Consider the following 57671-nt stretch of genomic DNA (forward strand, 5'->3'; position numbering starts at 1 on the left):
TTCACAGGGTTTTCAGCAACTAAGCTTAGGCCAAGAAAGTGCCAGTTTTTCAAGCTGGGGGTGTGGGGGTCGGAGGTTCGAATCCTCTCGTCCCGACCAGTTTTCGGAATCAGAAGATGTCCGGGGGGACAACTTCCCGAAAACTCCCAAGCGCAAGCGACGGGGCACTCTTTCGAAACCGCGATCTCGGTTCTGGCCGGATTTTTACCCCAAACATTTTCGTCGCGACGATGGATCCGATTTGTTCAACCAGCGTTGCTTTGCGTTGGGGCAAGGTTTACTCCAAGACCTTGGCCAAAGGGGTGCAGACCATGCGCAAACTGTTGATCGCATTCCTGCTTTTGCTGACTGCACCGTTGCTGGCGGCGCCCGCACAAATGGCCAACATTGCCAGCGAAGCGCAATTCGCCGAATTGGCGCGGACCAGCCCGGGCGGACGCTATGCCAGTTTTCCCCAGGTGATGTTCGTGATCGATCGTGCGGCCAAAGGCGGGCCACAGCTGCACTTCGTCAATTCCCGGCAATACGAGTTTCATATCGATTTTGTGCAGCGCAGCTATCTTTCCACCCAAACGGCCGAGGCGCTGCTGGATGCCAACTATTCCCAGCCCAACCGCCGCTTCGTATTCGGATCAATCCTGCACTATCAGGCGCTTGGCCGCTACGGCGTGGAATTCTGGGAAGGCGATGTCCTGACACCTGAAGTGCTGGCCTTGACGATGGACATGCTGCAGCGCAATTTCCCTGCCCCATTGGCCTTCAAACCCAATTCGCAGCAGCAATCGCAACTGGCCGCGGAAACGCAGGGGCTGGCTGTGATCGATCAGAACGCAGTCTATGCCAGCCGCAGCGAAATGGTGCTGAACGCGGGCCGTGCCACCGGGCGGCTCAGGATTGTGCCCCGGCTGGATGATGATCTGCTGCTTGCACCTGGCGATATCGTGGTGCTGGGCGAGGCACCGCTGCGATTAAGCCCGGTGGCAGGGATTATCACAGCCGCGTTTTCTACTCCGCTGGCCCATGTCAATCTGCTCGCCAAAAGCTGGAAGATCCCCAACGGCTATGTCCGCGACGCCTTGACCAAATTCGCTGCGTTTGATGGGCAATGGGTTCGGATGGAGGCCGGCGAAACGATCACCATCCGCCGGGCTACGGCCAAGGAAATAGCCGCTGCCCAGCGATCGCAAGGCAGGCGCAAGGTGCAGATAGCCCGTTCAGACCTGACCTACAGGCTCTTGCCTGCGCTGGGCCAGATCCGTGCCCGCGATTCTGTGCGGGTCGGCTCAAAGGCGGCCAATCTGGGCGAGATCGTGGCCCACCATAACCCCGCCACGGACGATTTCGAAGTTCCCGGCGGCTATGCCATCCCCTTTGCCTGGTATCAGGAATTTCTGCAGATCAATGGGCTGGACCGCAAGATCGCCGTGCTGCTTGCTGATCCGAAAATGCGCAGCGACGGCGCTTATCGCCGCCAACGGTTGGCCGCGCTGCGCGAAGACTTCAAAGCTGGCAAGCTCCCAATGGGGCTGGATACGAAATTGGCAGAGCGCACCGGTACGGAAATCGGCGATGGTGGCGTGTTCGTGCGCAGTTCAACCAACAGCGAAGACTTGCCGGGCTTCAACGGCGCAGGGCTCTATAGCAGCGTGCCCAACGTCACCGATCAGGCCAGCCTTGAAGCGGCCGTCAAGGTGGTGTGGGGATCGGTCTGGAACGATGGCGCCTTTGCCGCGCGCGAGGCCGCCGGGATCGATCACCGCAGCGTGATGGCCGGGGTCCTGGTTCAGCGCGGCATGAATTCGGAAAGCTCGGGCGTGATGATTACTGAGAACCCGTTTGATCCGGACGAATGGGGCACCGTGTTCATCAACGCCAAGCGCGGCCTGGGCATCCGGGTGGTTGAAGGCCGGCGGATGGCCGAACAATTGCTCTATCGGCCCGATCCAGAATCTATCCAGGTCCTGACCCGATCAACCGACGATGCGATGCTAAGTTTCGATGCCGGCGGCGGGGTGCGCGAAATTGCGGTAGAGCCCGGCCGGTTGGTGCTGACCGACGAACGCGCAAAGCGGCTTGCCAAAGTTGCCCGGCGGATTGCCATCATCTTTGGCGGGCGGGTGCAGGATATCGAATGGCTGATGATCGGTGAGACTATCTATATCGTCCAATCGCGGCCCTATCTGCGCGGCAACTGACCGGAATTTTCCTACACGAACCAATTTGGTTATGTGGATTGCTCCCTGAACCCAAGGAGCACTATCCCATGGCACTACTCGACGCCCTGATCGGGCCCGTCGTTTCGATCATCGACAAAGTCATCCCCAACCCTGCCCAGCGCGACAAGGCCAAGCTGGAACTGCTGCAATTGCAGGGCAGCCAGGATCTCGCCGAAATTCAATCGCGACTTTCGGCCATAGTCGCCGAGGCCAATTCACACGATCCATGGACCAGCCGGGCCCGTCCCAGCTTTCTCTATGTGATGTACATCCTGCTGCTGTGGGCATTGCCGATGGGTGTGCTGGCAATGTTCAGCCCCGATCGCGCCCAGGCGATTGCGGCGGGCATGAACGCCTATCTTTCGGGTCTGCCAGAGCCGCTCTATGCGCTGTTTGGCACCGGCTATCTGGGCTACACTGCGGCACGCCAATGGGGCAAGATCGCCGGCAGCGACAAGTAATCCCCGTCAAAGGTCAGACTTGGTTAGCTTCAGGTAATTTTTCTGCGCTAAGATTGCCCGATACCGGCGCCACTGGCATGCCGGAGATTGGGAGATCGATCGTGCAGGCAAGTCCTTTGAAGCAGACCAGGTCTGGCCGGCTGGCGGCAATTGTGATGGTGCTTGCCGTCACGGCGCTTGGCGCCTGCGCTGATCCCAATGCCGCGCTCAACGAAAAGGTTGCCGCCGCCGAAGCCGCGGCCAAGCGCGCCGAAGATGCCGCGATCAAAGCCGAAAAGGCGCTGGCGGATGCGGCAAATCCCAAGGAAGCCCCGGCGACCATGGATGGCGGCCCGCAGCTTGCCCCCGAAATGCAGCAAACCCCGCCCGATCCGATGGTGCAATCAGCCCAGGTCGAGGCTGAGGAGCAATCCCCGCAGCAATAGCGCTTGTGCATCGTGCGGGCCGGATTAAGGCTGGCTTTCGGTTTTCCCAGCCCAAAGCGAGCCGCCGAACGTGTCTTCCCGCAAAATCCTCGTCCTCAATGGCCCCAACCTCAACCTGCTCGGCACGCGTGAGCCGGAGATTTACGGCTATGCCACGCTGGATGACATCGCCCAGCGGCTGGCGGCGCGCGGCGCGGAACTGGGGTTTGCGGTAGATTGCCGCCAGACCAACCATGAAGGCGTGCTGGTCGATTGGCTCCACGAAGCGCGCACCCAGCAGGTTCACGCGGTGCTGTTGAATGCTGGCGCCTATACCCACACCTCGATCGCGCTGCTTGATGCGATCCGGGCGATCCAACTGCCGGTGATCGAAGTGCACCTGTCTGATCCCGAAACGCGCGAACCGTTTCGCCACCTCTCCTATGTCGGCATGGCCGCTGTGGACTGTATCAAGGGGCTGGGCCCGGATAGCTACATCGTCGCGCTTGAGCGCGCCGCCGCGCTTTAGGCTTGCCTCTGTTGGCCAGCCGCCGCATAGGCAAAGGCCCTGTTTCAAATAAGAGGATCGCATGAGCGAGACAAAGGGCGTCAGCCGCACCAGCGGCATGAATATCGACAGCAAGCTGGTGCGCGAACTGGCCGAACTGCTGGCCGAAACCGGGCTTAGCGAAATCGAAGTGGAGGACGGCACCCTCAAGATCAAGGTCGCGCGCCAATTGGTTGCTGCGCCTGCTGCAATGCACGTTGCCGCTGCGGCCCCGGCGGCTGCCTCTGCTGTTCCCCTGCCCGCCGCCGCGCCAGAGCCTGTATCAGCCGCTGCCGATCCAGGTGCGCTCAAATCGCCAATGGTCGGCACGGTCTATCTCTCGCCAGAACCCAGCGCAGCCGCATTCATTACGGTCGGCCAGCAGGTCAAGGCCGGGGATACCCTGGTGATTATCGAAGCGATGAAAGTGATGAACCCGATCACCGCCGACAAGGCCGGTACGATCAAGGCGATCCTGGTCGAAAACGCGCAGCCGGTCGAATATGACCAGCCGCTGGTGGTCATTTCCTGATCCAATGGGCATTTCGCGTATCCTGATCGCCAACCGCGGCGAAATCGCACTGCGTATTCACCGTGCAGCCCACGAAATGGGAATCGAAACGATCGCGGTGCATTCCACCGCCGATGCCGATGCCATGCATGTCCGGCTGGCCGATCACGCGGTTTGCATTGGCCCGCCTGCGGCAAAGGACAGCTATCTGAACGTTGCGGCGATCATTTCAGCAGCAGAAATCGCCCATGCCGATGCGATCCACCCGGGCTATGGCTTCCTTTCGGAAAACGCCCAGTTCGCCGAAATCGTCGAAAGTCACGATATCGCGTGGATCGGGCCCAAGCCCGAACACATCCGCACCATGGGTGACAAGGTTGAGGCCAAGCGCACCGCCGGAAAGCTGGGCCTGCCATTGGTGCCCGGCAGCGATGGCGCAATCGAATGCCCCGAAGAAGCCGCCAAGATTGCGGCCGAAATCGGCTATCCGGTGATCATCAAGGCGGCCAGCGGCGGCGGCGGGCGCGGGATGAAAGTCTGCAATGGCCCGGACGAGCTGGCAACGCTGATACTGCAGGCCGGAACCGAGGCCAAGGCCGCCTTTGGCGATGCCACGGTCTATCTTGAAAAATACCTTGGCAACCCGCGCCACATCGAATTCCAGGTGTTTGGTGACGGGAACGGCGAAGCGATCCATCTGGGTGAGCGCGATTGCAGCCTGCAGCGCCGCCACCAGAAGGTGCTGGAGGAAGCCCCATCACCCATCCTCAGCCCGGATGAACGCAACCGGATGGGCGGCATCGTGGCCAAGGCAATGGCCGATATGCACTATCGCGGCGCCGGCACGATTGAGTTTCTGTGGGAAAATGGTGAGTTCTATTTCATCGAAATGAACACCCGCCTGCAGGTGGAGCACCCCGTTACCGAAGCGATCACCGGGGTCGATCTGGTCCGCGAACAGATCCGCATTGCCGATGGCAAACCGCTATCGGTCAAACAGGAAGACATCGAGTTCACCGGCCACGCGATCGAATGCCGGATCAACGCTGAAGACCCTTGGACGTTCGCCCCATCACCGGGCCTGGTTTCCAGCTATCACGCCGCCGGGGGCATGAACGTGCGGGTCGATAGCGGGCTTTACGCCGGATACAAGATTCCGCCCTACTACGATTCCATGATCGCCAAACTGATCGTCAAAGGCCGCACCCGCGAAGGCTGCATCATGCGCCTGCGCCGCGCGCTGGAAGAAATGGTGATCGGCGGGGTCAAAACCTCAATCCCGCTGCATCAGGCACTGATGAGCGAGCCCGATTTCATCCACGGTGATTATACGATCAAGTGGCTGGAAGAATGGCTGGCGAAAAGAAACGCCTGAGCCAACAGGTCCTCTCCCATTTTGCGAAGCACAACGGGGGAGGTGGCAGCGCGGAGCGCTGACGGAGGGGCCGCTTTTACTTTCCGCTCTACTCCAATGGCACCCCGGGCATCTGCTTCGCCGTCCGGATCGTCAGGCTGGTTTTCACGCTCGCCACATTCGGCGCTGGCGTCAGCTTGCTGGTCAAAAACTCCTGAAAGCTCTGCAAATCCTTGCTGACGATCTTCAGGATGAAATCGATCTCACCGTTCAGCATGTGGCATTCGCGCACTTCGGGCAGATCGCGCATTGCCTCTTCAAACTGGCGCAGCGAATCTTCGGCCTGGCTTTTCAGCGAAACCATCGCGAAAACGGTGATCGCAAAGCCAAGTTTGGAGGCATCGAGATCTGCGTGATAGCCGCGAATCACGCCCAGTTCTTCCAGCGCCCTCACCCGGCGCAGGCACGGCGGCGCAGTAAGGCCAACACGCTGGGCCAGTTCCACATTGGTGACCCGGCCTTCATCTTGCAATTCGGCCAGCAAGCGGCGGTCGATTGAATCGAGATTGGCCATGCTTCCACCCCTTTTGAGCCGTATCGGGCGTTGTCGCCTGCGAGTTTCGGCAATGAACACGCTCAGCAAGAGCCTGCCGTGATAATATTATTGTTTATGACCGCAACTGTCCCGCTTTGCAACGCACCTTTCGCTGCCTGCCCCGGCTGGGGACAAGTCTGGTAAACGGCCTCGCGCGCAAGTCTTGCGCAGGGGTAATAACGGGCATGCTGTTCGATGATCGCTTGGGAACCGTGCTGCGCATGCGCGCGGATTCCGCTGGCACGCGTCGAATCCAGTTGCGCCAGCTGATCGACCTGCTCGGCACCTATCCCAGCACCGCACGCGGCGCCGGGATTGAGGCGGCTTATGCCCGGCTGGGTGAATTGCTGAGCGCAATCCCGACGGCCGAAACCACGATATTGCTAAGCGATCCCGCGCTGCGGCTGCGTTCGCCCCGGTTGGTTGCCGCTGTTGCACAAGGCGATCCGCGCATTGCCGCCGCCGCGCTGCACCGTGCGGAATTGGGTGAAGAGGAATGGCTTGACCTGATCCCCGCGCTGGCTCCTTCGGCCCGGCAGTCCCTGCATCAGCGGCGCGATTTGCCGTCAGCGGTAGGCGGACTGCTGACCCGGTTGGGAGTTCGCGGCCGCGGACTTCCCCCGGCCGGCGAAGCTGTGAAGGCGCAGACCCCTGCACCTGATCCCAAACCAGTGGCCGCGCCGCCAGCTCCTGCGCCAGAGCCTGCGGCAAAGCCTGTTGGGGAACGCCAAGCCATTCCGCAGTCCGCCGCGCCTTCACCGTCAGCGCCCAAGGCGCCTCAGACCCAGCCCGCCGAGGTGCTTGTTGCCGATGAGCCGCCCGGCCGCGGCGATAAAATCGGTGCGATTGTCCGCCGGATCGAGGCCTATCGCCGGGCCAAGCAGGTGATGGACCATTCGGCCGATGATGCCCCCCGCCTTCCGCTGGGCGAAGAGCATGTTCTCGAAGTATCGGGGCCAGTGCGGGCCTGCGATTTCGCCACCGACAGCGCGGGGCGCATTTCGTGGTGCGATGCCGGGGTAGCCCCGATGCTGATCGGCCAGCGGCTGGGCGTAAACGATGCGATCGCCCGCCTGCTTCGCCAGCGCCAACCGCTGCGCGCAGAGCCGGTTGTGCTGGCTGGCGCTCCTGCGATCACCGGATCCTGGCAGATCGATGCGCTGCCGTGGTTTGATCCGCTGGGCGGCCATTTTCTGGGCTATCGTGGGCGTTTGCGGCGCCCGGCAGAAGCCGCATCGGAAATTGGCCCCACTCCCCTGCCCGATAGCGAGGCAGACCGGATCCGGCAGATGCTGCACGAATTGCGAACCCCGGTGAATGCCATCCAGATTGGCGCAGAAATCATCCAGCAACAGCTTTACGGCCCATCCCCGCACGAATACCGCGCGCTGGCTGCCGCAATTGCGGGCGATGCTGCCAAGATCCTGGCGGCATTCGATGAACTGGAACGGCTGGCCAAGCTGGATAGCGGCGCGCTTAATCTGGACCCTGGCGAAGCTGATCTTGCTGGAATCATCAATGCGACCGCCGGCCAGCTTGACGCCCACACCAAGGGCCGGGGCAGCGGGTTCGATCTCAAGTTCGAAGCCGGTCAGACCACCGCCGCAATCGCCCCGATTGAAGCGGAACGGGTTATATGGCGGTTGCTGGCGACTCTGGCAGGAACCAGCGCACCCGGGGAACGCCTGAAACTGCGGCTGCGCGAGAAGGCGGGCACACTCAGGATCGATCTCGCGCTCCCCGCTGCGCTGGCCAAGCTTGAAGACGAAGCGCTGTTCAGGGCAGGCCCTGGCGCGGTTCCGCAAATCATCGCAGCGGGGATGTTCGGCGCCGGATTCGCCCTGCGGCTGGCCCGCGCCGAAGCAGCAGCCGCCGGGGGCGCCCTGCGCCGCAAAGCGGGCCGGTTGCGGCTGACACTGCCGGGCTTGACCCACGCCCAGCCCGGTCATACCGAAGGTGAACAGGCAAGCGGCATCGACGCGGCTTGATTGGCTGCGATCAGGGGACGATTCTTGGCAGTGTTGCGTATCTCGGATCTGCCAGCCCAGCCTGAATTCGTGCGGTTCAAGGCTGGATTCGGCCAGCGCTTCATGCTGACAGTAGACACCGAAGAAGAATTTGACTGGGACGAACCACTCAATCGCGAAGTCCATACTGTCCATTCGGTGGTGCGGCTGGCCAAATTCCAGGAATTCTGTGAAGGTCTGGGCGTTATCCCGGTTTATCTGGTTGATTATCCGATCGTCTCGTCACCATCTGCAATTGCGATTCTGAAGGATGCAGTCGCTTCGAGAAAGGCCGAAGTTGGCGTTCAACTGCACCCCTGGGTCAATCCTCCGCACGATGAAGAAGTCAATCAGTTCAACAGCTTTGCCGGCAACCTTCCGCCCGCGCTTGAACGGGCCAAATTCCAGGCACTGCGCGACAAGATTGAGGAAACGATCGGAGTTGCCCCGCTGATCTACCGCGCCGGGCGTTATGGTGTGGGGCCCAATACCACCGAAATTCTGACTGATTGCGGCATGGCAATCGACACATCGGTTCGCTCGCGTTTTGATTACAGCGCTGGCGGCGGGCCAAATTTCCGCGATTTTCCGCTTCGTCCCTATTGGTTGAACAAGGCACGGGGGCTGATGGAACTGCCGCTTACCTCGGTCTTCTGGGGGCCACTGCGTCAGCTTGGCCCGTGGCTCTATCCGCAGATGTGGCGGGTCCCCAGGCTGCGCGGACTGCTTTCAAAAATCGGCCTGCTCGAACGAATTCCACTTACACCTGAAGGCGTTACGATCACCGAAGCGTTGCGCGGGATAGACATTGCGCTTGATGACGGGCTGCCGGTGCTGGTCTTCTCTTTCCATAGCCCGTCGTTGGCACCGGGCTTTACGCCCTATGTCCGCAATGAGGACGATCTTGATGCGCTATACGATTGGTGGCGGCAGGCTTTCGGCTATCTTGCGCAGCGCGGCGTAAGGCCGATTTGCGTTGGCGAACTGATCGCATCAGTGGAGCTTGCGTAAGTGCGCACACGCGGCTAACCCGCCGCTTGCTTCGCACGCATGGGCCTGTAGCTCAGTTGGTTAGAGCTGGCCGCTCATAACGGCTAGGTCGCGGGTTCGAGTCCTGCCGGGCCCACCAGCGGCGAAGATGAAGATACCCCGGTCGGGGAGTAGCGCAGCCTGGTAGCGCATCTGCTTTGGGAGCAGAGGGTCGCAGGTTCGAATCCTGTCTCCCCGACCAACTTCCCCGATCAAGGAGAGCAGCGATGGCCGGTGTGTGGTTCGACGAGCTTTCCGTTGGTCAACGCTTCGATCACCCGATTCGCCGCACTGTGACTGAAACCGACAATGTGCTGTTCACCACCATGACGCACAATCCAGCGCAGTTGCATTTGGACGAGGCCTATATGGCGGGGACCGAATTTGGCACCAGGATCGTCAATTCATGCTTCACGCTGGGCCTCATGGTTGGAATATCAGTGAATGACACAACGCTGGGCACAGCGGTCGCCAACCTGGGCTGGGACGAAGTGCGTTTTCCCAAACCGGTTTTCGTTGGCGATACGCTTAATATTGTCAGTGAGGTTCTGGAACTGCGCGAATCAAAATCACGGTCTGATGCCGGAATCGTCACTTTCCTGCACCAGGCCCTCAATCAGCATGGTGATCTGGTAGCCACCTGCAAGCGATCTGGATTGCAACGCAAGCGCCCTGCCGCATGATCCTAGCGGCGCGGCGCGGCGGTAAAAACCTTCACTTTCACCGATATCCCGGCAATTAGCGGCCGCGGACTTGGTTCATCGAGTACAATCCGTACCGGCACCCGCTGGGTCACCTTGACCCAGTTTCCAGTGGCGTTCTGGGCTGGCAACACCGAAAACTCACTGCCGGTGCCGGCGCCGATCGCTGCAACATGGGCCTTCAGAACAAGTCCGGGATAGGCATCAAAACGCACCTCAGCCAGTTGGCCAACCTGCATCTCAGCCAGGTCAGTCTCCTTGAAATTCGCCTCGATATAGGTCGATCCATCAGCGACCAAGGTGATCACAGGAAGGCCAGTAATCGCATCCTGTCCAAGTTGCAGCCGATCCGCTTGCGACACCACACCGCTGACCGGCGCGCGCACCTCGGTGCGCCGCAGCGATAGCTGAGCAACACTGTGCTGGGCGCGGGCTGCGGCAAGTTGCGGGTAGACTCCGGGCACCTGGGAACCAGTTGCCAGCTTGGCGGCTGCCTCGTCCCGCTTGGCTTCAGCTGCATGCAAGGCATCTTCGGCCAGGGCAACCTGGTGCTGAGCGGCCTCATAGGCAGCCTTGGTGGCAAACCCGCGCTTCCACAGTGCTTCCTGACGGACCAGATTTGCCCGGGCATAGGCGATCTGTTCGCGGGCCGCTGAAATATCGGCTCCCGAAAGCGCGCTGGAACTGGCCAGCGAAGTCTGGCTAGCCTGGGCTGAGGCAATGGCGGCGTTAGCCTGGGTCAGTTGCAGCTGAAACTGTTCGGGATCGATCCTGAACAACAAGTCTCCGGCTTTAACATGCTGATTTTCCTTTACGAATACTCCAACAATTTTGCCACCCACTTCGGCGCTGACGGATATCTTGTCGAGATGAACATAGGCATTGTCGGTTGAAACCTGACCTTGCAGGCTCCGCCAATAGACCACGCTGCCAACAATCAAAGCCAACGGCACCGACAGCATCAGCAGCAAGCGCCCCCAATGCCGCCTGGGTTTTGGCGGTGGCGCCAATTCTTCGGTGCTGCGCACATCAATTTGGGCATCGTGGTCAGCCATGGGATACCAGGTCCGCATTGGTGCCCGGAATCAGGTTCTGCCGGATGGTATCAAGAACCCGGCACAATTCATCACGCTGGGCCGGGCTGATCCCATGCAGAGCCAGCATCTCCAGCCCATCTGCCAGCGGCCGCAATTGCCCCAACAGATCATCCGCTTTCTCAGTCAAAAACAGTCGCCACGATCGGCGATCAGCGGGATCGGGCTTGCGCTCCACCAGCCCAGCGTCCTGCAGCCGATCAACCATCCGGCATACGCTGATCGGTTCAACATCAAGCAGTTCGGCCAGACCGCCCTGGTTTACGCCTTCATGGCGGCGCAGCATAACCAGAACTTGCCATTGCTGCCGGGTTACCCCGATTGACCGGGCCCGTGCATCAAAGGATCGCCGCGCAAGCCGCGACACATCGCCAAGTTTGCTGAAGAGGTTTTCGTCCATGCTCTACATATAGTACGCATGCCTATAATCGTCAAATGCCATCACTTGCCGTCCTCCTGGATACCAAATTGCATCATTGGCCAGAAATTCGTGGCCGGGTTCAGCGCTTAAGCCGGGAAGCAGTCGCACCAACCCGCAGTGCAAAAATAAGGATCAGGGCGTAGGCCAGCGCCGGAACCGCAAAGACAAACGCCAGACCAGCGGTATCTGCTAAACGGGCCACCAGGAATGGAATTGCCCCGCCGAAGGAAATCGCCAGGACCAGCAGACCCGAAGTGGCGCTTTTCGAAACTTCCGAACGCTCCAGCGTCAAAGTGAAGATCGTCGGAAACATGATTGAATTGAACAGCCCGACAGCCAGTGCCGCATAGCCCGATACGGCGCCAATCCCGCAAAAGGCTATCACGCATAGCAAGGCCGCCATGCTCGCGCAGAAAACCAGCAAGTGATCTGCCCTTGACCTGGTCAGCAGCACCGATCCCACGATCCGCCCCAACAGTGCCCCGCCCCAATAGAGATTGGCCAAATAGAATCCGCCCTGTTCAAACGGCAGACCCAGCACGGCTGGTTGATGAAGGAAGGCAATCATGATCGAGCCGATCGATACTTCAGCGCCAACGTAGAGCCCGATCGAAAGAGCGCCAAAAATCGCCCAGCGCGAACGCAGCGCAGCCAGCACTGGCGCGCGCGACTGCGGCGTGGACTCGGCCGCAGCACGGCCAATCCGAAACCGCTGCAGGAATACAGCGACCAGCAAAAGTCCGAGAAGCAGCGCCAACGAGGCAAAGGCACCGCCTACGGCTTGCAGCACGGTAGCACGATTATCGGGCATGGACTGCACATGCGAGCCTATGGTGCTGCCCCCCAACATGACGAATGACCCATAGTTGACGCCCAGCACAACCCCGAGCGAGTTGAAGGTTTGCGCCAGGTTGAGCCGGAAATGGCTGGTTTGCGGCGGACCCAGCATCGCCGCCAGCGGATTGGCGGCCACCTGCAAGGTGGTAATCCCGACCGCCAGCACAAACAGCGCGCCAAGCACCGCCGGATATGAATCCAGCATCACACCCCAGCGCACCAGCAAGCAGCCGCTGGCCATGGTCGCCAAGGCAATCAGGATGGTGTTGACGGCCCCAAGCCGGTTGCCCATCGCAGCAGCCGGAAAAGAAGCCAGGCCGTTTGCCAGGAAACTTACAAGCTGGATCATCAGCGCTTCGGTATAGTTGAGCTTGAACGCCCCACGCATCGCAATGATCAGGGGATCGTTGTTGGATGAAATGAAGCCCCAGCCGAAGAACAATGCGGCAACTGCGATGAAAGCGCCGCTAATGCCAAGTTCGCGCAGACGCTGGGTCAAAACTCTACCTCCAGACGAAAGTCGTCACCTCACCGGCTGGCATGGATAAGCCAAATCGGCTTGTGCCTGCTTTCACGGAAACGGGCAAATCGCCCTTGGTTGCGTTGTGGGCCAATAGCACCATCTGTCCATCAGGATTGCGAAACGCCGCAAATTTAAGCCCTTCAGGACCGCCGCTGCTGGCTAAGACGCGGGCCCCCGGGCGCACAAAACGGCTGACATGGCCAAGCACGTAATACTCAACATTGCGCGTTACCGCGCGGGTACGAGTATCGATTGAAACCACCGCGCGGCAATTGGCGCAGCCGCCCAGATGTGGCCCCTTGTTCTGATCAAGCGCCAGGTTCCACAAGATTGCACCCTTGCCCCCGGCCCGCACCGTTTTGATTATGAGACTATCGGTCATCCACTCCAGGGTACCGCCCCAGTCTGGTGCCCAATCCCCGCCCGAACATTCGGTGAAGAACAGTTCCTTATCGGGGTAGGCTTGCTTGACCTGCTCCATAACGTCAGGGTTTCCGCCATAGCAGTGCCAGGCCACGCCTTCGATATGTGCACGCGCAGCCGGGTCGGCCAATACCGCAAGCGGTTGCTCGGGTTTGTCCCAGTTATGGTCCCATTCAAGGATCCCAACCTTGCGGCCGCGCGCCGCCAGGGCCGGGCCAAGATGCCCGCCGATCATCGCCGCACGCTCAGCCGGTCCAGCCCGCATGCCCGGGTAATCGGCCGGTTCGAAATCGGGCTCGTTCTGAAGCGACACATAGCGCACCGGCAGCCCGGCCGCCTCCATCGCATCAAGATACCGCACAAAGTACCGCGCATAGGCGCCATAGTGTTCGGGCTTCAGATTGCCCTTGATCAGACTGCCACTGGTTTTCATCCAGGCAGGCGCGCTCCACGGGCTGGCCATCAAGGTTATGTCGGGATTGACGGCCCTGGCTGCCTTTAGCGCCGGGATCTGTGCTTTTTCGGCCCTTGCCATCGAGAAATGCGTAAGCGCCGGATCGGTCTGCCCAGCCGGCATATCGTCGAGCGAATAATGTTCACTCGAAAAATCAGACGCCCCGATCGGAACGCGAACAAAGCTGATCCCAAGCCCGTTTTTGCCAAACAGTTCGGAAAAAAGGCTTTCGCGTTCGGCGCCGGTCAGCACATTCTGGAACAGATGGGCCGAGGCATCCGTCATGGCTGCGCCAAAGCCGACGACATCCTGCCGCTGGTCGGTGGGATCGATCACCACTTCACCGGCCTGCGCAGCGCCAGCCAAGGTCAGCTCGATCGGCGCGGCAGGAGTAAGCTTGCGGCTTTGGTCAATCGAGCTGGACCATATCGAAACAGACGGCCTGGCCGCAATTGGCATCGGTTCGGTGCCTTTTCCGGCATTGCATGAGGCCATCAGGCAAGCGGCCAGAACAACGGCAAAGCCGCGTTGCAAGGCTGGATGAATCATCAGGCTGCCGCTGGGCAAGTTTTGGCAACATACTCTGCATGGCTGGGCATCACATCCACACATTTGCCGATGACCGACCGGATATTGCCAAGAAATTGCGCTATTTGCGCGTCGCTCTTGATATCCACCAAAGGATCATGGCCGCGCGGGATCATGCCTTGGCCCAGAAATACCTGGATCCAGCTTTCTTCGGTGAACAGCTCTTCTTCCTCCGGGAAAATCCTGGCATTGGCCATCCACAAATCGATCTTGCGCTGCAGCGAACCGGGCACTTCCATCGTGCGGCAATAGTCCCAGAAAGGCGTGTCAGAACGCTCTGTAGCTTTATAATGCAGGATAATGAAATCGCGGATCCGTTCGTATTCCAGATCGCTTTGCCGATTGAACTGATCAATGTTTGATTGATCAAAACCTGCATCGGGCAGCAATCTGACCAGCCGGACGATCCCGGAATGGACCAGATGCAAACTGGTCGATTCCAGCGGCTCGAGGAACCCGCCCGCCAGCCCAATTGCCACGCAGTTCTTGTTCCACAGCTTGCTGCGCTTTCCTGCCTTGAAGCGGACTTTGTTGGGCTCTGCCAGAACCTCTCCATCAAGATTGCCACGCAGGATTGCCTCGGCGGTATCGTCATCCATGAACTGGCTGGAATAGACGTGGCCATTGCCGGTGCGGTGTTGCAGCGGAATGCGCCACTGCCAACCAGCACCGCGGGCGATTGATCGGGTGTAGGGAGTGAAATTGTCTTCGTTTCGGCGGCATGGCAAAGCGATTGCACGATCGCACGGCAGCCAGTGGCTCCAGTCTTCGAAGCCGGTTTTCAGGGCACCCTCGATCAGGATTGCGCGAAAGCCCGAGCAATCGATGAACAAATCAGCATCGATTACCCCGCCGTCGGCCATCGTCAGACTCTCGATGAACCCGTCCGCGCTGCGCAAGTTAACGTCCACCACCTTGCCTTCGCGCCGCTTGACCCCGCGATCCTGCGCATATCCCGAAAGGAACTGAGCGAACAACGAGGCATCCATGTGGAAGGCATGAACTATCTGCCCCAGCGGGCTATCGCCCATGTTGGGCTGGGCCCGCATGAATTTATTGGTGGCGACAGAGGCAGTGTTGATCGAAAAATCGATGAACGGATCGGCCCTGCCCTGCGCTTGCAGTTTGAGCCAATAGTGATGCATCCGCAGCCATTCCAGATCCTGGCCAATTACCCCAAATCCGTGGACGTAAGCATCGTCGCCCCGCAGCCAGCCTTCAAACCGGATGCCTAGTTTGAAGCTGGCCTGGGTGCGCTGCATGAATTCATTTTCGTCCAGACCAAGCAAGTCGTTGTACTTCTTGATCGCCGGGATCGTAGCTTCGCCCACACCAATCGTGGCGATTTCCTCGCTTTCGATCAGAGTTATCTCATAGAGTCCCTGGAACAGACGGGCGAGCAAGGCCGCAGTCATCCAACCAGACGAACCGCCGCCAACGATTGCGATCTTGCGCAGGCTTTTCATCAGGCCCTCTCCTATGGACAGGTCAAGATCGCAGGTGCCTCTTGCAATGCGCCGATCCGCCGCGCCTTTGCATAAGACAAGCCATAGCCGCGGGCAAACAACTGTTGCGTGAGCGGATAGCCGTTGCCAGGGCACGTCGTGTTCGGCCAGGCGAAGGACAGGCGTCCGGAAAATGCATAGCCGCGTTGGCCAGCGAAAAGTTCGGCCAAAGCGCCCGCTTCGCTGCCGGGCAGGAACGCCGCCACGAAGGCATCGCTGCGATTGATCAGATCGGTCGCATAGGTCGTGCGGCCCGAATAGAGCACTGTGATTACGGGCAATCCGCGGCCCGCAACCCTATCCAGCAACGCCTTGTCGGCTGGATATTGCACCGACTGGCCGATCGGCGCAGGCCAACGAACATCACCCTTGGTTTCCGCGTGCGGGGTTTCACCCAGCACCGCCAGCACGGCATCGAATTTTCCCCCGTCGATCGCCCCGCCATCGGGCGACCATGTGACATTGGCATCGCCATAAACCCGGCGCAGCCCGGCCAGCAGGGTTTCGCCGGTGGTGAAATCGGCATTGGTGGTATCATCGCCCTGCCAGGTTACAGTCCAACCGCCTGACTGGATCGGAAAGCTATCCGCCGCAGCGCCAACCACCAGAATTTTCTTGCCAGTCTTCAGCGGCAGGGCACCGCGATTGTTCTTGAGCAGAACGGCCGATTTGCGCACGGCTTCCTGCGCCAGGGGACGATCAGTCAGCGCCGTTTGCTGCCCGGTAAACCGCCCTGACAAGACGCCGCGATCGAACATACCAGCGCGGAATTTAACCCGCAGGATCCGGGTAACCGCATCGTCGATCCGCGCCATCGGCACCCGGCCTTCGCGAACATCGGCCACGGTATTGGCAATGAATGCCTTCCAGTCATCGGGAACCATGAACACATCGGTCCCGGCATTGATCGCCTGCGGACAGTGATCCCTGGTGCAGCCCGGAATCTGCTCGATCGCGTTCCAATCCGAAACCACCAGCCCGTCAAATTTGAGGCGCTGCTTGAGCACGCCCGTAATCATCGCCCGGTTGCCGTGCATCTTTCCGAACGGCACAGCATCGCCTGCGGGAACCAGCATCGTCCAGCTATTGTAGCTGATCATCACGGTCTGCACCCCGGCATCGAGTGCGGCATAATAGCCAGCACCATCAACCTTGACGTATTGCGCCAATGGGCTGCGATTTTCACCCTGATCGATGCCGCCAGCAGTGCCGCCATCACCGGCAAAATGCTTGACCGAAGCCAGCACATCACCATCGCCGTTCAACTGCCCTTGAAGCCCGCGGATCAAGGCTGCGCCATTGCGCGCGACCAGCGCCGGATCGCTCGAATAGCTTTCATAGGCCCGGCCCCAGCGCTGGTTCTGCACCACTGCCACGGTGGGGGCGAAGGCCCAGTTGATCCCGGTTGCACGAACCTGCCTGGCTGTCGCCCGGCCGATCCGGTGCATCAGGTTCAGATCGTTTGCCGCTCCCAGCCCGATGTTGTGCGGAAAAGTGGTGGCGCCGCGCACGTTGTTGTTGCCGTGAACCGCATCGATCCCCCAGATCAATGGGATCCGGATATTCATGTCAGTGCTCATGGCGCCAGCCGAATAGGCGGCGGCCAGTTTGGTCCAGTCGGCCAGCGTAGCGGCCTTGTTCATCCCCGGCCAGGCACCGCCGCCGTTCAGTATTGTGCCGATATAGTACTGGCGAACCTGATCGGGCGTGATCGAACGGATTTCCGCCTGGGTCATCTGTCCGATTTTCTGTTCCAGGGTCATCCCGGCCACAATCCGGGCAATCCGGGCTTCGATACCGGCATCAAGCCGCGCCGCCTTGCGCGCCGGCCAAGCCCGGATCACCTGGCGCTCTTGCGCCGTCCAGCCAGCATCCAGCCGGGCATCAGCCATCCCGCTGAAAGACAGGAGCGCAAGCGGAGCGGCCGTAGCCAGAGTAAAACGCAATTTCACTGGCAATTCCCGCATGCAATTGTTTGCAAACTAACCCTCCGCACCGGACCGGCAACCCAACTGGCTGCATAGCGCGACCCGAGCAGCCCATGCTGCCGGTCCGGGCGGGAGGGAACCTGAAGGCTTCAGAACTTGTAGCTGAAGCCAAACAGGAACTGACGGCCAAACTTGTCGATGATTTCCGGCAAGAAAGTCCCGTCAGCAGATTTGGCACCATCGCCATCGGTTCCCTGGCGGGTCCGGTATGGCGAGTCCGTTACGTTGTTGACCTGGAACAGCAGACCCAGACCTTCAAGCGACGAACCAGGCTGGAAGGTATAGCCGATCTGTGCGTCGAGCTGTCCTTCGGCCAGGATTTCAGTAGCGCCGCGCTGTGCGAACAGCTGTGTGACTTCACCCTTGAAGGCCGAACGATGGCGATAGCTGGCGCGGGCCTGAAAACCGCCCTGTTCAAAATAGCCGGTCAGCGACCAGACCGTGCCAGACAAGCCAGCAATACGGGTTGCCTGGACAGTCGTTGGGTTTGTGCTGGCGGTGGGATGCAGGTTCGATCCAGTGATCGAAATGCTGCCCAACACACCAAACCCGTCAAGCGCCGGGACGATTTTGCCAAAGCCCAGTGCACCGCTGACTTCAACCCCTCGGATCCAGCCGCCGTTCCCGTTGGCGGGCTGATTGATCTGCCCAAACGGAAGGACTGTAATCACGCCCGGAGTTGGCGTCGTCCCGATGACAGACCCGAGCGGCAAGCCGTTCGGATTGCCGACTGACACGAACGACCCGGTGGGGATCGGAAGCCCGGTGAAATCGAAGGCTTCGCGCTTCGTGTAGATATAGCTCTGCAGGCTCTTATAGTAACCGGCGACGCTGAGGTAGCTCGTCCGGTCGATAAAGAACGTATACGACGCATCGAACGACCACGCCCGCCACGGTTGCAGCTTGGCGTTGCCGCCATCCCCGCCCCACAGCGCACCCGTCACGCCGCCTACCGGGCACGGATTCGGGTTGGTAATCGACACTGCGCAAGGCGACCGCGGGAAGCTCGGGATAAAGCTTGCGCGCATTTGGTCCATACGCGGCCGGGCCACAACCCTGGCCACGCCAAACCGCAACTGATGGTGATCGCCAAGGTTGTAGGTCAGGTTCAGGCTGGGCAGGAAATCGGTGTAGGATGAACTGACATTCACCGGAGTGACCACGCGCGGAGGCGTGATGTTGTTGATCGCGCTACCGCTCGATTCCTGGCGAACATTGACCACCTGCAAGCCCAGGTTCCCGCTCATGTTACCGGCCTCGAACGAGGCGCGGACCCGGCCTGTCAGAACATCTTCACCGATTCCCCAGGCTTTATCGAAAGTGCCGTTATCGATATACACGGACTTGTCGTAATAGATCGGCAGGGCCTTGGGCAGATCGACGCTCAAGACATTGCCGGTAAAGCCGACAAAACCGAGGTTTACCGGGCTGACCAGATACTGTGAGCCAACCAGAACCTGCGCGCGGCCGTTTTTGAGGAACAGGTCAAATTCATCAACCCGCTTTTCCTTTTCGCGGCGGGTATAATTTACCCCAACATCGAACTGCCGGAAAAACCCGCCGTCCATTTCATATCGCATGCCAAAGTCCAGCGCATAAACCCGTTCGGTTACGTGCGGTTCCTTGGTTGCGCCGTCGTGGCCCCAACCGGCCCGATCACCCAGGGCTACCTGGCTGGCATCGCTATAGTTGAGCGAAGGCGTGTACGTGGGGAATTCCCCCGAAAACATCGGGAGATTATTCCAGGTGACAGTACCGTTGGTTTCCGAACCAGCCGCACCAACGCCAAAGCCCGCATAGGTTTCGGTAATGCTCTCATCGCGCTTGTTTCTGGAATAAGACAGATCAGCAGTGAAAGTCAGCCGATCGGTGATTCCGAATTCGTTGTTCAAACCGACCGAAAACAGCGAGTCATCGCGGGTGTTATAGTCATTGCGCAGCTGCGGTCGGATATGATCAACCGTGCCGCTGGTTGCCAGCGATGTTCCGCCGATGCTGGTCAGGCCAACATTGGTGAATATCTGGTCACCGCTCCAGCGGGGCATTGAATACCACTGCGCACCGCGCGTTGTTTCACGCTGTTCAAACCGCGAATAGTAGAGATCAAGCGTGCTGTGCACCTTGTCATTCGGTTGCCATTCAAGAATTGCGATCGCGGCCTTGCGCTTTTGGGTGCGCGATGCGCCCCACAATTCCATGTAGGAGCCGTATTGAACCGTCGGATCTGCAGCCGCCACAGGCGTAATGCGCACATTGCCTGGGCCTGGATCGGAATAGAAACCGGTCTTGTAGTGCTGATTCTGTGACGGTGCATCAAGGTAGGCAAGACCAACCGCCCAGCCAAACGTGCCAGCTTCATTCTGGCCAACCCAGCTAAGACTGACCCGACCGCCCGAGTTCTTGACATCGCTGTTGAGCTTACCGCCCGAAGTCACTTCGCCGCGAACATTCATCGCAAAAACACGCTTGCCAAAGGCCAACGGACGCACCGTGCGCATATCGACGGTGCCCGAAAGGCCCATGCCCGATACGTTCGCGTCAGGGGTTTTGTAAACGACAACCGAGGACAGCAGTTCCGAAGGATACTGGTCAAATTCAACGCCGCGATTGTCGCCAGAGCTCGCCTGCTGGCGGCCATTCAGCAAGGTGGTCGCGAAATCCGGGCTGAGACCGCGGATCGAGATCGACTGAGCACGGCCACCAACCCGCTGGGCGGCCAAGCCGGGCAGGCGCGCGATCGATTCCGCAATCGACACATCGGGAAGTTTGCCGATTTCTTCGGCCGAAACCACTTCAACGATGCTGGTGTTCTTGCGCTTTTCGCTGATCGAGTTGCCGAGCGAATAGCGGATACCCGAAACCACGATATCGGTTTCGCCGGCGGCATCGTCTGCCGCGTCCTGGGCATGGGCTGCACCAGGCATCAAGACCGCAAGGGCCAATGCCGAAACCGCCGTTGCACCAAATCGATATGCTGCTGGCTTGCGATTCGCTGCCAGAACCGAACGTTCCCTCGACACCATTGATCCCTCCAAAAACACGCGGAATCCCGCATTTGTCTGCGACGGATTAGAGCCCGCCGCCGCTTCTCATTGTTGGAAGCGCTTCCAATATGTGCCCGACATAAGCCCAAAGGTCAAGCCCCGGTTCCTCAAGCAACGTGATATCAGGGAGTGGCTGCGGTAGACTCGCGCACAACCAGTTGATGCTCCAGCACTTCCCGGCCCGGCGCACAGCCCTTGCCGCTGGCCGCACTCGCCGCCAGCAGTTCAACCGCTCGCGCACCCATCCGGCGCAGCGGCTGGTGAATAGTTGTCAGCGGAGGCCAGACGATTTCAGACACCGGCGTATCATCGAACCCGGTAATAGCCAGATCCTCGGGGATCCGCTTTCCGGCCTTGTGTGCTGCCAACAATGCGCCAGCCGCCATATCGTCATTGGCGCAGACCAGCGCTGCTATATCGGGTGCATCGGCCAGCAAGGATTGCGTCAAATCCAGTCCGGAGCGGAAGGTGAAATTGCCGCGCCGCCAGGTCACCGCCGCTTCGCTCAGTCCGGCATCGGCCAGCGCCGCCAGAAAGCCGTCAAAGCGTGTCTCAGCCGAAGTATGCCCTTGCAGACCCTTGACGAACCCAAAACGCTTGTGCCCCAAGCCGATCAGGTGAACTCCAATATCATAGCCCGCCTGAAAATCGTCTATCCCCATGGCAAGGGTCAGTTTTTCGACATCGGCACCGCCAGCAATCGCTACCGTTGCAATCCCCAATCCGCGCAATGTGCGCAGCAGTTGCGGGTCATCACCAAACGGCGGGGTAAGTATCGCGCCGTCGCATTGATCGTCGCTAAGATCGGCAACAATTTGCGCCGCAGCGCCCTGGTCGTTCTGGTTGATCACATGGGTAATCAATTGCACACCCAGGCCGGCCCCAGCACGGGTCGCGCCCAGTTCAAGCGCAGATGAGAAGTAGGAGTTCGGTTCGGTGTCAAAGTCTGAAGCGTGGATCAAGGCGATCCGCATGGTCCGACGCCCGGCCAAATTGCGGGCCTGAACATTGACCCGGTAGCCCAGCTTCTCAACCGCAACCAGCACCTTTTCGCGCACTTCACCGCGAACATTTGGCTGGTTGTTCAGCACCCGCGATACGGTGGTGCGGGCAACGCCGGCAAGCGCTGCGACATCATCGATTGTCGGCTTGCCCACCCTTACCCCACTTCTTTCAAGAGCAATCAATTGCCCGTCATCTCTCATCGCAAGCCCAGACCAACTTGGCAAGAGACGCCAGACCCAACGCGAACTGGGAGCGCTTTCGCTGCACTCCCTCTCAGATGTGCCGACCGGTTACGCAATCTTTGGCAGCGCTGAAAAAGAGATCGGCGATGACGGGAAAATGGTCTGATGCCAAGCGACCGTCGAACGTTTCGCCCAGCGCGTGATACCGCAGCACTTTCAGCCCTGGCCCAACCAGGATGTGGTCGATCGTATCCCCGCTCTTTGGAATAGGATCCCAGCCGTTGAATGTGATTTGCGCTCCTTCGGCCGGTTCGGTTGAATTGGCACGCGCATCATTGAGCGGGGTAAGGCCGCGCGGCGGGGCCAATAGGGCGACCAGCGATTCTTCAGATAGCGGCGCGTTAAAATCGCCAAGCAGAATCACCGCTTCGCCCGCCCCCCGGTGCGCAGCAATCCAGCCGCGCAGTTGCAATGCGCTGTTCAACCGGGCTTGCTTGCCGACGTTATCCCAATGGGTGTTGATCGCCAACACAGCCTTGCCATCGCTTCGGCGGCGAAGATGCGCCCAGGTGGCTACCCGGCGATACGCAGCATCCCAGCCCTTTGATGGCACAACTGGCGTGGGCGAAAGCCAGAACATCCCACTTGATCGAACCCGAAATTGCGCCCTATCGACAAACAGCGGTGAAGCTTCACCAGCGCCGCCCTCATCGCGGCCCTCTCCCAATGCGGAATATTCGGGCAGCGCCGCAGCCATATCGGCGCGCTGGCCTGGCACCACTTCTTGCAGACCAAGCAGCGCCGGACCCAGCAGCCGGACCTGCGAAATGAACATCCCGCGCCGGTGCGCCCAGGCGTTCTGGCCATCGGCTGGCGTATCAAGCCGGATATTGTAGGTCATCGCCCGGAACGGCCGCGGCGTGCTGCAAGTCTCGGCGGAGAGGGCCGGAGCAGCGCTGCCAAGCAGCAAGATCGCGGCAAGGATCAGGCGGTTGGGCAAGGGGAATTCTCCAGATGGCCTTCAGCGGTTGGTACCGTCCTTGCACATCCCCCGGCAAAGACAAGCACCGATGGAAGCAAGAAAGTCTTGTTTGCTTGCGCTGCTCCGCGCAGACAGAGCGCCGCATCATGAATCGTACGCTGACCCATCTCGAACGGCTTGAAGCCGAAAGCATCCACATCATGCGCGAAGTGGTGGCTGAGGCTGATCGGCCAGTCATGCTCTATTCAGTGGGGAAGGACAGCGCAGTGATGCTGCATCTGGCTCGCAAGGCCTTCTTCCCGTCGCCCCCGCCCTTCCCGCTGCTGCACGTCGATACCACCTGGAAGTTCCAGGAGATGTATGCGCTGCGCGATCGGATGGCGGCGGAATCCGGGATGGATCTGCTGGTCTATCAAAACCCCGAAGCGGCGGCGCGCGGGATCAACCCGTTCGATCACGGCCCGTTGCACACCGATATGTGGAAGACTGAAGGACTGAAGCAGGCTCTAGACAAATACGGCTTCGATGTGGCCTTTGGCGGAGCCCGCCGCGACGAGGAAAAAAGCCGCGCCAAAGAACGCATCTTCAGCTTTCGCAGTGCAAGTCACGGCTGGGACCCGAAGGACCAGCGGCCAGAATTGTGGAACCTTTACAACGCGCGCAAAGCGCCAAAGACCCAAAACGGGGGTGAGAGCATCCGCGTGTTTCCGATCTCCAACTGGACTGAGCTGGATATCTGGCAATACATTCACCTCAATTCCATTCCGATCGTCCCGCTCTATTTCAGCGCCAAGCGCCCGACGGTAGAACGTGACGGGATGCTGCTGATGGTGGATGATGATCGCTTTGCGCTGCGCGAAGGCGAAGTTCCAGTCCTCCGCTCGATCCGCTTTCGCACTTTGGGTTGCTACCCTTTGACAGGCGCGGTGGAAAGCGAAGCGGCGACGCTACCTGCGGTAATTCAGGAAATGCTGCTGACCACCACCAGCGAGCGCCAGGGCCGGCTAATCGATAAAGACGGCGGAGATGCCTCGATGGAGAAAAAGAAGCAGGAGGGCTATTTCTGATGAGCGGGCAGCTCTACCAGACCGACGCCCTGATTTCCGCGGATATTGAGGCATATCTTGAAACGCATCAGCACAAAAGCCTGCTGCGCTTCATCACCTGCGGCTCTGTCGACGATGGAAAATCAACCCTGATCGGGCGGCTGCTGTACGATTCCAAGATGATCTTCGAAGACCAGCTGGCGGCGTTGGAAAGCGACAGCAAGCGGCTGGGTACGCAAGGCCAGGAAATCGATTTCGCCTTGCTGGTCGATGGACTTGCAGCAGAGCGTGAGCAGGGCATCACGATCGACGTTGCTTATCGCTTCTTCGCAACCGAAAAGCGCAAATTCATCGTCGCCGATTGTCCCGGGCATGAGCAATACACCCGCAACATGGTGACCGGGGCCAGCACTGCCGATCTGGCGGTGATCCTGATCGATGCGCGCAAAGGTGTGCTGGTCCAGACCCGGCGGCATTCGTATCTGTGCAAGCTGATCGGCGTTCGCAATGTGGTGTTGGCGGTCAACAAGATGGACCTGGTCGATTACAGCCAGGCGGTGTTTGATGGCATCGTTGCCGATTATGCCGCGTTCGCCCGTGAGATCGGTTTGGACAGCTTTGTCGCCATGCCAATCTCGGGCTTCAAGGGTGATAATATCACGGCTCTGAGCACCAACATGCCGTGGTATTCCGGCAAGCCGCTGATCGAACACCTTGAATTGGTAGAGATCGGAAATACCGCCGATCAGGATTGCCCATTGCGTTTGCCGGTGCAGTGGGTCAACCGTCCGAACCTCGATTTTCGGGGCTTTTCAGGTCTGATCGCCAGTGGAACGGTGAAACCGGGTGACGCAGTGCGAGTGCTGCCTTCGGGCAAGACCACGACTGTCAGCCGGGTGGTGACGCTGGACGGCGATCTTGACGAAGCCGCCGCCGGACAATCGGTAACGCTGTGTTTTGCCGATGCAGTCGATTGTTCGCGCGGCACGGTGATTTGTACAGCCGACGCTCCGCCCGAAGTGTCTGACCAGTTCGAAGCGGCCTTGGTCTGGATGGATGACGAAGCGCTGCATGTCGGCCGATCATACTGGCTGAAGCTGGGCACGCAGACAGTTTCGGCAACGGTCCAGCAGCCAAAATATACAATTAACGTCAACACGTTGGAGCACCTTGCGGCCAAGACGCTTGAGTTGAACGCTATCGGTGTGGCTGAACTGTCTTGCGACAAGCCGATCGTGTTCGAACCTTACGCCCAAAGCCGCACCTTGGGTGGGTTCATTCTGATCGACAAGCTGAACAACCGAACGGTGGCTGCCGGGATGCTGCACTTCAGCCTGCGCCGCGCGCAGAATGTGCATTGGCAAGCCACCGATGTCAGCCGCGAGGCGCATGCTGCGCTTAAGAACCAGGCGCCCAAAGTGTTGTGGTTCACCGGGCTTTCGGGATCGGGCAAGAGCACCATTGCCAACGAGGTTGAAAAGCGACTGGCCTTGATGAACCGCCACACTTTCCTGCTTGATGGCGATAATGTGCGGCATGGCCTTAACAAGGATCTGGGCTTCACCGAGGCCGACAGAATCGAGAATATCCGCCGGGTTGGCGAGATTGCCAAACTGATGACCGATGCCGGATTGATCGTTCTGACCGCCTTTATCAGTCCATTTCGGGCCGAGCGTGAAATGGTCCGGGCGATGTTGCCCGAAGGCGAATTCATCGAAGTTTTCGTCGATACGCCGCTCGAAGTGGCCGAAGCCCGCGATGTGAAGGGGCTCTACAAAAAGGCGCGTGCCGGGGAACTGAAAAATTTCACCGGGATAGACAGCCCCTATGAAGCGCCAGATGAACCCGAGATCCGGGTAAACACCGTGGATATGACCTCTTCGCAGGCCGCAGACTACATCATCCAGAAACTGATGCCGCTTAAATGACCATGACCGACGCCCAGCTTGCTGCCCATCTGGCCAAAGTGGCCGGAAGGATTTTGTCCGAAGTGCGCGGCGCCGGAGTCTTTGCGGGCAAGGCGCTGGGCAAGGCTGGCGACCAGACCGCAAATCAGTTTCTGGTTCACGCCATCCGCGAACAGCGCCCCGATGATGGCCTGTTGTCCGAAGAGGAAAAGGACAATTTCGAACGGCTGGCCCATTCGCGGGTGTGGATTATTGACCCCGTCGATGGAACGCGCGAATTTGGCGAGGGCCGCAGTGATTGGGCGGTCCATGTAGGACTTGCGATTGATGGTGTGGCCAGCGTTGGCGCGGTTGGGCTGCCCGGACTTGGCCTGGTGCTTTGCAGCGATGTGGCCCAGCCGTTGCCACCCGCCCCGCAGCGCCCGCGGATGCTGGTCAGCCGGACCCGCCCTGCGCGAGAAGCGCTGGCGGTCGCCAAGGCGATCGGCGCGGATCTGGTCGAAATGGGCAGCGCCGGGGCCAAGGCCATGGCGGTGCTGCGCGGCGAGGCAGAGATCTACCTCCATACCGGCGGCCAATTTGAATGGGATAGCTGCGCGCCGGTAGCAGTGGCAGCGGCGCATGGCCTGCATGTCAGTCGGGTCGATGGATCGCCGCTGGTCTACAATCAGCCAGATACCTACATGCCCGATCTGCTGATCTGCCGCCCCGAATGGGCCGCCCAAGTTATCGCGCTGGCGGCAAGCTGCTGATCAGCGCGCGTCTAGAGTCTGTTTCTGCCAAACTGAAACAGAGCAACACTGGCCCGCTCCCACGTCAGTGGAACAAATTTTCGGCGCGACAATCGAATACACTTTGCGAAGTGACATCCCCGGCCTGCCAAGCCAGGATCATGGGGCCAATCGATTGATATGACGGAGCAGATGGATGGACCAGGCCGCAATTGCGCTGAACCGTTTTGGGCTGGGCGGTCTAGGCGATCAGGATCCGCCATCTGAGCCGCGCCGCTGGCTGGAAAGCCAGTTCGCCGCCTATCAGCCCGCACCTGCGATCATAGCTTCCCAAACCGGCTCAGCCAGGCTGATCGAGATGCTGCGCGAAGCCCGCGATGATCGGCGCGAACGCAAGGATGAAGCCAGAGCAGCGGGAACCGACCCCAAGCCCAAGGATGATAACCTGCCCGGTCCGTATCGTCCTTTGCGCGAGGTCTATATTCAAGCCGCCGGGGCCCGCATCACCGCCGCGCTTACCAGCCCGGCCCCATTCCTTGAGCGGCTGGTCCACTTCTGGTCAAACCACTTTGCTATCTCAATCGACAAGGTTTCCGCGCTGGGTTTGGCCGGTGCCTATGAGTTTGAGGCGATCCGCCCGCATTTGCTGGGCCGGTTTGGCGATATGCTGAACGCGGTGGAGCGGCATCCCGGAATGTTGCTCTATCTCGATCAGGCGGAATCAATCGGGCCCGAAAGCCCGCTGGGGACGCGTGCCGCACAGCGCGGCAAACAGCGCGGTCTGAACGAGAATTTGGCCCGCGAAATTCTTGAATTGCATACACTGGGTGTACGAACCGGATACAACCAGCAAGACGTAACCGAATTTGCCCGCGCGTTGACCGGCTGGACGCTGGGCGGAATTGCCAAACAGCCTGCCTTGCGCGGGCCGGGACCAAAATTCTGGTTTGCCGCCGTAATTCACCAGCCCGGCACGCGCACAATCATGGGCAAACGTTATGCCCAAAGCGGCGAAGCACAGGCGCAAGCCGTGCTAGACGATCTGGCCGCGCATCCGTCCACCGCCAAACATATCGCTACCAAGCTGGCCCGCCATTTTGCCGGCGATGTTGTGCCGATCGCTTTGGTAACGCGGCTTGAAAAAACGTTCCTATCGACCCGCGGCGATCTGCCATCGCTATATAGGGTTCTGATGGACGCGCCCGAAGTGTGGGGCGGCACTGCCAAGTTTCGCAGTCCGTGGGATTGGACCCTTGCAGCACTTCGCGCGACCGGGATCAAATCGCTGCCCGGAAAATCCGCCGCTGGCACTCTGCAACAGCTTGGCCAGCCGATCTGGAAGCCAAGTTCGCCTGCCGGATATGATGATCTTGCAGAAAGCTGGGCCGGCCCCGATGCACTGGTGCGCCGGGTTGAAGTGGCGCAGCGGCTGGCGCAGCGCAGCGGCGCCGGTATCGATGCGCGCAAATTGGCAGGGCGTCTGTTTGCGGGCGCGCTATCCCCTTCTACCGCAGCGGCGATCCAACGGGCCGAAAGCGGTGAACAGGCGCTGGCACTGCTGCTGGCTGCCCCTGAAATGATGCGGAGGTAATCCAATGCTGCTTCACCGTCGCCAAATTCTTGCTGCCACGGCTGCCTCACTGCTGCTGCCGCAAGTATCGTTTGCCAAGGCCGCAACCGAACGCCGCCTGGTCTTTGTGATCCAGCGCGGGGCCGCCGATGGCCTGGCTACGCTCGCTCCAACAGGCGATCCTGGCTATGCCAGTTTGCGCGGTGATCTGGCCGAAGACCTGCTGGGCTTGCCCAAACTTTCGGGCATGTTCGCGCTGCATCCCGCGCTCAAACAGATCAACGCAATGTACGGGGCCAGGCAAGCGCTGTTCGTCAATGCGGTGGGGCTGCCATATCGCGATCGTTCGCACTTCGATGCCCAGAACGTGCTCGAAACCGGTGGTGCGCTGCCGTATGACCGGCCGGATGGCTGGATGAACCGGTTGCTTGGTCTGCTGCCTGCGGGTGAGCGGGGGCTGGCAATTTCAGCCACAATCCCTACCGCGCTGCGCGGTCCGGTTCAGGTTTCCAGCTTTGCTCCCAGTGCGCTACCAGATGCTTCGGCAGATTTGCTGCAACGGGTTGGTTCGATGTACGCCGATGACGCGCAGCTCCACCCGTTGTGGGAAGAGGCGATGCAAACCCGGGCAATGGCGGGTGATCTGGTCGGCAGCAATGCCAAGGGAGCCTTGGCGGCGGGCAAGCTGATTGGATCGCTGATGAAGGGCGCCGAAGGCGCGCGGGTGGTGATGGTGGAAACCACCGGTTGGGATACCCACGCCGGCCAGCGCGCCCGGCTGAACAATCAGCTGGAAGGACTTGATGCGATGCTGGGTGCATTGCAGGCGGATCTGGGCCCGGTCTGGGCTGATACGCTGGTGGTCGTCGCAACCGAATTTGGCCGCACCGCCGCTGTCAACGGCACCGGCGGAACCGATCATGGCACCGCCTCTTTGGCCATGCTGCTGGGCGGGACGGTGGCTGGCGGACGCATTGTGTCAGACTGGCCAGGCCTTGGTCAAAGCCAGCTTTACGAGGGCCGTGATCTGAAGCCGACTATGGGTCTGGATGCGGCAATCGGCACCGCGGTGGCGGAGCACTTTGGGCTGGATCCAGCGATGGCTTTGCCGCAGCTGTTTCCGGGCAGCAAGGATCCAAGGATCAGCGGGCTGATCCGGGGATAAAGCCCCGCGCCACGCTTGCCGCTGGCCAAGCCGCGCGCCCACAAGCGCACTATGCTTGCCCGCCTCCCGCGCCCATTTGCCGTGCTGATTGCTCTGCTGTTTGCAGCAGCACTGGGTTGGTGCCTGGCCGCGCCAGAGCAGGCCTTGGTCAAGGCAGCTGCGGGCAACTACACCGATATGCAGCTGTACCGCGATATCACGGCGCAGATGGATCGCGGCGCAGGGTATTACGCTGCGGCCACCAGCCAGCAGCGCCTGCATGAATATCCCACCAAACCATTCGTAACGGTACGCTTGCCAACGCTTTATTGGCTGGCCAGCAAGATCGGATGGGGCAATCTGGGATCGATCGAAATTGCCCTATTGCTGGCCAATGCGCTGGTTTGGCCGCTGGCAATGCCGCAGCCGCTGAGGCGGGCCGAACGGATCGGGGCCGGGATTGCAATCTTTCTGGGCGGCTTGGCCTGCGCCTCGCCAGCACTGACCCCAATGAGCGAGATCTGGTGCGGATTGCTGGTTTCGCTCGCTGCGGCGCTCAGGCTTTGGCGCAAAGGATCTTGGTGGCTGCCGCTGGCCTGCATAGCTGCGGCGCTGACGATCCGCGAGCTGGCTTTCGGCTTTGTAATTCTGGCAGCAGCTTTGGCGATTTTTGAAGGCAAACGCCGCGAAGTTGTGGCCTGGCTTGTGCTGACAGTGCTCTTTGCCGGGGGGCTGCTGATCCATGCCATGGCCGTCGCGCCGCATGTCCAGCCGGGTGACTTAAGCTCTCCGGGGTGGAGCAGCGGACTTGGCCTGCGCGGTTTGTTGCAAGCTCTGGTTGGCACCACACTGCTTCAGCAATTGCCGCGCGCCCCGGCGATGGCGCTGGCGCTGCTGCCGATGCTGGGCTGGCTGGCGCTGGAATGGCGCAGCGGAAAATTCGCGCTGCTATGCCTGGCCGGATATGGTCTGGCGATCGCACTGTTCCCCCGGCCCGACAATTTCTATTGGGGCTTCCTGCTGCTGCCAATGTGGTTTGCCGGGCTGGCGCTGGTTCCGCGAGGGCTGTGGCAGCTGGGCGGTGCGATCAGGAACCGCTGATCGCGCCGGTTTCCATACCCAGAATTCGCAGGACAATCGCCCAAACCATCACGTTTTGTTGCAGCTGCGCCGGATCGATCTTGTCCAGCGTATCATCAGGCGTGTGGTGAAAATCGAAATAGCGGGTGCCATCCTGCTCCAGATCGATCACTCCCAGCTTCTGCGCGGCAATGATCGCGCCCACATCAGCGCCGCCGCTAGCCTTGTCTCCGCCCGCCGCAACCCCCAGCGGCGCGAGAGCTGCTGCGATCCGATCACGCAGCGGTTTGTTCGCCTCTGCCAGGTTGAACTGCACCCGCCAGATCCGGTCTGCCCCGAAATCGCTTTCCATTGCCGCACCGTGCGGCTCGCCGGCGTGGGCCTTGGCATAAGCCGCGCCGCCAAATACGCCAATTTCCTCTGATCCGGCCCACAGCACCCGGATTGTCCGGCGCAGCTGCCCGCCTTCGTTGGCGCGCAAAGCCGCTGCGGTGATGATCCCGCAGCCAGCTGCATCATCAAACGCCCCGGTTGCCAGATCCCAGCTATCAAGATGACAAGCAATCAGAATCGGCGGCAGTGCCGGATCGCTGCCCGGCAGCTCGGCAATCACATTGCCCGAAGGCATGTTTGGCTGAGCCTTGCCTTCCAGCACCAGATTGATCGCCATCGGCTTGCCGCTGCGCGCGACCCGCGCAATCAATTCGGCATCGGGCAGTGATACCGCCCCGGCTGGAATGGCGGCGGTACCTTCAGGCCAGCTGGTTGCCCCGGTGTGGGGATTGCGGTGCATATCAGTCCCGATCGAGCGGATTACCACGCCGGCCGCACCCTTGCTGGCCGCGATACCCGGACCTTGCCGCCGCGCCTGGCCAAATGGGCCATAGGCCGAGCCATCCTGGGTGCGGGTCATGGCGTGATCGATAAAGGCGATCTTGCCAGTGAGCGAGCCTTGCGGCGCAGCTTTCAGCGCGTCCAGTGTCGGGAAATAGACCAATTCGGCAGAAAGCCCGCCCGCCGGGGTTGGCGCAGAATAGCCCAGCGCGGTGATGTGCAATTTGTGCGGGTAAGGCGCGGTCAGCATTGCGGTTTCCGCCCCGCGCACAAAGCCGGTGACTGTGAACGGCTCAATCCGGATGTTCTTGAAGCCGAGCGCGGCCAGCCGGGCGGTTGCCCATTGCCGGGCCTTGGCCTCCTGCGCCGATCCAGCCGGGCGCGATCCGATTTCGGTCGTGAGATCGGCGGTGATATCCCAGGCGACCTGATCGGCCGGGCCAGAAGTGGCGGCGGTGGACAGCAGCAGAGCGGAAAGCGCAGCAGCGCGAAGGGTGTTGTTCATAGCGGCGTGGCTATCGGCCCGGCAGCCGCTTGGCAAGGCGCTGGCTAAGAGTTCATGACCTAGATCGCGTATCGATCTGAGCTGACCAGATCGCCCGAACGGAACAACAGGACCGACCGGTGATCGGCATGGTCAGTGCGGTCGATCCGGATCGATTGTTCCGGCACCTCACCTTCGGCGTTCAGCCAGGCGCGCAGTTCCATTCCCTCCACCGCCAGCCGCAGCACCACCGGCACACCCAGCCGGTTCTCCAGTCGCAGGTCCTTCCACGGCCAGACCACCGTTGCATCGAGCCCCAGAGGGGTGAAGCGCTCACCCTCGCTCTGATACAAATCGCGCGAATGCGGGTGGCGCTCGGCAATATGCAGCCCGCCGCGCAGCCCCAGTTCATAGACGATCCCCGATAGCTGGCATAGTCCGCCGCCCAGATCGCCGGTCGCGGTGTCATCGCGGATCGTGCGTCCCACAGCAAACCCGCGCGCGCCGGTCGGCTGGCCGATCCAGTGCCAGAACGAAAACAGCTCGCCCGGCGCAATCAGAACGCCATCCAGAACCGCAACACCCCGCCGCAGGTTGGCAAGCTTTCCTTCCCACAGTGGACTTTGCTTGATCGGCTGCTCAATCGAAACAACCACTGGGCGATCCGAAACCGGAGCCATCTGGCGAGCCAAGCGGGAGTGGCTGCCGGTCAGTTGATCACGCCCAGCCCGGCGCAACCCGGCCACGCCGCGCCGCAGCGGCAGCGGCACCCAGCGCCGTAATGCCTGGCGCAAAGCCGTCAGCATACCCGATCAACCATGCTTGCCCCCTGCTTCACGCCCCTGTAGAGGCGCGCCAAACCACTTTGCAAGCTTACCAGAAGGACCGCCAGATGGCCGCGCAATATGCCTATGTCATGAAGGACATGACCAAGACTTTCCCCGGCGCACCAAAGCCGGTGCTTTCGAACATCAGCCTGCAATTCTATCAAGGCGCCAAGATCGGCATCGTTGGCCCCAACGGCGCGGGTAAATCAACCCTGATCAAGATCATGGCCGGGATCGACAAGGACTATACTGGCGAGGCTTGGCCGGGCGAATACATCACGGTCGGCTATCTGGAGCAGGAACCGGAACTCGATCCGACCAAGACCGTGCTCGAGAATGTTAAGATGGGCGCCAAGGACACCGCCGACATGGTCGACCGGTTCAACGCCATCGGCATGGAAATGGGCGAAGACGGCGCCGATTTCGATGCGCTGGGTGCGGAAATGAGCGAGCTTCAGGACAAGATCGATGCGGTTGATGGCTGGACGCTGGACAACCAGCTTGAGATCGCAATGGAAGCGCTGCGCTGCCCGCCGGGCGATTGGCCGGTTGAGAACCTCTCTGGCGGTGAAAAGCGCCGCATCGCCCTCACCCGGTTGCTGATCCAGAAGCCTTCGATCCTGCTGCTGGATGAACCGACCAACCACCTCGACGCGGAATCGGTTGAATGGCTGGAAAACCATCTCAAGGAATACGCCGGTGCGGTGCTGATGATCACCCACGATCGCTACTTCCTCGATAACGTCGTCGGCTGGATCCTTGAGCTCGATCGCGGGAAATACTTCCCCTACGAAGGCAACTATTCAACCTACCTTGAAACCAAGGCCAAGCGGATGTCGCAAGAGGAGCGCGAGGAAAGCGGCAAGCAAAAGGCGCTGGCCCGCGAACTCGAATGGATCCGCCAGACCCCGGCCGCGCGCCAGGTTAAAAGCAAGGCCCGTATCCGCAAGTTTGAGGAACTGCAAAACGCGCAGGATAACCGCGCGGTTGGCAAGGCCCAGATCGTCATCCAGGTGCCAGAGCGGCTGGGCGGCAAGGTGATCGACGTGCAGGGCATCACCAAGGCCTACGGCGACAAGCTGTTGTTCGAAGACCTTTCGTTCATGCTCCCGCCGGGCGGAATCGTGGGCATCATCGGCCCCAACGGTGCCGGTAAATCAACCCTGTTCCGGATCCTGACCGGCCAGGAACAGCCCGATAGCGGCGTGGTTGATATCGGCAGCACGGTGCGGCTTGGCTATGTTGATCAAAGCCGCGACGATCTGACTGCGGGCAACAACGTCTGGCAGGAAATCAGCGGCGGGCACGATTACATGACCGTCAACAAACAGGAAATGAGCACGCGGGCCTATGTCGGCGCATTCAACTTCAAGGGCGCAGACCAGCAGAAGAACGTCGGCAAGCTCTCAGGCGGTGAACGTAACCGGGTCCACATGGCCAAGATGCTCAAGCAAGGCGGCAACGTGCTGCTGCTTGATGAACCGACCAACGATCTTGACGTTGAAACCTTGGCCGCGCTCGAAGAAGCAATCGAAAACTTCGCCGGCTGCGCGGTGGTCATCAGCCACGACCGCTTCTTCCTCGATCGCCTCGCCACCCACATCCTCGCCTTCGAAGGCAACAGCCACGTCGAATGGTTCGAAGGCAACTTCGCGGCTTATGAAGATGACAAGCGGAGAAGGCTGGGCGATGCTGCGGATCGGCCGACCAGGTTGGCGTATAAGAAGCTGACTAGGTGACGCCCGGCAATGCGGTATGGATCAATCGAATATGCTTATGCCGCTCCCATCGCCGAAGCGCTTGCCCAGTCTGACGGCTTCAAAAAATGGATTGTCAGTCAGACACGGTTTTCTGCCGATAGCGATGCCCGACTGCTTCACGAAGAGATGCGTGAAACACGGTCTCAAGTCGCGGAAAACTGGTGGCGGTCGCATTTTACCGAGACGTGCCGTTGCCGCGGATGCAGCGGCCAAGAAACAGATCTACTCGCGATCTTCGAGAGGCCGACTGGCGGACGGTTCGCGCTTCACTGCGAGATCAAGCAACCTCTCGACAAGTTCCCGTCTGGCAAGAATCAAGGGATAAACTACAATCTTCGCGCTAGATGCTGGTCACGGTCCTCGCCAAGAAACGTGCTAAGCCATGACGATGCCGACACAGTGCTTTTTTGCAGCAAATTCCGCGTCGAAGATTATGGAGACAACGCCAAGGCATTCGGCGCGATTATCACCTTCCAGCAGATTGCACGTGAATTTCCAGAGATCGGTAAAACGCTTGGTGCAGCGAATTAACGCCCTGCCGCTGTACTCTGCCCAACTCGACCTGGGGGCCCATTCAGGGAGCATGGCACTGGGCCCCAAAGTCCGGGGACACAATACTGGATCTAAGCCACCTTCTTCACCCGCTCCAACCCAAGTTCCCCCTCGCGCAACCGGGCTTGCGCAATGTCATAGGCCGCCTGCATCCGCATCAAAGTATCCGCCGAAATCCCGAAGGCCTTCTCAAACCGCATCGCCATGACAGCCGAAAGGCTGGCATGGCCGTTGAGGAACAGGCTCATGTTCTGGCGGCTCACGCCGAGGTTCGCAGAGACTTCGGTCACGGTCAGACCGAGATGATCGACATAGGTCCGCCGCAGCCACGGCCCAGGATGAACGAAGTTCAATGGGTGCATCTTGAGTGCCATCAGTGGTAATCCTCTAAATCGAGTTCGGCGATCGCGTGATCGTCTTGCTTGATAAATGTCAGTCGCCAATTCCGAGTCACAGTCATTGCAAAGGTCCCTTTGCGATTCCCGGTCAGCGCATGGAATCCGTAATTAGGCGGCACGGCCAGCCCTTCAAACTCCGCCGTGATGGCAATGAAGGTGAGCATATCGACCAACCGCTGTGGCTCAATCAGCCCTTTTGACTGACCTTCCAGAAACAGCTGCCGCAGCGCTTTGTGCCGAATGCTCACGATCTCCATTGTCCGTCATGTAATACATGACAGCGCTCCCGTCAAGTCATGCATGCCGCCAGCATTCATCAAACCCGCCCCAAACATGAACGAACACCTTAACAACCCATTCACCCTGCCGACAGCGCGAATCGGTTAGCACTGCATGCAATGGTCGTCGGCGAGTGTCCGGCGCGTTGGATGGAGGTCGGCTATGGCCGTCACTAAAACAAGGAATTCGTGGCATTTGGGCGTGATTGCCGCAGCACTTGCTTCGGCGGCGCTGCCCGGTGCGGCTTTGGCCAATGCGGGCGATGGCCCGGGCTGGCGCAATTCCGGCGAAGGCGGGAATGTTCGCCAGGAACGCAGCGATGATGATCGCGGCGGCCGCCGCAATCAGGATCGCTCGTGGCAGCAGCAAGCCCCGCAGCAGCAGCAACAGGCCCCGCAGCAACGCCAAGGCGGCTGGGCTCCTCCGCAGGGCCAATCCCCGCAGGCCCAGGCTCCGCAAACCCAGGCACCGCCGCCGCAGGCTCGCCAGCAAGGCGGCTGGAATCGCGGTCAGCCAGCACAGCAGCAGCAGACCCAGAACGCTGGCCGGCAGGATCGGCCCAGCTGGCAGGGCGGCGACCGGCGCGGGCAGCACCAGCAGCAGAGCCAGCAAAGCCCGCAGCACCAGCAGGGTCAGCCCGGTTGGCAGGGCGGCAATCGCCAGCAAGGCGGCTGGGCCGATCACAATCGGCGCGATGATCATCAGCGCGATGCCAGGCAACATGATGAACGCCGCGATGGCCGACTGGGCCACTGGAATCCGCGTGATCACAGCCAGCGCAGCTATCGTAACGGCGGAGACCACCGCTGGGATCACCGCTGGCGCGACAACCGCCGCTATGACTGGTTCTCATACCGGCGCAGCCATCCGAACTATTATCAGGCCGGATCCTATTACGCGCCCTATCGCAACTACCGCTATCACCGGGTCAGCGTTGGCTTCTTCCTGGATGCGCTGTTCTTCGGCGATCGCTATCAGATCAATGATCCCTGGCAGTACCGTTTGCCCGATGTTTACGGCCCCTATCGCTGGGTCCGCTATTACAACGATGCCGTGCTGGTTGATAGCTACAGTGGCGAAGTGGTTGACGTGATCTACAACTTCTTCTGGTAGTTACCCGCCAGACAGACGAAGGGCCCCGGCACCAAGGTGTCGGGGCCCTTTTCGTTTCGGGCAAAAGGCTATTTGAGCCAGGGAACCATCCGCCGCATCGTGCCATCCTTGTCTATCAGGTGATGCTTGATCGCACCTGCGACATGCAGCGCAAACAGCAGCAGCATCAGCGTGCCCAAGATTTCATGCATTTCGTGGAACATCCCGGCGGTCGGCTTGTCATGGCCAACCGGCAGCGCGGGCACTGTTATCAGGCCGAACAGCGAAACCCCGGCGCCCTTGGTGAAGCTGGAAGACATCGCCCAGCCCGAAAGCGGAATTGCCAGCATCAGGAAGTAGAACACGGCATGCGTCACTTTTGACAAAGCGGCCTCCCACGCCTTCAGCGTTTCGACCAGCGCCGGCGGCTGCTTTGACATCCGCCAGACAATCCGCAGCACCGTCAGCATCAGGATCGTGATCCCGATCGCCTTGTGGTTGCCGATCAGCTTCATCTCTTCCGCTTCGGGCATGCCTTCAGCAGCCCATGCGGCCGCGAAATTGAGGACGATCAGCACGGCAATCAGCCAGTGCAAGATGATGGCGCCGCGCGAATAGCGCGCTGCTGCGATGCTGGGTGTGTTCATGGGGCGGGAAACTGGCGCAAATGCCCAGCGCGGGCAAGTCAAAACCCGCAGCGCCCTCTTGCCCTTGCCGATCAATCGGTTAGGCAGGGTGAATGAGTTTTGCCGATGCCCCTGCCCCCGATAAGGTTGCGCTGCTGCGGGTGGGCTCGCACGTTCGCCGCAAACTGGATGCGAACCCGGCCAGCCAGCGGATCGGATCCGATCGGGCCGAAATCTGGTTTGTCCCGCACTTTCTGGATGAGGTTGAATGCGCCGAAACGATCCGGATGATCGATCGTACCGCCCAGCCTTCAACCGTGCTGGATCACGGCCATAGCGAAGTGTGGCGGACCAGCAGCTCTGGCAATGTTGAGCCGAACGATCCTTTTGTCCGGAAAATAGAAAGCCGGATCGATGCGCTGCTGGGCATTCCCCACCCCTGGGGTGAAACGATGCAGGGCCAGCGTTATGAAGTGGGCCAGGAATTCAAACATCACCTCGATCTGTTCTGGACCAAGGCGGAATACTGGAAACAGGAAGTAAAGCACGGCGGGCAGCGATCGTTCACCGCGATGATCTTTCTCAACGATGTTGCGGAAGGCGGGAACACGGCCTTTACAAACCTGGACTTTGAAGTGCGCCCCGAACGCGGATCCTTGCTTATCTGGAACAACAACAAGCCCGATGGCTTGCCCAATGAAGATACCATGCACGCCGGCACGCCGGTGATCAAAGGCACCAAATACATCATCACCAAGTGGTATCGATCGCGCAAATGGGGCTGATCCGCGGACCCATGCTCAGCCGCAGGCGGTTTGCGGCGGGAAGCCTTGCATTTGGCGCGGGGCTGGCATTGCCGGCGGCAGCATCGGCGCAAAACAGCGCCGAAGATGTGCGGCTGATGGAGCTGCTGCACGAACTTTCGCGCCGGCAAGACGCGCTTGATCCGCTGGGCCCGATCGATCGGGGGGGCGGCCCTGATGCTGCGGTATTCCGGCAGAGTTTCACCTCCAGCGAAACAACCGCCGAGCGATCCTTGATCAAATGGGCCTTGCAGCGTCTGGCCCGGATCGATCGGATGCGGCTGGGCGCTGAGCGGCAGATTTCGTATGATTCGATCCTTGCTGATCTGCGCGAAGAAGCCGAATGGCTGCGCCCGGATATTGTCGCACTTACCGCGGTCAGGCCGTTCAACCACTTTGGCGGGCTGCACATCGATTTTGCTTCGATCGTCGCCAAAGGGGGCGAGCTGAACTATGCCAGCGCGGCCGATTACCGCCGCAATCTTGATTACATCGATGCCTTTGCGCAGGTGATTGATAATGCGATCGCGCGCTTTCGCGAAGGCATTGCCAGCGGTGTGGTGGAAAGCCAGCTAACCGTGCGCAACATGATCGCGCAGATCGATGCCTTGCTGGTCCAGCCGCCAGAAAGCTCACCCTTCACATCACCTGTGCGGGAATTTCCACTGGCGATACCCCCCGCGCAGCAAGATGAATTGGCCCGGCTTTACAACCAGTCCGCAGCCAACCGGATCTATCCCGCGTACCAAAAATTTCGCAATTTCCTGGCGGATGAATACCTGCCCGAAGCGCGCGAGGCAGTTGGCATTTCGGCGATGAAGGGCGGCGCCAGTTACTACCGACTGGCGATCAGGAAGCACACCACCTTGCGGCTGGATCCCGAAGCAATCCACAGATTGGGCCTGGGCGAAGTTGCCCGGATCCAGAACGAGATGGACGGGGTCAAACGGGCGCTGGGGTTCGGCGGCCCGCTGCGCGATTTTTTTGATCATATGCGCACCAGCCCACGGTTTCACCCCAAAACCCGCGCAGAACTGGCCGATGGCTTTGCCCAAGCGGCCAGGGCGGTTGATGCCCAGGTGCCCAGATTCTTTGATCGCGTGCCCAAGACCAGGCTCGAAATCAGGCCCTACCCGGCCTACCGCGAAAAGTACGAGGCTGGCGGCAGTTACAATCAGGGATCGCCCGATGGCCGGCGGCCGGGGACGTTTTTCTACAACGCCTATGATCTGCCCAGCCGCTTTCTGACCGGCATCACCACGCTCTATCTGCATGAAGGCGCGCCGGGGCACCATTTTCAGGTCAGCCTGGCCCTTGAGGATACCAGCTTGCCCGATTTCCAGCGGTTTGACGGCAACAATGCCTATGTCGAAGGCTGGGCGCTCTATGCCGAAACACTCGGCTTCGAAATGGGCCTGTTCAAGGATCCGATGCAGCACTGGGGCACGCTGGATGATGAAATGCTGCGGGCGATGCGGCTGGTGGTTGATACCGGGCTGCACGCCAAGGGCTGGAGCCGCGATCAGGCGATTGATTATATGCTGGCCAATTCAGGCATGGGCAAAAGCGATGCGACCGCCGAGGTTGAGCGCTACATCGCCTGGCCAGGACAGGCGCTGGGTTACAAGATCGGCGCGCTGACAATCCAGCGGCTGAAGCGCAAAGCGCAGGCTGGCCTGGGCCCGCGGTTCGATGTGCGCCAGTTTCACACTGTTATATTGGGTTCGGGCGCGCTGCGGATGTCTGTTCTTGAGGCGAAGGTTGATCGCTGGATTGCTGCGCTGCAGGGCCCGGCATAAACGCTGATCGCGGATCTGGTTAGTGGCAGATTTTCTGGCGCAACTGTTGCGCCGCAATCCGCTGTAACGCGGCGACTATGGCGGGCTTGATCCCCAGTTCCCGCGCCGCGCTTTCATGGCGGCCCAGCCGGCGTGGATCGATCCGGGTAACGGCACCAAATGCAACCAGCGCTTCCAGATAATAACCCTCGGTTGAACCGTGATAACTATCCGCTGCCCACAGATTTATCTGGCCGGGTTTGATCCCGTCAAAGGGGTTGGGATCGGCCAGTTGGCGATCAAAGGCGCGGTTCCAGGCCAAGCCGACCGGGACCGTGGCGGCAATGGCTGGCACCGCGGCGATCGCATCGCAGCTTGCTGCCTGTAGGTCATCGGCCATGCGGGTGATTGGTTTGCCAGACCAGCGCGCGCCCGGCTGCCAGACAAGATCGGCGCGCGACCATGTGGCAACCAGCAACACCCGCACATTGGGATTGGCGGCAATGGCCAGCCCCGTCAGCGATTGTGCGCCGGCCAGATGCCGCGCCGGATCACCGGGGCGATCCTTGTCCAGGGTCGAATACCCTTGCAGCAGCACCACATCCCACGGCCGTGTCAGCACCGCAGCGCGGTTTTCAAAATGCCAGACCAGATCCTTGCCCGGCGAAGTTTCAAGGCTGACCTGCCAATCAAGCTTCAACTGATCGGCGAAAGTCTTGAACAGTGCCGGGACCCCGCCAATCCGATCACCGCCCAGATCATGGACTCGCTCTGGATGAAACCGCTGCACCGGTGATCCGGCACCAAAGGTAAAGCTGTTGCCGATGAACAGGACCGATTTTGCCCCGGCCGGGACCGATAGCGCCAGCAATCCCAGCGCCAGGCCCAGCCTGCGGATCAAGCCAGCGCCTCGGCAATCAGGCGCCGCGTGTTGGCCACGCCATACAAGGCGATGAAACTGCCCATCCGCGGACCCTGGCTGGATCCCAGCAGTGTTTCATACAGCGCCTTGAACCAGTCGCGCAGATTCTCGAAACCATGATCGGGGTTCTTGCCGATCTCATAGACCATGGTCTGAAGATCTTCGGCACTGGCATCTGCAGCAGTGCCGGCAAGTGCAGCGTCAAGCGCAGCCAGCGCCTTGGCCTCATTCGCATCGGGGCTGCGGCGTTGCAGCGTTGGCGCGATGAAATCGCGGTTGGTGGCCAGTGCCTTGTCAACCAGACTGCCAAGCTCAGGATGCTTGGCCGGATCGGCATCAGACACATAATTTCCCAGATAAGACCAGACCTGATCGCTGGTCGCCCCGGCCCCCAATACCCCAACCAGGTTCAGCAACAGGCTGAAGGTTACGGGCAGCTTGTCACCATCTCCGCCGTGGTAGCCATTTGCGCGCAGCAGATGCCATACGGGATTGCCCAGCTGTTGTTCGATCGGCTGGCTGGCCAGCTTTTCGCGAAACTGCCAATATTCATCGACGTTCTTGGGGATGATCCCGGTGTGCAGGCTCTTGGCGCTTTTGGGTTCGCGGAACAGGAACAGCCCCAGGCTTTCCTCGCTGCCATAGGTCAGCCATTGATCGATGGTCAGGCCATTACCCTTGGATTTGGAAATTTTCTGTCCCTCTTCGTCAAGGAACAGCTCATAGATCAGGCCTTCGGGCGGCGTAGCGCCCAGCGCCCGCGTGATCCGGCCGCTTTCGCGCACCGAATCAGTAAGATCCTTGCCGCACATCTCATAATCAACGCCCAGCGCGACCCAGCGCATCGCCCAATCGACCTTCCACTGCAGCTTCGCATTGCCGCCAAAGATGCAGCTTTCGACCATTTCGCCATGGTCTTCAAAGCGGACCATGCCAGCCGCGGCATCGATGACTTCGACCGGCACCTGCAACACCTGATGGGTCTTGGGGCTGACCGGCAGGACCGGCGAATAGGTCTGGCGGCGTTCTTCGCGCAGGGTAGGCAGCATGATGTCCATGATCGCTTGCCAGTGGCGCAGGATACCCTTCAGCGCATCGTCAAACGCGCCCGAATTATATTGGTCGCTTGAAGAGACGAACTCATATTCAAATCCGAACCGGTCCAGAAATGTGCGCAGCATCGCATTGTTATGGTGCGCGAAACTCTCATACTTGCCAAACGGATCTGGAATCCGGCTAAGCGGATGGCCCAGATAGGCGGTCAGCAGACCTTGGTTGGGCATGTTGTCGGGCACCTTGCGAAGCCCGTCCATATCATCGCTGAACGCAACCAGCCGGGTTGGCGCGCCGCCGCTTAACTCTTCATAGGCGCGCCGCACCAGCGTGGTGCGCAGCACTTCCTGAAAGGTGCCGATGTGCGGCAGGCCGCTGGGGCCATAGCCGGTTTCAAACAGCACCGCCGTGCCGCCGGGTTTCCCATTGGGATACCGCTTGATCAGCTTGCGCGCTTCCTCAAATGGCCAAGCCTTGGAAACCTGTGCGGCGTCATGCAATGCAGTATCGTTCATGGTGAGCGGGCTTTCGCGGAGCGGCTGGCTTTGTGCAAGGCGAAAAGCGTCCGGCAGCCGTAACGGCCGGTTCGCCTGCGCCACTCCAGATCCGCCAAGCCAGGCCCTCAGTTGTCCAGAAATGGGACTGAGTTGCCCGCGCAGCCTTTGTAGAATCGCCCAGGACATGTCAGCAAGCGCCACCTTCGTACCAAAATGAGAAACCCACCTTGTGCTGCTGACTTCGATTGCCCGGCTTCGCCAAGCCAAAGACAGCGCTGCATTCAAGCTGGCGGTTGTTGATATCTCCAAGGCCAGCGGGTTCGGGGCATGCTTCATAATTTCGCCGGTGGCGCGCAACACCTGGCAAGGCCGCGTCCTCGACAATTTCGGTTTTGATGAGCGTTGGGCCAAAGCTTATCGCAAGGGACTTTACCGGATTGATCCACTGCCTGAAATTGCCCTTGCCCACGGCCTTCCTTTTCGTTTGGGTGAAGCTGGAAAGCTACTCAAACTGAACAAGTCTGAGCAGCGCTATTTGGCTATCCTTGATCGCGGCGGTGCCAGCGATGCAATTGCCTTTCCAACATTTGGCAGCGGCGCGCGCACTGCGATCATCTGCTTTGGGCATCACCCAAACCCGCAGCAATTGACCGACATGATCGTGCTGGAACTGCACGTGCAGCTGCAAGCCGCCTATCATGAGTTCTGCAGGATACTATCGCATGAAACGGCGCTTGAGAACGAGTTATCGATCCGCGAAAAGGACGTTCTGTATTGGCTAACCCAAGGTAAGAGCAATTCGGCCATTGCCCAGATTCTGGAAATCTCAGCCGGCACGGTCGATACCTATTTGCGCCGTGTCTTTCAAAAAATGAACGTTACTGAACGGGTTGGTGCCGCCATGGCCGCCGTTCGCTATGGTTATGTGATTCCGGGGGAATTTCCCCGCCCGGGTTGATTGCATAAGGCGAACCGCCGTGTCCATCAATCACGGGACTGGTCGCCAGCCCCACCGCCTCATAGCCTGCTCCCAGCTTGGAACAATACCAGGCGGGTTGGTCGCGAGAATGCTGGGCATCGGTAACGGTTGGATCGGGAAAAATCCCGAGCAGCCAAACGTGGACGCATGGCTTCTCCTCGTCTGAATAACTCGGGGAGAATGCAGAGTGCCGTCACCGGTCGAAGAAGCAAATCAGATACACCGCCGGCTGGCTGCCGAAATGTTGGCGCGGCGCCGGCTTCGCAACAAGCATTTTGATCGTCAGGCGTTTGGTGAACAACGCTGGGATATGATGCTGGGGCTGTTTGCCGACGAACTGGGCCGGTTGAGCATTGACGCCGCCAGCCAGCTTTTGCTGACGCCGCCTGCTACCACGCTTGCGCTGGCCCGGATTCTGGCCGGGCACAGCTTGATCGATCTGGGCGATTCCGATGGCGGGTGGAGCGATATTCCAATCAGCCTGTCAGAGACCGCCGCAGAGAAAATGACCGCATACTTCGGCGAGGTGATCAGCACCGGCTTAGCCGGCTAAATCGTTAAGGCCTGCTGCGGTTGCCAAGCCGCAGCGCCGTCCGTAAGGCACGGCCATGGATATCGCCACCCTAACGCCCGAAGCCCAATTCACGCTTGCCGAACTTGAAGCAAAGTTCCCGCCTCGCACCCTTTCCGAAGGCGCGCGCGTAACCCGTTTTGGCCCCAGCCCAACCGGCTTCATGCATATCGGCGGGCTTTATACTTCGCTGGTTTCACGCCGCCTGGCCCATCAAAGCGGCGGCAGGTTCTTTTTGCGGATCGAAGATACCGATAAGAAGCGTGAAGTTGACGGCACGGTTGGTTTGATCCTGGCCTCGCTTGCCACCTATGGCCTGTCACCCGACGAGGGTGAAATTGCCGATGGTCAGGAGCTGGGCGATTACGGCCCCTACCGCCAAAGCGAACGCAAGCCGATCTATCAAAGCTGCGTTCGCTGGTTGCTGGAACAGGGCCATGCCTATCCCTGCTTTGCCAGCGCCGATGAATTGCAGGAGCTGCGCGACGAACAGGCCAAGCGCAAGGTCCAGCCGGGCTACTATGGCAGCTGGGCAATCTGGCGTGACAAGACCGCAGCTGATGTGGCTGCAGCGCTGGCGGTTGGTCTGCCGTTCACAGTGCGTCTGCGCGCCACCGGCACCCGCGATGAGCGGGTGACTTTGCCTGATACGATCCGCGGCGATCTTGAATTTCCGGCCAACCAGACCGACGTCGTCATGCTCAAGGCCGATGGTATGCCAACCTACCACCTGGCCCATGTGGTGGACGATCATTTCATGCGGACCACCGATGTGATCCGCGGTAACGAATGGCTGGCCAGCTATCCAATGCACGCCCAGATGTTTGATCTGATGGGCTGGGCCCCGCCCCGCTTTGCCCACATCAGTCCGATCGAAAAGCAGGACGGCGGATCGCGCCGCAAACTTTCCAAGCGGCACGATCCCGAAGCCTCGGTTGGCTGGTACATGGAAGCCGGCTATCCGCTTGGTGCGGTTACCGAATATCTGCTCAATCTGATCGACGGCCGGTTTGAAGAATGGCGCACCGCGAACCCGGGCGTGAGCCACGAGGATTTCAAGATCGAGCTGGAGCACATGAGCCGTTCGGGCGCCTTGTTTGATCTGGCCAAGCTGGATTCGGTATCGCGCGATGTGGTCGGCGCGATGAGCGCAAAGGCGATCTACGATGCGGCGCTGGTCTGGGCCAGTGGTCACCACCCGGATTTCGCGGTGCGCTTTGCTGCCGATCCGGCCTACAGCCAGGCAATTCTGGATATCGAGCGCCACGGCGAACGCCCGCGCAAGGACATCGTCCGGTGGGATCAGCTGCATACAGACATCGGTTACTTCTTTGATGATCGCTATGCCGAGCTGCTGGGTGAAGCGCAGGACGTGTTCAAGGCGCTCCAGCCGGCCGCGCCGCAAGGCTTGTTGGCCAAGGTTGCAGCAGCATACGATCCCGCAAAGGACCGCGATCAGTGGCTGGAATGGCTGCGCGAACTGGGCCTGGAATTTGGCTATGCCCCCAACGCCAAGACTTTCAAGGCCGCCCCCGATCAATACATCGGCCACTTCGGTGATCTGGCCGGAGTGCTGCGGGTTGTGCTGGCGGCGCGGCGCAACACGCCCGATCTGCACGAAATGATGCAGGTCATGGGCAAGGACCGGGTGGTTGCCCGGCTAAGCGCCGCAACCCGCTGGTAACGCCCAGGCAGCTGTGCCACATCATCGCGCTACGCAAGCGGTGGGGTGCGAAATGGTACGTGGTTTGAAACTGGCCTTGGCGGCACTTGGGCTGGCAATGCTGGGCAATTCGGCCCAGGCAATAATGGCACGGCCAATCACCAGTTTGTGGCACCACGGCACGATTATCACGATGGACGGCCCGCGTGCCAAAATCGTTCCGGCGGTGGTCGTGCGGTCAGGCAAGATCGTGTTCACCGGTCCGCTTGCCCAAGCCCGCAAGGTGGCCGGGCGCGGGTTCGAAGACCATGACCTGAAGGGCGCAACGATGCTTCCGGGTTTCGTCGATGCCCATTCGCATTTCTCGATGCTGATGCGCGTCGCCACTGGAATTGATCTTGACGCAGGCGAAGGCGCACCGCGTTCTATTGCCGATCTGCTTGCCAAGGTCGGCAGGGGGATCGAAGCCAGGATGATCGCGCAAGACGATTGGGTCGTCGCCTGGAACTACAAGGACGCTGCGCTGGCTGAAAAGCGCCATGTGACCCGTGCCGATCTGGATAAGGCCTTCCCCGGGCGCAAAGTTCTGTTGATGCATTTCACCGGCCACGGACTCGTCGCCAGCAGCGCCGCAATGGCGGCGGCCGGGGTGAAGGACGATACGCCCAACCCCGAAGGCGGGCTGTTCCTGCGCGATGGCAACGGGAAGCCCAACGGAGTTGTGTTTGAAGCCGCGTTGACGCCGTTCTTTGCCGTCTTTCCCAAGCCTACCTATCCGCAGATGATCGAAGCGCTGAATATCACGCAACGCCAATATGCCGCGAACGGCTATACCCATGCGCAAGACGGCGCGACGCAGCTGGCCGATCTGGATTTCCTGCGTAGTGATGGCGCCAAGCTTGCCCTGACGATCGATCTGGCGCTGCTGCCCAGCTTCGCTGGTTTGGACAATCTGCTTGCCCGTGGCGACCTTGCGGTGGGGCAATATCAAGGCCGTACCAAGGTTCAGGGCATAAAGTTCGTGCTTGATGGATCGCCGCAGGCCCGCACCGCCTTTTTCACCAAAAACTATGCCAACGGCTCGCCCGAAGGACACCACCCCTGGCACGGCGAGCCGATCGTTTCGCAAGAGGTGTTCAACGCCGCAGCCCGCAAGGTCCACGCGCGCGGCTGGCAGATATTTGCCCACGCCAATGGCGATGCGGCGATCGACATGGCGATCAAGGCCTTCGATGCACTGGGGATCAAAGCCGGCGACAATCGCCGCCCGGTTGTGATTCACTCACAATTCCAGCGGCCCGAGCAGCTCAAGGACTATGCCCGGATCGGCGTGGGACCAGCCTATTTCAGCAACCACACCTATTATTTTGCCGACGTCCACCGCAGCAATTTCTCCACCGAGGTAGTTGGCTTCATCAGCCCGTTCAAAGCTGCAATTGCAGCCGGATTGCATCCCTCGAACCATTCCGATGCGCCGGTAACAACGCTCGATCCGTTCATCCAGCTCTGGTCCAGTATGGCCCGGACATCACTGTCTGGCGTGGTCAACGGCCCCAGCCAGCGGCTGACCGCTTATGAAGGCTTGCAGATGCTCACCACGGGTCCGGCCTGGCAGGTGTTCGAAGAGGACCGCAAGGGGCGGATCAAAGTAGGGCTGCTGGCCGATTTCGTAGTGCTTGATCGCAATCCGCTGCGCACGCCGCTTGACCAGATCCGTTCAATCCGGGTGATGCAGACGATTAAGGAAGGCCGGGTGATCTGGACGCAGCACTAGTCGCCCAGGATCAGATCCGCGCCCGGCTTGTGTGCGCGGATTTCGTCCTCGCTCAGCCCACAGATCTCGTGCGGGAAGACCAGCCATTCCTCGGTCTCATGAACGAAGAAATCAGGCTTGAGCCTGGTCTTGTTTCGGCTCGGTTTGTAGTAAGCGGTGGCGATCCGCACGGTTTGCGGCATGTTGTGGCGGCAGCGCGCCGATAGTTCGGCCAGGAATGCCGCGATTGAGCGTCCGGTATCAAACACATCATCGATCACCAGCAGCCGATCCTCTGGCCCCAGCACATCGATCAGATAGCCCAGCGCATAGACCCGGACTTCCTTCTCCTGGCTGTCGATCCCAGAATAGCTGGCAGTGCGGATAGCAATGTGATCGCATTCCACACCTTTATAGGCGAGTAATTCCTGGACAGCGATCCCGACCGGTGCCCCGCCCCGCCAGATGCCAACGATATGGGTGGGGCGAAAGCCCGCATCGATCACCATGTTGGCCAGCCGAAAGCTGTCTTCAAGCAGCCGGTCTGCGGTGAGATAGCGCTTCTCAACCACCAGCAATTTCCTCGATCTCAGCCAGATGCGCGATCTGATCGGCCATCGGCAGGAACGAACCGGTGAAGCTGTTTTCAGCCAGCTGGACGATTTCAGCATCTGAAAGGTCAAGCGCCTCGGCGGCGGCATGAAAATTGGCACCAATGTAGCCACCAAAATAGGCCGGATCATCGGAATTGATCGTTGCCTTAAGGCCCAGATCAAGCATTCGCCTGATCGGACTGTCCTCCATCCGGTCGATCACGCAGAGCTTGAGATTGGAGAGCGGACAGACGGTCAGCGTCATGCCTTCTTCTGCAATTCGCTTGACCAGCGCTGCATCCTCCAGCGCCCGGTTTCCGTGGTCAATCCGTTCGACCATGAGCAAATCCAGCGCCTCATAAACATATCCGGGCGGCCCTTCCTCTCCCGCATGCGCGGTCACGTGCAGGCCAAGTTCGCGTGCTTTGGCAAACACCTTCTGGAATTTCGCCGGCGGGTGCCCGACCTCGGAAGAATCGAGCCCAACCCCGTCGATCCTGTCCAGATGCGGCATAGCCAATTCCAGCGTGGCAAAAGCGTCCGCTTCGGACAGGTGGCGCAAGAAGCACATGATCAGGCGATGGCTGATGCCAAGCTCGCTCTGGCCAGTCTTCAATCCGCGCTCAATCCCGTCCAGCACAGTTTCAAAAGCAACCCCGCGGTCGGTGTGCCCCTGCGGATCGAAGAAAATCTCGACATGCCTGACATTGTCCGCGGCCGCGCGCTGGAGGTAGGCCCAGGTCAGGTCAAAAAAATCCTGCTCGGTCAGCAGGACCCCCATCCCCTGATAATAGATATCGAGGAAATCCTGCAGGTTGGAGAAATCATAGGCCGCCCGCACTGCTTCCACACTGCCAAACGGGATCGCCGCGCCATTGCGCGCAGCCAGTGCAAACAACAGCTCTGGCTCAAGAGAGCCTTCAATATGCAAATGCAGCTCTGCCTTGGGCAGGCGATCAATCAATGCGGCGCGGGAAGGATTCGGCATGGCCCCAGGGTTGGACCTGCGCAAAGTTCAGGTCAACCGCTTGCACCGCGTTCCATTTTCGTTCTATCCCATCGGTGTGAGCGATGCCCTGCCCCTTCCCGCTATTCACGCCAGCCATGGCGGCTGCTGGCTGCGTGATGGTGCTGGCGGAACGCGCGGAACCAGCAAGGGCGATGCGATCGTTGCGGCGGCAGATACGCCGCTGTTGATGCTTAATGCGCCGCTGGTCGCAACGCGGCTGGGGTACCCTGATCTGTCAGGACTGGATCTGCTTGAACTGTTCGCGTTCGTCCACCCGGCCCGGTTTGTGGTGCCAACGCCCAAGGGGCTGGCCCATGCGCTCGATCTGGCTGAACCGGCCGCCGATGATGCTGTTCCGCTGCTGCTCCAGCAAGCCGCAGAGCTGCTGCTGGCCCAGTGTCAGGCCGCCGATTGGCCTGCGCGCGAAGGTGCCTGGACCGCGCTGCAATCGCTAACCAAGCTGCGCTGGGCCTGGGCTCCGCTACTGGCCGCGCGGATCGCCGCCCCGGCCAAGGGCGAGCGCTGGCTGTTTGCCCGCCTGCCCGAATGGGAAGACGTTGCCGAACGGCCGCAGCCAGCCCAGATCACACTGGGGGATGGCGAAGTTGCCGAGCAACTGGCGCGGTTGACCGGCGCCGGAGCAGAAAGCCGCCCGGCGCAGGTGGCCTATGCCCAGGAAGCCGCCCACCTGTTTGCCCCGCGCAGCCGCGGCGATAGCCTTGGGGCCAAACCGCACTTGCTGCTGGCGCAGGCCGGGACCGGGATCGGCAAGACCCTTGGCTACCTGGCCCCGGCTTCGTTGTGGGCGCAGCAATCGGGCGGAACGGTCTGGGTTTCAACCTATACCAAGGCGCTGCAACGCCAGCTTCGCCATGAAAGTCGCCGGATCTGGACGGGCAAACGCGGCGATGGAACACAGCCGGTAGTTGTCCGCAAAGGGCGTGAAAATTACCTGTGCCTGCTCAATCTTGAAGACGCCTTGCAAGGTGGCTTCACCGGCCGCGCGGCGGTGCTGGCGCAACTGATCGCGCGCTGGGCAGCCTATAGCCAGGATGGCGATATGATCGGCGGCGATCTGCCCGGCTGGCTGCCCACGCTGTTCCGGGCGCGCGGGATCAAGGCGCTGACTGACCAGCGCGGCGAATGCGTCTATGCTGGCTGCCCGCACTACCGAAAATGCTTCATCGAACGCAGCGTCCGCGCCAGCACTGGCGCCGATCTGGTGATCGCCAACCATGCCCTGGTGATGGTCAACGCGGCGCGCGGCCGCGATCAGGTGCAGCGGCCAACCCGGATCGTGTTCGATGAAGGACACCATGTATTCGAAGCTGCGGATTCTACCTTTGCGGTTGCACTGACCGGCAGTGAGACGATTGAGCTGAGGCGCTGGGTCGTAGGACCAGAGCGCGGCTCAAAGGGCCGCCGCCGCGGGCTTTCTGCGCGGCTGGCGGATCTGGCCAGCTATGACGAGGCGGGCGGCAAGGCAATTGCCGCTGCGCGCCATGCGGCTGAGGCGCTGCCCGGCGATGGCTGGCTGCAACGATTATCCGAAGGCAGCCCATCGGGTCCGCTGGAAGAGCTGCTCTGTGCGGTGCGCGCCACTGTATATGCGCGCGATGAAAGCGGCGGGCAGGAAGCCGGTTACGGGCTTGAAACCGAAGCCGCGCAGCTTGACGGGCCATTGGTCGAAATTGCTGGCAGCGCGCAGGCTGCATTGGCCGAATTGCGCAGTCCCCTGATCCGGCTGGGTGTTCGGATCGAGGCTATTCTCACCGATCCGCCTGACTGGCTGGATGGTCCAGGCCGGGCCCGGCTGGAAGGGGCGCGCCAGGCCCTGGGCTGGCGGATCGATACTATCGCCGCGTGGGAGGCCTTGCTTGACCGGCTGGGCGGCCCGGCTGATCCGGAATTTGTCGATTGGCTGGCGGTTGAACGGGCCGAAGCGCGCGAATTTGATATCGGTCTGCACCGCCGCTGGCTCGATCCGATGCGGCCGTTTGCGCAAGTCGTGCTTGAAGGCGCGCATGGCGTTATGCTGACTTCGGCCACGCTGAAGGACGGAACTGATTGGGACAGCGCAGTGGTTCGTTCGGGCGCTCCCAGTCTTGAAATTGCGCCGCGGCTGTCCAGTTTTGAAAGCCCGTTTGATTACGCCGGCCAAGCCGAAGTGCTGATCGTGACCGACGTGCCCAAGGGTGATGTTGCGGCATTGGCCGGGGCTTATGCCCGCCTGATTGAGGCTGCAGGTGGCGGGGCACTGGGCCTGTTCACCGCGATCCGCCGCCTGCGCGCGGTTCATGGCCGGATCGCAGATCGGCTTGCCCGGGGCGGCCTGCCGCTTTATGCGCAGCATGTTGATCCGATCGATACCGGCACATTGGTGGATATTTTCCGCGACGATCCGCGCGCTTCGCTGCTGGGTACCGATGCCTTGCGCGATGGGGTGGATGTGCCCGGCCATTCGCTGCGTCTGGTGGTGATGGAACAAGTTCCCTGGCCAAAGCCGTCAATCCTGCACCGTGCCCGGCGGCTGGCGGGCGGCGGCGGTGCCCACGATGATCGGATCATCCGTGCGCGCCTGGCCCAGGCTTTTGGCCGGTTGATCCGCAGCCGTCAGGATAGCGGGGCATTCGTGGTCTTGTCTGCCGCCTTCCCCAGCCGCCTGTTATCCGCATTTCCCCCAGGTACGCCTGTCACACGGTTGACGCTCGATCAGGCTTTACATCGCGTCGCCAGCAGTGTCTCACACCAGCCTGTCCAGCAAGAGAGCCAGACTTGAAAACCCTAGGACTGTTCCGCCACGCCAAAAGCGATTGGCAAGACCCGCGAGCCCGCGATTTCGATCGACCGCTTAACGATCGCGGGCGGCGCGGCGCGGCGATAATGGGCCGCCATGTGCGCGATCACGGGATAAAGTGGGAACGGATGGTGGCCTCTCCGGCGATCCGCTGCGCCCAAACAATCGAACTTGCCGCCCAGGCTTCGGGGCAGCCGGTGGCCGCCAACTGGGATCGCCGGATCTACCTTGCAAGCGGGGTCACTCTGGCCGATCTGCTGCGCGAACAGGATGGCGATCCCAAAGCTATCCTGATGGTTGGGCACAATCCGGGGCTTGAAGATCTGATCTTCGATCTTGTCCCCGATGATAGCACCAGCCCCTTGCGTGATCTGGTGGAGGAAAAATTTCCCACCGCCAGCTTCGCCGTGCTTGAACTCGATATCGACAAGTGGTCTGATCTCAGGGATCGCTGTGCCCGGCTGGTGCATCTAACCCGCCCGCGCGATCTCGATCCCGAACTGGGCCCTGAGCTGAAGTGACAGATCAAGCCATATGGATCGCCTTGGTCACCAGATAGCTATCCATTCCTTCGATCCCACCTTCGCTGCCAAAGCCTGAATCCTTGACCCCACCAAACGGTGCATCAGCCGCGCTGACCGCAAATGTGTTGATCCCCACCATCCCGGCCTCGATCGCATCGCCCAGCAGATTGGCGGTGCGCAAGCCTTCGGTAAAGGCAAAGGCGGCCAGGCCAAAAGGCAGGCGGTTGGCCTTGGCCACGGCATCCTCCAGCGTTGAAAACGGCGCGGCAACCGCCACCGGGCCAAACGGTTCGTTGTTCATGATATCGGCGTTGTCCGGCACATCAGCCAGCAGTGTTGGTTGAAAGAAATAGCCGGCATTGCCGCGTTTCCCGCCAGCCATCACCCGCGCGCCCTTGGCCGCGGCATCCTCTACCAGCGCCTCGATCGAGCCGGGGCGGCGGGCATTGGAAAGCGGGCCCATCTTGCTGCCAGCGTCAAGCCCATGCCCGGTGGTAACCCCGTGCGTGCGCGCCGCAAAGCCATCAACAAAGCGCTGATAGATGCTTTCCTGCACATAGAACCGTGTCGGCGAAACGCAGACCTGCCCAGCGTTGCGGAATTTTTGCGGGACCACCAGATCCAGCGTCTTTTCAAGATCGCAATCGTCAAACACCAGCACCGGGGCGTGGCCACCCAGTTCCATCGTGACCCGCTTCAGCCCATCTGCTGCCAGCCGCATCAGATGCCGTCCAACCGGGACTGAGCCAGTAAAGCTGACCTTGCGGATCACCGGCGAGGCGATCAGATGCCGGCTGACCATATCGGGCGCCCCATGGACCAGCTGAACCACGCCTTGCGGCAATCCAGCGTCAGCCAGGCAGCGCACCAAAGCGCCGGTACAGCCAGGGGTTTCCTCTGGCGGCTTGGCCACAACCGAACAACCAGCCCCCAATGCGGCGGCCAGCTTTTTGGCCAGCAGGTAAAGCGGGAAATTCCACGGAGTAAAAATCGCGACAGGGCCGACCGGCTGGCGATTGACCATCGCCCGCTGCCCGGTGGGGCGCACCAGCGTGCGGCCATATAGCCGGGTGGCTTCTTCAGCGCACCAATCGAACAATTGCGCACTGGCGGCCACTTCGCTGCGCGCTTCGGCCAGCGGCTTGCCCTGTTCAAGCGTTAGCAGAGTGGCAATTGCTTCGCTGCGATCACGCAATAGCGCGGCGGCTTTCCTGAGAACAGTCCCGCGCGCTTCGGCCGGAGTGGCCTGCCAGACCGAAAAAGCTCGATCTGCGCCAGCCAGTGCTTCATCCAGATCGGCTGCGCTGGCCAAGGGCACCTGGGCGATGGCATCACCGCTGGCCGGATCGATAACCGCAAAACTATCGCGCCCTTCGCCCACTCTCCAGCTGCCATTGATGAACAGCGCGAGTTCCGCGTCGTAGCTTTTTCCCATGTTGGAATGTCCTCACTTTCGTGAGCTGTATCTAGGCTTCGTGAAGCGCATTGACCAGTGTGGTCCGCAGTGAAATAAGCCGCGCCCGGTATGCAAAGTTGTTGGCAACGGCCGCCCCGGCCACGACCGGCCCGGTTGCCCGAGCCCCGCCGTTATCGGCCGGTTCGCTCTTGCCAAGCAGGGCCTTTTTGGCCCCTTTCAGAGTATAACCTTCGCGGTGCACCAGCCGATCGATCCGCTCTACCAGCGCAACATCGCCCGATCTGTAATACCGCCTTCCACCGCTGCGCTTAAGCGGCCGCAGCATCGGGAATTGCTCTTCCCAATACCGCAGCACATGCTGGCGAATGCCAAGCGCCTTGGCCACCTCGCCGATCGTCCGCAGCGCCTCCGGATCCTTGCCGTCAGCAAAGCCAGGAGGCGCAGCGTCGGTCATCCTTTGGCGATCCGTTCTTTCAGCATCTGGCTGGCCCGGAAAGTCAGCACCCGGCGCGGGGTAATCGGAACTTCAACCCCGGTTTTGGGGTTTCGACCGATTCGCTGCGCCTTGTCGCGCAGCAAAAACGTTCCAAAGCCCGAAATCTTGACGTTCTCACCCTGCTCCAGTGCGTCAGACATGTGTTCAAGGATCGCTTCAACCATTGTGAGCGATTCAGAACGCGAAAGCCCAAGCTTCCGGTTCAATGCTTCGGCCAGATCGGCCCTTGTCAGTGTGCTCATGGAGCGCATCAAGCCCCTTCCCTAGGATATTACCTGCGTCCCTGCAGCAGAGCATAACCAAAGTTTGGGCGATTGCAATGAATAGGCTGGGTTAAATCCGGCTAAATCCGGATCAGACTTGCGCCCCAGGTAAAGCCGCCGCCCATCGCTTCGAGCACAACCAGTTGCCCCGGCTTGATCCGCCCATCGCGCACAGCCGTATCCAGCGCCAACGGAACCGATGCTGCCGATGTGTTGGCGTGCCGATCTACCGTCAGCACAACCCGGTCGGGCGAAAGGCCCAGCTTCTTGGCAGTGGCATCGATGATCCGGCGATTGGCCTGATGCGGCACCACCCAATCGATTTGATCGGTGCTGATTCCAGCCGCCTCCAGTGTCTCGCTCAGCACGTCGGCCAGGTTGGTTACGGCATGCCGAAACACCTCGCGCCCCTTCATCCGAACGTGGCCCACGGTTTGCGTGGTGGAAGGTCCGCCATCGACATAGAGCAAATCGCAGTGCTGGCCATCGGCGTGGAGTTTGGTGAACAGAACCCCGGGTCCATCTTCGGCCACATCGCGGGCTTCCAGCACAATCGCGCCGGCCCCGTCGCCAAACAGCACACAAGTGCCGCGATCCTCGAAATCGAGAATCCGGCTCATCGTTTCAGCCCCGATTACCAGCGCCTTTTCGGCCATGCCGGTTCGCAGCATCGCATCCGCAGCGCCAACGGCGTAGAGAAAGCCCGAGCATACCGCCGCAACATCAAATGCGATCCCGCCATTTGCGCCCAATGCAGCCTGAACCTGCGTGGCGGTGGCCGGAAAGGTATTGTTGGGCGTGGCTGTGGCCAGCACGATCAGGCCGATGTCCTTGCCTTCAAGCCCGGCCGCTTCAAGCGCGCGGCGCGCCGCATCGATCGCCAGCGTGGCCGTATTCTCATCATCTCCGGCAAAATGTCGATTGCGAATGCCCGATCTTTCAACGATCCATTCATCGCTGGTATCGACGATTTGCGCCATTTCGGCATTGGATACCGCACGCTTGGGCAAGGCTGATCCGGTGCCGGTTAAAACTGAACGTCGAATCATGCCCCGTTCCCACCGGCTTTGCGCAGATTTTCCTCGCCCAGCCGAGAAAGATCGGCCGCGATCCGCTCGATCAGGTTTTCCTCAAGCAAACGGGCAGTCACCGCCACGGCATTGGCCACGCCAACCGCGCTGGCCGAACCGTGGCTTTTCACCACCACCCCATTCAAACCCAGAAACACCGCGCCGTTGTGATTGTTGGGATCAAGATGATGCTTGAGCAGTTCTGTGGCCGGCTTGGAAACCAGGAACCCGAACTTGGAGCGCAGCGAATTGGAAAATGCCCGGCGCAGCAGATCGGCGACAAAGCGCGCAGTGCCTTCGACGGCCTTCAGGGCAATGTTGCCTGAAAACCCGTCCGAAACCACCACATCAACATCGCCGCGGCACAGCTTGTCAGCCTCAACGAAACCGTCGAAAGAGATCGAGAGATCCTTTGCAGCAGCCTTCAGCTGAGCCGAAGCCAGACGCAAATTCTCTGTTCCCTTGATTTCTTCGGTGCCGATATTGAGCAGCCGCACGCGCGGCGCATCACGGCCGGTCACAATCCGCGAATAGGCCGCACCCATGATCGCAAACTGCACCAGATTGCGGGCATCACATTCAGTGTTGGCGCCCAGATCGAGCATCACCAGATCGTTCTCACCCAGCGAGGGAAGCAAGGCCGAAAGCGCCGGGCGATCGATCCCCGGCATCGTCCGCAGCGCCAGCTTTGCCATGGCCATCAGCGCGCCGGTGTTGCCTGCGCTTACCGCAGCGCCAGCATCGCCGCGCTTCACCGCTTCGATCGCCATGCCCATCGATGTGGTCTTGGCCCGGCGCAGCGCCTGAGTGGGCTTTTCTTCACCGCTGACCACATCGGGGGCGTGGAGAATTTCGGATGCGCTGCGCAGATTCGGGTGTTCGTTCAGCGCAAGCTTGATTCGCTCTTCATCGCCAACCAGCAGGAAATTGAACCGATCATGCTGGCGCCGCGCCAGCGCCGCGCCTTCGATCATCACGCGCACGCCTTCATCGCCGCCCATCGCGTCAACGGCGATACGCGGCAGGCTCATGCGCTAATCTCCTCAAGCGACAGGCTTAGAGCCCGACAGCGACAATCTCGCGTCCATTGTAGTGACCGCAGGCATCGCACAGATTGTGCGGACGCTTGAGTTCACCACAGTTGGGGCATTCATGGAATGCTTCAACCTTCAGCGCATCGTGGCTGCGGCGCATGCCCCGGCGTGAGGGCGATGTTTTTCTTTTGGGGACAGCCATTGCGGCACCTGTTCCTGCAAATTCCGGTTTCGTCTAGGTAAGCCAGCACGGACGGTGCCGGTGGCTTGCGAAGGCGGGCCTATACCGGATTTAGCAGGCGTTGCAAGCGCCGTCATTGGCCCTTATTGACGGCACATCACAGGGGAGAATGAAATGCTGTTACCCATTACATTGAGTCTCGCGGCTGCGGCGGCGTTGATCAACTTCTGGCTTGCGCTGCGCTGCGGCCAGGTACGTGCCAAGGAAAAGATCAACATCGGAACCGGCGGCAACGAATTGCTGGAACGCCGGATGCGCGCACAGCTGAACTTTGCAGAAAACACTCCGTGGGTGCTGATTCTGATCGCGGCCATCGAACTGGCTGAAAAGGGCGGAACCTGGCTGCCCTATGTTGGCGGTGCGTATATGTTGGCGCGTGTTGCGCACGGCCTTGGCATGGATGGCGGCAGCCTCGAAATGGGCCGGGGCATTGGCGTGATGGTCACCATGCTGGTCCAGATCGGCCTGGCCGTGGTGGCAATCGCGGTTGCCCTGGGCAAAATGTAAAACTGCCAAGATCCTCCCCGTTCGCGGGGAGGATCAACTTCAGCTAAGCGCATAATCGCTCACAAAGCCGTTTACCTGCCGCTCCCGGCCAAATGTGCTGGTTGGCCCGTGGCCAGGAATAAAGGTAACGTCGTTGCCCAGCGGCCACAGTTTTTGCGTGATGGAATCGATCAGATCCTGATGATTCCCACGGGGAAAATCGGTCCGCCCGATCGATCCGGCAAACAGCACATCCCCAACGATCGCCAGATGTCCTTCAGGATAGTGGAACACCACATGCCCCGGGGTATGCCCTGGGCAGTGGATTACATCCATGGTCGCTTCCCCAACAGTCACCGTATCGCCATCATTCAGCCAGCGGTCGGGCTCAAACACTTCGGCATGCATGCCATATTTGCCGCCATCCTTGGCCAATTGTTCGATCCAGAACCGGTCGTCCTCGTGCGGTCCTTCAATCGGCACGCCCAGCTCTTTGGCCAGCATTCCGGCCTGCCCGCAGTG

Annotated in this window: 53 protein-coding genes and 2 tRNA genes (1 of these 55 running past the window's edge); 29 read left to right on the forward strand and 26 right to left on the reverse strand. The window is 60.4% G+C overall.

The window, feature by feature from the left end:
• Positions 1-230: 230 nt before the first annotated feature.
• The 6 genes from ABL914_RS05405 to accC all read left to right on the forward strand — a co-directional run bounded on the left by ABL914_RS05405 (position 231) and on the right by accC (position 5514).
• The gene (locus ABL914_RS05405) at positions 231-2195 is read left to right on the forward strand and encodes a PEP/pyruvate-binding domain-containing protein (RefSeq protein ID WP_391562142.1); all 1965 of its coding nucleotides are present in this window, start codon (positions 231-233) and stop codon (positions 2193-2195) included.
• A gap of 68 nt (positions 2196-2263) precedes the next feature.
• Entirely contained in the window at positions 2264-2677 is a 414-nt protein-coding gene (locus tag ABL914_RS05410; protein WP_391562143.1) for a holin family protein, read from the forward strand.
• A 101-nt stretch (positions 2678-2778) separates the two neighbouring features.
• Positions 2779-3102, forward strand: coding sequence for a hypothetical protein (locus ABL914_RS05415; protein WP_391562144.1), 324 nt, complete (start codon positions 2779-2781; stop codon positions 3100-3102).
• 70 nt (positions 3103-3172) lie between these two features.
• On the forward strand, positions 3173-3610 hold the full coding sequence (locus tag ABL914_RS05420) for a type II 3-dehydroquinate dehydratase (RefSeq protein ID WP_391562145.1): 438 nt from the start codon (positions 3173-3175) through the stop codon (positions 3608-3610).
• Positions 3611-3671: 61 nt separating this feature from the next.
• Positions 3672-4160, forward strand: a complete 489-nt coding sequence (gene accB / locus ABL914_RS05425) for an acetyl-CoA carboxylase biotin carboxyl carrier protein (protein ID WP_391562146.1) — start codon at positions 3672-3674, stop codon at positions 4158-4160.
• 4 nt (positions 4161-4164) lie between these two features.
• Positions 4165-5514 carry an acetyl-CoA carboxylase biotin carboxylase subunit gene (gene accC / locus ABL914_RS05430; protein WP_391562147.1) on the forward strand — a complete coding sequence of 450 codons (1350 nt, stop codon included), beginning with the start codon at positions 4165-4167 and terminating at the stop codon, positions 5512-5514.
• Between the two features lie 88 nt (positions 5515-5602).
• Here the strand turns inward: accC and ABL914_RS05435 are convergent, their stop codons facing one another.
• Positions 5603-6067: an Lrp/AsnC family transcriptional regulator gene (locus ABL914_RS05435; RefSeq protein ID WP_391562148.1), complete on the reverse strand. Its 465-nt coding sequence runs from the start codon at positions 6065-6067 to the stop codon at positions 5603-5605.
• A 206-nt stretch (positions 6068-6273) separates the two neighbouring features.
• Here ABL914_RS05435 and ABL914_RS05440 point away from each other — a divergent pair, with 206 nt between their 5' ends.
• The 5 genes from ABL914_RS05440 to ABL914_RS05460 all read left to right on the forward strand — a co-directional run bounded on the left by ABL914_RS05440 (position 6274) and on the right by ABL914_RS05460 (position 9806).
• Positions 6274-8076 carry a histidine kinase dimerization/phospho-acceptor domain-containing protein gene (locus ABL914_RS05440; protein WP_391562149.1) on the forward strand — a complete coding sequence of 601 codons (1803 nt, stop codon included), beginning with the start codon at positions 6274-6276 and terminating at the stop codon, positions 8074-8076.
• 24 nt (positions 8077-8100) lie between these two features.
• Positions 8101-9105, forward strand: a complete 1005-nt coding sequence (locus tag ABL914_RS05445) for a polysaccharide deacetylase family protein (RefSeq protein ID WP_391562150.1) — start codon at positions 8101-8103, stop codon at positions 9103-9105.
• A 41-nt stretch (positions 9106-9146) separates the two neighbouring features.
• Positions 9147-9223: transfer RNA gene (locus ABL914_RS05450), tRNA-Ile, on the forward strand.
• A gap of 25 nt (positions 9224-9248) precedes the next feature.
• Positions 9249-9325: transfer RNA gene (locus ABL914_RS05455), tRNA-Pro, on the forward strand.
• Positions 9326-9350: 25 nt separating this feature from the next.
• Positions 9351-9806: a MaoC family dehydratase gene (locus ABL914_RS05460; protein ID WP_391562151.1), complete on the forward strand. Its 456-nt coding sequence runs from the start codon at positions 9351-9353 to the stop codon at positions 9804-9806.
• Between the two features lie 2 nt (positions 9807-9808).
• Here ABL914_RS05460 and ABL914_RS05465 read toward each other — a convergent pair whose 3' ends face one another.
• The 9 genes from ABL914_RS05465 to ABL914_RS05505 form a co-directional block, all read right to left on the reverse strand.
• Entirely contained in the window at positions 9809-10879 is a 1071-nt protein-coding gene (locus tag ABL914_RS05465) for an HlyD family secretion protein (protein WP_391562152.1), read from the reverse strand.
• Positions 10872-11318, reverse strand: coding sequence for a MarR family winged helix-turn-helix transcriptional regulator (locus ABL914_RS05470; RefSeq protein WP_391562153.1), 447 nt, complete (start codon positions 11316-11318; stop codon positions 10872-10874). The genes ABL914_RS05465 and ABL914_RS05470 overlap by 8 nt, the downstream gene beginning before the upstream one ends.
• 100 nt (positions 11319-11418) lie before the next feature.
• Entirely contained in the window at positions 11419-12675 is a 1257-nt protein-coding gene (locus ABL914_RS05475) for an MFS transporter (protein ID WP_391562154.1), read from the reverse strand.
• A 4-nt stretch (positions 12676-12679) separates the two neighbouring features.
• A complete protein-coding gene (locus ABL914_RS05480; protein ID WP_391562155.1) occupies positions 12680-14125 on the reverse strand; it encodes a glycoside hydrolase family 30 beta sandwich domain-containing protein in 1446 nt (481 codons plus the stop codon).
• Complete coding sequence (locus ABL914_RS05485; RefSeq protein WP_391562156.1) at positions 14125-15630, reverse strand: tryptophan halogenase family protein; 1506 nt, start codon at positions 15628-15630, stop codon at positions 14125-14127. Before ABL914_RS05485 ends, ABL914_RS05480 begins: the two co-directional genes overlap by 1 nt.
• An 11-nt stretch (positions 15631-15641) precedes the next feature.
• A complete protein-coding gene (locus ABL914_RS05490; RefSeq protein WP_391562157.1) occupies positions 15642-17621 on the reverse strand; it encodes a glycoside hydrolase family 3 protein in 1980 nt (659 codons plus the stop codon).
• 125 nt (positions 17622-17746) lie between these two features.
• Positions 17747-20581 (reverse strand): TonB-dependent receptor, encoded by a 2835-nt coding sequence (locus tag ABL914_RS05495; protein WP_391562158.1) that lies wholly within the window; start codon positions 20579-20581, stop codon positions 17747-17749.
• Between the two features lie 242 nt (positions 20582-20823).
• A complete protein-coding gene (locus ABL914_RS05500) occupies positions 20824-21858 on the reverse strand; it encodes a LacI family DNA-binding transcriptional regulator (RefSeq protein WP_391562159.1) in 1035 nt (344 codons plus the stop codon).
• 121 nt (positions 21859-21979) lie between these two features.
• Positions 21980-22888 carry an endonuclease/exonuclease/phosphatase family protein gene (locus tag ABL914_RS05505; RefSeq protein ID WP_391562160.1) on the reverse strand — a complete coding sequence of 303 codons (909 nt, stop codon included), beginning with the start codon at positions 22886-22888 and terminating at the stop codon, positions 21980-21982.
• Positions 22889-23016: 128 nt separating this feature from the next.
• Between ABL914_RS05505 and cysD the strand changes: the two genes are divergently transcribed.
• The 6 genes from cysD to ABL914_RS05535 all read left to right on the forward strand — a co-directional run bounded on the left by cysD (position 23017) and on the right by ABL914_RS05535 (position 30369).
• Entirely contained in the window at positions 23017-23937 is a 921-nt protein-coding gene (gene cysD, locus ABL914_RS05510) for a sulfate adenylyltransferase subunit CysD (RefSeq protein WP_391562161.1), read from the forward strand.
• Positions 23937-25844 (forward strand): sulfate adenylyltransferase subunit CysN, encoded by a 1908-nt coding sequence (gene cysN, locus ABL914_RS05515; RefSeq protein ID WP_391562162.1) that lies wholly within the window; start codon positions 23937-23939, stop codon positions 25842-25844. Before cysD ends, cysN begins: the two co-directional genes overlap by 1 nt.
• 2 nt (positions 25845-25846) lie before the next feature.
• On the forward strand, positions 25847-26575 hold the full coding sequence (locus ABL914_RS05520; protein WP_391562211.1) for a 3'(2'),5'-bisphosphate nucleotidase CysQ: 729 nt from the start codon (positions 25847-25849) through the stop codon (positions 26573-26575).
• Between the two features lie 175 nt (positions 26576-26750).
• Complete coding sequence (locus ABL914_RS05525; RefSeq protein WP_391562163.1) at positions 26751-28145, forward strand: DUF1800 family protein; 1395 nt, start codon at positions 26751-26753, stop codon at positions 28143-28145.
• A 4-nt stretch (positions 28146-28149) separates the two neighbouring features.
• On the forward strand, positions 28150-29289 hold the full coding sequence (locus tag ABL914_RS05530; protein WP_391562164.1) for a DUF1501 domain-containing protein: 1140 nt from the start codon (positions 28150-28152) through the stop codon (positions 29287-29289).
• 51 nt (positions 29290-29340) lie between these two features.
• Entirely contained in the window at positions 29341-30369 is a 1029-nt protein-coding gene (locus tag ABL914_RS05535; protein WP_391562165.1) for a hypothetical protein, read from the forward strand.
• Here ABL914_RS05535 and ABL914_RS05540 read toward each other — a convergent pair.
• A complete protein-coding gene (locus ABL914_RS05540; RefSeq protein ID WP_391562166.1) occupies positions 30356-31687 on the reverse strand; it encodes a M28 family peptidase in 1332 nt (443 codons plus the stop codon). The genes ABL914_RS05535 and ABL914_RS05540 overlap by 14 nt on opposite strands.
• 59 nt (positions 31688-31746) lie before the next feature.
• A complete protein-coding gene (locus tag ABL914_RS05545; protein WP_391562167.1) occupies positions 31747-32472 on the reverse strand; it encodes a VanW family protein in 726 nt (241 codons plus the stop codon).
• Between the two features lie 86 nt (positions 32473-32558).
• Here ABL914_RS05545 and ettA point away from each other — a divergent pair, with 86 nt between their 5' ends.
• Complete coding sequence (ettA, locus tag ABL914_RS05550) at positions 32559-34232, forward strand: energy-dependent translational throttle protein EttA (RefSeq protein WP_391562168.1); 1674 nt, start codon at positions 32559-32561, stop codon at positions 34230-34232.
• Positions 34233-34241: 9 nt separating this feature from the next.
• Entirely contained in the window at positions 34242-34784 is a 543-nt protein-coding gene (locus ABL914_RS05555; RefSeq protein WP_391562169.1) for a hypothetical protein, read from the forward strand.
• 92 nt (positions 34785-34876) lie between these two features.
• Here the strand turns inward: ABL914_RS05555 and ABL914_RS05560 are convergent, their stop codons facing one another.
• Together ABL914_RS05560 and ABL914_RS05565 are read right to left on the reverse strand one after the other, a co-directional pair.
• Positions 34877-35179 carry a HigA family addiction module antitoxin gene (locus ABL914_RS05560; protein ID WP_391562170.1) on the reverse strand — a complete coding sequence of 101 codons (303 nt, stop codon included), beginning with the start codon at positions 35177-35179 and terminating at the stop codon, positions 34877-34879.
• Positions 35179-35460: a type II toxin-antitoxin system RelE/ParE family toxin gene (locus ABL914_RS05565; RefSeq protein WP_391562171.1), complete on the reverse strand. Its 282-nt coding sequence runs from the start codon at positions 35458-35460 to the stop codon at positions 35179-35181. The genes ABL914_RS05560 and ABL914_RS05565 overlap by 1 nt, the downstream gene beginning before the upstream one ends.
• A gap of 184 nt (positions 35461-35644) precedes the next feature.
• Between ABL914_RS05565 and ABL914_RS05570 the strand changes: the two genes are divergently transcribed.
• On the forward strand, positions 35645-36595 hold the full coding sequence (locus tag ABL914_RS05570; RefSeq protein ID WP_391562172.1) for an RcnB family protein: 951 nt from the start codon (positions 35645-35647) through the stop codon (positions 36593-36595).
• A gap of 68 nt (positions 36596-36663) precedes the next feature.
• On the opposite strand, the gene ABL914_RS05575 is transcribed toward ABL914_RS05570, so the two are convergent.
• Complete coding sequence (locus ABL914_RS05575) at positions 36664-37221, reverse strand: cytochrome b (RefSeq protein WP_391562173.1); 558 nt, start codon at positions 37219-37221, stop codon at positions 36664-36666.
• Between the two features lie 92 nt (positions 37222-37313).
• Between ABL914_RS05575 and ABL914_RS05580 the strand changes: the two genes are divergently transcribed.
• Together ABL914_RS05580 and ABL914_RS05585 are read left to right on the forward strand one after the other, a co-directional pair.
• On the forward strand, positions 37314-37985 hold the full coding sequence (locus tag ABL914_RS05580; protein WP_391562174.1) for a 2OG-Fe(II) oxygenase: 672 nt from the start codon (positions 37314-37316) through the stop codon (positions 37983-37985).
• Positions 37986-37996: 11 nt separating this feature from the next.
• Positions 37997-39802: a DUF885 domain-containing protein gene (locus ABL914_RS05585; protein WP_391562175.1), complete on the forward strand. Its 1806-nt coding sequence runs from the start codon at positions 37997-37999 to the stop codon at positions 39800-39802.
• Positions 39803-39821: 19 nt separating this feature from the next.
• Here the strand turns inward: ABL914_RS05585 and ABL914_RS05590 are convergent, their stop codons facing one another.
• Positions 39822-40682: a PEP-CTERM sorting domain-containing protein gene (locus ABL914_RS05590; protein ID WP_391562176.1), complete on the reverse strand. Its 861-nt coding sequence runs from the start codon at positions 40680-40682 to the stop codon at positions 39822-39824.
• Complete coding sequence (locus tag ABL914_RS05595; RefSeq protein ID WP_391562177.1) at positions 40679-42271, reverse strand: lysine--tRNA ligase; 1593 nt, start codon at positions 42269-42271, stop codon at positions 40679-40681. Before ABL914_RS05595 ends, ABL914_RS05590 begins: the two co-directional genes overlap by 4 nt.
• A gap of 211 nt (positions 42272-42482) precedes the next feature.
• On the opposite strand from ABL914_RS05595, the gene ABL914_RS05600 reads away from it, so the two are divergent.
• The 4 genes from ABL914_RS05600 to ABL914_RS05615 all read left to right on the forward strand — a co-directional run bounded on the left by ABL914_RS05600 (position 42483) and on the right by ABL914_RS05615 (position 47240).
• The gene (locus ABL914_RS05600; protein WP_391562178.1) at positions 42483-43211 is read left to right on the forward strand and encodes a LuxR C-terminal-related transcriptional regulator; all 729 of its coding nucleotides are present in this window, start codon (positions 42483-42485) and stop codon (positions 43209-43211) included.
• Between the two features lie 208 nt (positions 43212-43419).
• Positions 43420-43785: a hypothetical protein gene (locus tag ABL914_RS05605; RefSeq protein ID WP_391562179.1), complete on the forward strand. Its 366-nt coding sequence runs from the start codon at positions 43420-43422 to the stop codon at positions 43783-43785.
• Between the two features lie 55 nt (positions 43786-43840).
• A complete protein-coding gene (locus tag ABL914_RS05610) occupies positions 43841-45487 on the forward strand; it encodes a glutamate--tRNA ligase (protein WP_391562180.1) in 1647 nt (548 codons plus the stop codon).
• 52 nt (positions 45488-45539) lie between these two features.
• Positions 45540-47240: an amidohydrolase gene (locus ABL914_RS05615; protein ID WP_391562181.1), complete on the forward strand. Its 1701-nt coding sequence runs from the start codon at positions 45540-45542 to the stop codon at positions 47238-47240.
• On the opposite strand, the gene ABL914_RS05620 is transcribed toward ABL914_RS05615, so the two are convergent.
• Both ABL914_RS05620 and ABL914_RS05625 read right to left on the reverse strand, forming a co-directional pair.
• Positions 47237-47794, reverse strand: coding sequence for a phosphoribosyltransferase (locus ABL914_RS05620; protein WP_391562212.1), 558 nt, complete (start codon positions 47792-47794; stop codon positions 47237-47239). The two genes, ABL914_RS05615 and ABL914_RS05620, sit on opposite strands and share 4 nt — an antisense overlap.
• The gene (locus tag ABL914_RS05625; RefSeq protein ID WP_391562182.1) at positions 47784-48800 is read right to left on the reverse strand and encodes an adenosine deaminase; all 1017 of its coding nucleotides are present in this window, start codon (positions 48798-48800) and stop codon (positions 47784-47786) included. The genes ABL914_RS05620 and ABL914_RS05625 overlap by 11 nt, the downstream gene beginning before the upstream one ends.
• 76 nt (positions 48801-48876) lie before the next feature.
• Between ABL914_RS05625 and ABL914_RS05630 the strand changes: the two genes are divergently transcribed.
• Positions 48877-51600: an ATP-dependent DNA helicase gene (locus ABL914_RS05630; protein ID WP_391562183.1), complete on the forward strand. Its 2724-nt coding sequence runs from the start codon at positions 48877-48879 to the stop codon at positions 51598-51600.
• Positions 51597-52139 carry a SixA phosphatase family protein gene (locus tag ABL914_RS05635; protein WP_391562184.1) on the forward strand — a complete coding sequence of 181 codons (543 nt, stop codon included), beginning with the start codon at positions 51597-51599 and terminating at the stop codon, positions 52137-52139. Before ABL914_RS05630 ends, ABL914_RS05635 begins: the two co-directional genes overlap by 4 nt.
• A gap of 4 nt (positions 52140-52143) precedes the next feature.
• On the opposite strand, the gene ABL914_RS05640 is transcribed toward ABL914_RS05635, so the two are convergent.
• The 6 genes from ABL914_RS05640 to rpmF all read right to left on the reverse strand — a co-directional run bounded on the left by ABL914_RS05640 (position 52144) and on the right by rpmF (position 56624).
• Positions 52144-53577, reverse strand: a complete 1434-nt coding sequence (locus ABL914_RS05640) for an NAD-dependent succinate-semialdehyde dehydrogenase (RefSeq protein ID WP_391562185.1) — start codon at positions 53575-53577, stop codon at positions 52144-52146.
• Positions 53578-53608: 31 nt separating this feature from the next.
• Positions 53609-54013: a MerR family transcriptional regulator gene (locus tag ABL914_RS05645; RefSeq protein ID WP_391562186.1), complete on the reverse strand. Its 405-nt coding sequence runs from the start codon at positions 54011-54013 to the stop codon at positions 53609-53611.
• Positions 54010-54306: an integration host factor subunit alpha gene (locus tag ABL914_RS05650; protein ID WP_391562187.1), complete on the reverse strand. Its 297-nt coding sequence runs from the start codon at positions 54304-54306 to the stop codon at positions 54010-54012. The genes ABL914_RS05645 and ABL914_RS05650 overlap by 4 nt, the downstream gene beginning before the upstream one ends.
• Positions 54307-54398: 92 nt before the next feature.
• Positions 54399-55367: a beta-ketoacyl-ACP synthase III gene (locus tag ABL914_RS05655; RefSeq protein WP_391562188.1), complete on the reverse strand. Its 969-nt coding sequence runs from the start codon at positions 55365-55367 to the stop codon at positions 54399-54401.
• Positions 55364-56419: a phosphate acyltransferase PlsX gene (plsX, locus tag ABL914_RS05660; protein ID WP_391562189.1), complete on the reverse strand. Its 1056-nt coding sequence runs from the start codon at positions 56417-56419 to the stop codon at positions 55364-55366. The genes ABL914_RS05655 and plsX overlap by 4 nt, the downstream gene beginning before the upstream one ends.
• A 25-nt stretch (positions 56420-56444) precedes the next feature.
• Positions 56445-56624 carry a 50S ribosomal protein L32 gene (rpmF, locus tag ABL914_RS05665; RefSeq protein WP_309621567.1) on the reverse strand — a complete coding sequence of 60 codons (180 nt, stop codon included), beginning with the start codon at positions 56622-56624 and terminating at the stop codon, positions 56445-56447.
• Positions 56625-56777: 153 nt separating this feature from the next.
• Here rpmF and ABL914_RS05670 point away from each other — a divergent pair, with 153 nt between their 5' ends.
• Entirely contained in the window at positions 56778-57170 is a 393-nt protein-coding gene (locus ABL914_RS05670) for an MAPEG family protein (protein WP_391562190.1), read from the forward strand.
• Positions 57171-57209: 39 nt separating this feature from the next.
• Here ABL914_RS05670 and ABL914_RS05675 read toward each other — a convergent pair whose 3' ends face one another.
• A protein-coding gene (locus ABL914_RS05675; RefSeq protein WP_391562191.1) for an MBL fold metallo-hydrolase crosses the window boundary here: on the reverse strand, positions 57210-57671 show its 3' portion. Its footprint extends 204 nt past the window's final position; 462 of the gene's 666 nt are visible here — the last part of the coding sequence; its start codon lies beyond the right edge, outside the window; its stop codon occupies positions 57210-57212.

The organism is Novosphingobium sp., assembly GCF_040079535.1.
Lineage (GTDB): Bacteria > Pseudomonadota > Alphaproteobacteria > Sphingomonadales > Sphingomonadaceae > Novosphingobium.

Bases quoted from the DNA above. Each gene is read 5' to 3' on its own strand.
- ABL914_RS05405 (WP_391562142.1), top strand. From the start codon at position 231: ATGGATCCGATTTGTTCAACCAGCGTTGCTTTGCGTTGGGGCAAGGTT.
- ABL914_RS05410 (WP_391562143.1), top strand. From the start codon at position 2,264: ATGGCACTACTCGACGCCCTGATCGGGCCCGTCGTTTCGATCATCGAC.
- accB (WP_391562146.1), top strand. From the start codon at position 3,672: ATGAGCGAGACAAAGGGCGTCAGCCGCACCAGCGGCATGAATATCGAC.
- accC (WP_391562147.1), top strand. From the start codon at position 4,165: ATGGGCATTTCGCGTATCCTGATCGCCAACCGCGGCGAAATCGCACTG.
- ABL914_RS05435 (WP_391562148.1), bottom strand. From the start codon at position 6,067: ATGGCCAATCTCGATTCAATCGACCGCCGCTTGCTGGCCGAATTGCAA.
- ABL914_RS05440 (WP_391562149.1), top strand. From the start codon at position 6,274: ATGCTGTTCGATGATCGCTTGGGAACCGTGCTGCGCATGCGCGCGGAT.
- ABL914_RS05460 (WP_391562151.1), top strand. From the start codon at position 9,351: ATGGCCGGTGTGTGGTTCGACGAGCTTTCCGTTGGTCAACGCTTCGAT.
- ABL914_RS05465 (WP_391562152.1), bottom strand. From the start codon at position 10,879: ATGGCTGACCACGATGCCCAAATTGATGTGCGCAGCACCGAAGAATTG.
- ABL914_RS05470 (WP_391562153.1), bottom strand. From the start codon at position 11,318: ATGGACGAAAACCTCTTCAGCAAACTTGGCGATGTGTCGCGGCTTGCG.
- ABL914_RS05480 (WP_391562155.1), bottom strand. From the start codon at position 14,125: ATGATTCATCCAGCCTTGCAACGCGGCTTTGCCGTTGTTCTGGCCGCT.
- ABL914_RS05485 (WP_391562156.1), bottom strand. From the start codon at position 15,630: ATGAAAAGCCTGCGCAAGATCGCAATCGTTGGCGGCGGTTCGTCTGGT.
- ABL914_RS05495 (WP_391562158.1), bottom strand. From the start codon at position 20,581: ATGCCTGGTGCAGCCCATGCCCAGGACGCGGCAGACGATGCCGCCGGC.
- cysD (WP_391562161.1), top strand. From the start codon at position 23,017: ATGAATCGTACGCTGACCCATCTCGAACGGCTTGAAGCCGAAAGCATC.
- cysN (WP_391562162.1), top strand. From the start codon at position 23,937: ATGAGCGGGCAGCTCTACCAGACCGACGCCCTGATTTCCGCGGATATT.
- ABL914_RS05520 (WP_391562211.1), top strand. From the start codon at position 25,847: ATGACCGACGCCCAGCTTGCTGCCCATCTGGCCAAAGTGGCCGGAAGG.
- ABL914_RS05525 (WP_391562163.1), top strand. From the start codon at position 26,751: ATGGACCAGGCCGCAATTGCGCTGAACCGTTTTGGGCTGGGCGGTCTA.
- ABL914_RS05530 (WP_391562164.1), top strand. From the start codon at position 28,150: ATGCTGCTTCACCGTCGCCAAATTCTTGCTGCCACGGCTGCCTCACTG.
- ABL914_RS05535 (WP_391562165.1), top strand. From the start codon at position 29,341: ATGCTTGCCCGCCTCCCGCGCCCATTTGCCGTGCTGATTGCTCTGCTG.
- ABL914_RS05540 (WP_391562166.1), bottom strand. From the start codon at position 31,687: ATGAACAACACCCTTCGCGCTGCTGCGCTTTCCGCTCTGCTGCTGTCC.
- ABL914_RS05545 (WP_391562167.1), bottom strand. From the start codon at position 32,472: ATGCTGACGGCTTTGCGCCAGGCATTACGGCGCTGGGTGCCGCTGCCG.
- ettA (WP_391562168.1), top strand. From the start codon at position 32,559: ATGGCCGCGCAATATGCCTATGTCATGAAGGACATGACCAAGACTTTC.
- ABL914_RS05555 (WP_391562169.1), top strand. From the start codon at position 34,242: ATGCGGTATGGATCAATCGAATATGCTTATGCCGCTCCCATCGCCGAA.
- ABL914_RS05560 (WP_391562170.1), bottom strand. From the start codon at position 35,179: ATGGCACTCAAGATGCACCCATTGAACTTCGTTCATCCTGGGCCGTGG.
- ABL914_RS05565 (WP_391562171.1), bottom strand. From the start codon at position 35,460: ATGGAGATCGTGAGCATTCGGCACAAAGCGCTGCGGCAGCTGTTTCTG.
- ABL914_RS05570 (WP_391562172.1), top strand. From the start codon at position 35,645: ATGGCCGTCACTAAAACAAGGAATTCGTGGCATTTGGGCGTGATTGCC.
- ABL914_RS05575 (WP_391562173.1), bottom strand. From the start codon at position 37,221: ATGAACACACCCAGCATCGCAGCAGCGCGCTATTCGCGCGGCGCCATC.
- ABL914_RS05580 (WP_391562174.1), top strand. From the start codon at position 37,314: ATGAGTTTTGCCGATGCCCCTGCCCCCGATAAGGTTGCGCTGCTGCGG.
- ABL914_RS05585 (WP_391562175.1), top strand. From the start codon at position 37,997: ATGCTCAGCCGCAGGCGGTTTGCGGCGGGAAGCCTTGCATTTGGCGCG.
- ABL914_RS05595 (WP_391562177.1), bottom strand. From the start codon at position 42,271: ATGAACGATACTGCATTGCATGACGCCGCACAGGTTTCCAAGGCTTGG.
- ABL914_RS05610 (WP_391562180.1), top strand. From the start codon at position 43,841: ATGGATATCGCCACCCTAACGCCCGAAGCCCAATTCACGCTTGCCGAA.
- ABL914_RS05615 (WP_391562181.1), top strand. From the start codon at position 45,540: ATGGTACGTGGTTTGAAACTGGCCTTGGCGGCACTTGGGCTGGCAATG.
- ABL914_RS05625 (WP_391562182.1), bottom strand. From the start codon at position 48,800: ATGCCGAATCCTTCCCGCGCCGCATTGATTGATCGCCTGCCCAAGGCA.
- ABL914_RS05640 (WP_391562185.1), bottom strand. From the start codon at position 53,577: ATGGGAAAAAGCTACGACGCGGAACTCGCGCTGTTCATCAATGGCAGC.
- ABL914_RS05645 (WP_391562186.1), bottom strand. From the start codon at position 54,013: ATGACCGACGCTGCGCCTCCTGGCTTTGCTGACGGCAAGGATCCGGAG.
- ABL914_RS05650 (WP_391562187.1), bottom strand. From the start codon at position 54,306: ATGCGCTCCATGAGCACACTGACAAGGGCCGATCTGGCCGAAGCATTG.
- ABL914_RS05655 (WP_391562188.1), bottom strand. From the start codon at position 55,367: ATGATTCGACGTTCAGTTTTAACCGGCACCGGATCAGCCTTGCCCAAG.
- plsX (WP_391562189.1), bottom strand. From the start codon at position 56,419: ATGAGCCTGCCGCGTATCGCCGTTGACGCGATGGGCGGCGATGAAGGC.
- rpmF (WP_309621567.1), bottom strand. From the start codon at position 56,624: ATGGCTGTCCCCAAAAGAAAAACATCGCCCTCACGCCGGGGCATGCGC.
- ABL914_RS05670 (WP_391562190.1), top strand. From the start codon at position 56,778: ATGCTGTTACCCATTACATTGAGTCTCGCGGCTGCGGCGGCGTTGATC.